Annotated in this window: 51 protein-coding genes, 1 pseudogene and 1 riboswitch; of the genes and pseudogenes, 31 read left to right on the top strand and 21 right to left on the bottom strand. The window is 60.4% G+C overall.

The genetic code is table 11. The features are described from left to right. Positions 1–113 (bottom strand): immunoglobulin-like domain-containing protein (locus L9Z73_RS31265; RefSeq protein WP_345894149.1); only part of this gene is annotated, 113 nt, incomplete at its 3' end. Between the two features lies 1 nt (position 114). Here L9Z73_RS31265 and mreD point away from each other — a divergent pair. The 6 genes from mreD (at position 115) to tldD (ending at position 9026) form a co-directional block, all read left to right on the top strand. Beyond that, positions 115–603, top strand: coding sequence for a rod shape-determining protein MreD (mreD, locus tag L9Z73_RS02210; protein ID WP_247396010.1), 489 nt, complete (start codon positions 115–117; stop codon positions 601–603). A 51-nt stretch (positions 604–654) separates the two neighbouring features. Further along, a complete protein-coding gene (locus L9Z73_RS02205; protein WP_247396009.1) occupies positions 655–1251 on the top strand; it encodes a Maf family protein in 597 nt (198 codons plus the stop codon). A gap of 69 nt (positions 1252–1320) precedes the next feature. Then, on the top strand, positions 1321–2778 hold the full coding sequence (gene rng / locus L9Z73_RS02200; RefSeq protein WP_247396008.1) for a ribonuclease G: 1458 nt from the start codon (positions 1321–1323) through the stop codon (positions 2776–2778). 76 nt (positions 2779–2854) lie between these two features. Beyond that, positions 2855–6670, top strand: coding sequence for a YhdP family protein (locus L9Z73_RS02195; protein ID WP_247396007.1), 3816 nt, complete (start codon positions 2855–2857; stop codon positions 6668–6670). Between the two features lie 48 nt (positions 6671–6718). Further along, positions 6719–7567, top strand: coding sequence for a carbon-nitrogen hydrolase family protein (locus tag L9Z73_RS02190; RefSeq protein ID WP_247396006.1), 849 nt, complete (start codon positions 6719–6721; stop codon positions 7565–7567). A gap of 16 nt (positions 7568–7583) precedes the next feature. Then, positions 7584–9026: a metalloprotease TldD gene (gene tldD / locus L9Z73_RS02185; RefSeq protein ID WP_247396004.1), complete on the top strand. Its 1443-nt coding sequence runs from the start codon at positions 7584–7586 to the stop codon at positions 9024–9026. A gap of 45 nt (positions 9027–9071) precedes the next feature. Here tldD and yjgA read toward each other — a convergent pair whose 3' ends face one another. Then, positions 9072–9593: a ribosome biogenesis factor YjgA gene (yjgA, locus tag L9Z73_RS02180; protein WP_247396003.1), complete on the bottom strand. Its 522-nt coding sequence runs from the start codon at positions 9591–9593 to the stop codon at positions 9072–9074. A 108-nt stretch (positions 9594–9701) separates the two neighbouring features. Here yjgA and pmbA point away from each other — a divergent pair, with 108 nt between their 5' ends. From pmbA to L9Z73_RS02150, 6 genes are all read left to right on the top strand, one after another. Beyond that, positions 9702–11048, top strand: a complete 1347-nt coding sequence (pmbA, locus tag L9Z73_RS02175) for a metalloprotease PmbA (RefSeq protein ID WP_247396002.1) — start codon at positions 9702–9704, stop codon at positions 11046–11048. 147 nt (positions 11049–11195) lie between these two features. Beyond that, complete coding sequence (locus tag L9Z73_RS02170; protein WP_247396001.1) at positions 11196–11591, top strand: FagA protein; 396 nt, start codon at positions 11196–11198, stop codon at positions 11589–11591. Then, positions 11584–12960, top strand: coding sequence for a class II fumarate hydratase (locus L9Z73_RS02165; RefSeq protein WP_247396000.1), 1377 nt, complete (start codon positions 11584–11586; stop codon positions 12958–12960). Before L9Z73_RS02170 ends, L9Z73_RS02165 begins: the two co-directional genes overlap by 8 nt. Before the next feature lie 27 nt (positions 12961–12987). After that, a complete protein-coding gene (locus tag L9Z73_RS02160) occupies positions 12988–13416 on the top strand; it encodes a hypothetical protein (RefSeq protein WP_247395999.1) in 429 nt (142 codons plus the stop codon). 1 nt (position 13417) lies between these two features. Next, a complete protein-coding gene (locus L9Z73_RS02155; RefSeq protein ID WP_247395998.1) occupies positions 13418–14029 on the top strand; it encodes a superoxide dismutase in 612 nt (203 codons plus the stop codon). 33 nt (positions 14030–14062) lie between these two features. Then, positions 14063–14956 (top strand): ZIP family metal transporter, encoded by an 894-nt coding sequence (locus L9Z73_RS02150; RefSeq protein WP_247395997.1) that lies wholly within the window; start codon positions 14063–14065, stop codon positions 14954–14956. Positions 14957–14994: 38 nt separating this feature from the next. Here the strand turns inward: L9Z73_RS02150 and L9Z73_RS02145 are convergent, their stop codons facing one another. The 10 genes from L9Z73_RS02145 to L9Z73_RS02100 all read right to left on the bottom strand — a co-directional run bounded on the left by L9Z73_RS02145 (position 14995) and on the right by L9Z73_RS02100 (position 22018). After that, entirely contained in the window at positions 14995–15267 is a 273-nt protein-coding gene (locus L9Z73_RS02145; RefSeq protein WP_247395996.1) for an HPr family phosphocarrier protein, read from the bottom strand. Between the two features lie 16 nt (positions 15268–15283). Beyond that, a complete protein-coding gene (rapZ, locus tag L9Z73_RS02140; protein WP_247395995.1) occupies positions 15284–16141 on the bottom strand; it encodes an RNase adapter RapZ in 858 nt (285 codons plus the stop codon). A 2-nt stretch (positions 16142–16143) separates the two neighbouring features. Beyond that, positions 16144–16608, bottom strand: a complete 465-nt coding sequence (gene ptsN, locus L9Z73_RS02135) for a PTS IIA-like nitrogen regulatory protein PtsN (protein WP_247395993.1) — start codon at positions 16606–16608, stop codon at positions 16144–16146. A gap of 12 nt (positions 16609–16620) precedes the next feature. After that, on the bottom strand, positions 16621–16926 hold the full coding sequence (hpf, locus tag L9Z73_RS02130; RefSeq protein WP_247395991.1) for a ribosome hibernation-promoting factor, HPF/YfiA family: 306 nt from the start codon (positions 16924–16926) through the stop codon (positions 16621–16623). Positions 16927–17001: 75 nt separating this feature from the next. Further along, positions 17002–18495, bottom strand: a complete 1494-nt coding sequence (locus L9Z73_RS02125) for an RNA polymerase factor sigma-54 (protein ID WP_247395989.1) — start codon at positions 18493–18495, stop codon at positions 17002–17004. Between the two features lie 197 nt (positions 18496–18692). Further along, complete coding sequence (gene lptB / locus L9Z73_RS02120; RefSeq protein ID WP_049709979.1) at positions 18693–19418, bottom strand: LPS export ABC transporter ATP-binding protein; 726 nt, start codon at positions 19416–19418, stop codon at positions 18693–18695. After that, on the bottom strand, positions 19418–19951 hold the full coding sequence (lptA, locus tag L9Z73_RS02115; protein WP_247395988.1) for a lipopolysaccharide transport periplasmic protein LptA: 534 nt from the start codon (positions 19949–19951) through the stop codon (positions 19418–19420). Before lptA ends, lptB begins: the two co-directional genes overlap by 1 nt. Then, positions 19938–20510, bottom strand: coding sequence for an LPS export ABC transporter periplasmic protein LptC (lptC, locus tag L9Z73_RS02110; RefSeq protein WP_247395987.1), 573 nt, complete (start codon positions 20508–20510; stop codon positions 19938–19940). The genes lptA and lptC overlap by 14 nt, the downstream gene beginning before the upstream one ends. Positions 20511–20518: 8 nt before the next feature. Then, positions 20519–21043 carry a KdsC family phosphatase gene (locus L9Z73_RS02105; RefSeq protein WP_247395986.1) on the bottom strand — a complete coding sequence of 175 codons (525 nt, stop codon included), beginning with the start codon at positions 21041–21043 and terminating at the stop codon, positions 20519–20521. Beyond that, the gene (locus L9Z73_RS02100; RefSeq protein WP_247395985.1) at positions 21044–22018 is read right to left on the bottom strand and encodes a KpsF/GutQ family sugar-phosphate isomerase; all 975 of its coding nucleotides are present in this window, start codon (positions 22016–22018) and stop codon (positions 21044–21046) included. It abuts the gene before it with no gap. Positions 22019–22331: 313 nt separating this feature from the next. On the opposite strand from L9Z73_RS02100, the gene L9Z73_RS02095 reads away from it, so the two are divergent. The 10 genes from L9Z73_RS02095 to hisC all read left to right on the top strand — a co-directional run bounded on the left by L9Z73_RS02095 (position 22332) and on the right by hisC (position 30370). Beyond that, the gene (locus tag L9Z73_RS02095; RefSeq protein WP_247395984.1) at positions 22332–23141 is read left to right on the top strand and encodes an ATP-binding cassette domain-containing protein; all 810 of its coding nucleotides are present in this window, start codon (positions 22332–22334) and stop codon (positions 23139–23141) included. Further along, complete coding sequence (gene mlaE, locus L9Z73_RS02090) at positions 23141–23938, top strand: lipid asymmetry maintenance ABC transporter permease subunit MlaE (RefSeq protein WP_247395983.1); 798 nt, start codon at positions 23141–23143, stop codon at positions 23936–23938. Before L9Z73_RS02095 ends, mlaE begins: the two co-directional genes overlap by 1 nt. After that, positions 23938–24405 carry an outer membrane lipid asymmetry maintenance protein MlaD gene (mlaD, locus tag L9Z73_RS02085; RefSeq protein WP_247395982.1) on the top strand — a complete coding sequence of 156 codons (468 nt, stop codon included), beginning with the start codon at positions 23938–23940 and terminating at the stop codon, positions 24403–24405. The genes mlaE and mlaD overlap by 1 nt, the downstream gene beginning before the upstream one ends. A gap of 11 nt (positions 24406–24416) precedes the next feature. Then, positions 24417–25064, top strand: coding sequence for an MlaC/ttg2D family ABC transporter substrate-binding protein (locus L9Z73_RS02080; protein WP_247395981.1), 648 nt, complete (start codon positions 24417–24419; stop codon positions 25062–25064). Then, complete coding sequence (locus L9Z73_RS02075) at positions 25061–25366, top strand: STAS domain-containing protein (RefSeq protein WP_247395980.1); 306 nt, start codon at positions 25061–25063, stop codon at positions 25364–25366. The genes L9Z73_RS02080 and L9Z73_RS02075 overlap by 4 nt, the downstream gene beginning before the upstream one ends. 114 nt (positions 25367–25480) lie before the next feature. Beyond that, positions 25481–25720 carry a BolA family protein gene (locus tag L9Z73_RS02070; RefSeq protein WP_247395979.1) on the top strand — a complete coding sequence of 80 codons (240 nt, stop codon included), beginning with the start codon at positions 25481–25483 and terminating at the stop codon, positions 25718–25720. A gap of 23 nt (positions 25721–25743) precedes the next feature. Further along, positions 25744–27009 (top strand): UDP-N-acetylglucosamine 1-carboxyvinyltransferase, encoded by a 1266-nt coding sequence (murA, locus tag L9Z73_RS02065; protein ID WP_247395978.1) that lies wholly within the window; start codon positions 25744–25746, stop codon positions 27007–27009. 216 nt (positions 27010–27225) lie between these two features. Next, on the top strand, positions 27226–27861 hold the full coding sequence (hisG, locus tag L9Z73_RS02060; RefSeq protein ID WP_010567704.1) for an ATP phosphoribosyltransferase: 636 nt from the start codon (positions 27226–27228) through the stop codon (positions 27859–27861). Between the two features lie 127 nt (positions 27862–27988). Continuing rightward, entirely contained in the window at positions 27989–29314 is a 1326-nt protein-coding gene (hisD, locus tag L9Z73_RS02055) for a histidinol dehydrogenase (protein ID WP_247395977.1), read from the top strand. Between the two features lie 3 nt (positions 29315–29317). Then, positions 29318–30370, top strand: coding sequence for a histidinol-phosphate transaminase (hisC, locus tag L9Z73_RS02050; RefSeq protein WP_247395976.1), 1053 nt, complete (start codon positions 29318–29320; stop codon positions 30368–30370). A gap of 130 nt (positions 30371–30500) precedes the next feature. On the opposite strand, the gene L9Z73_RS02045 is transcribed toward hisC, so the two are convergent. Together L9Z73_RS02045 and upp are read right to left on the bottom strand one after the other, a co-directional pair. Further along, positions 30501–31775, bottom strand: coding sequence for a uracil-xanthine permease family protein (locus tag L9Z73_RS02045; protein ID WP_247395975.1), 1275 nt, complete (start codon positions 31773–31775; stop codon positions 30501–30503). A 2-nt stretch (positions 31776–31777) separates the two neighbouring features. Beyond that, a complete protein-coding gene (upp, locus tag L9Z73_RS02040) occupies positions 31778–32416 on the bottom strand; it encodes a uracil phosphoribosyltransferase (protein ID WP_247395974.1) in 639 nt (212 codons plus the stop codon). Positions 32417–32579: 163 nt separating this feature from the next. Between upp and L9Z73_RS02035 the strand changes: the two genes are divergently transcribed. The 3 genes from L9Z73_RS02035 to L9Z73_RS02025 all read left to right on the top strand — a co-directional run bounded on the left by L9Z73_RS02035 (position 32580) and on the right by L9Z73_RS02025 (position 34163). Further along, positions 32580–33137 carry a hypoxanthine-guanine phosphoribosyltransferase gene (locus tag L9Z73_RS02035; protein ID WP_247395973.1) on the top strand — a complete coding sequence of 186 codons (558 nt, stop codon included), beginning with the start codon at positions 32580–32582 and terminating at the stop codon, positions 33135–33137. Positions 33138–33198: 61 nt separating this feature from the next. Next, positions 33199–33684: a hypothetical protein gene (locus L9Z73_RS02030; RefSeq protein WP_247395972.1), complete on the top strand. Its 486-nt coding sequence runs from the start codon at positions 33199–33201 to the stop codon at positions 33682–33684. 191 nt (positions 33685–33875) lie between these two features. Beyond that, entirely contained in the window at positions 33876–34163 is a 288-nt protein-coding gene (locus L9Z73_RS02025) for a PA4642 family protein (RefSeq protein ID WP_048723922.1), read from the top strand. Positions 34164–34225: 62 nt separating this feature from the next. Here L9Z73_RS02025 and mqo read toward each other — a convergent pair whose 3' ends face one another. Together mqo and L9Z73_RS02015 are read right to left on the bottom strand one after the other, a co-directional pair. After that, positions 34226–35734, bottom strand: coding sequence for a malate dehydrogenase (quinone) (mqo, locus tag L9Z73_RS02020; protein WP_247395971.1), 1509 nt, complete (start codon positions 35732–35734; stop codon positions 34226–34228). 728 nt (positions 35735–36462) lie between these two features. Next, a complete protein-coding gene (locus tag L9Z73_RS02015; RefSeq protein ID WP_247395970.1) occupies positions 36463–36696 on the bottom strand; it encodes a hypothetical protein in 234 nt (77 codons plus the stop codon). Between the two features lie 193 nt (positions 36697–36889). On the opposite strand from L9Z73_RS02015, the gene L9Z73_RS02010 reads away from it, so the two are divergent. Beyond that, complete coding sequence (locus tag L9Z73_RS02010; protein WP_247395969.1) at positions 36890–37474, top strand: YajG family lipoprotein; 585 nt, start codon at positions 36890–36892, stop codon at positions 37472–37474. 54 nt (positions 37475–37528) lie between these two features. Here L9Z73_RS02010 and L9Z73_RS02005 read toward each other — a convergent pair whose 3' ends face one another. Beyond that, the gene (locus L9Z73_RS02005) at positions 37529–37738 is read right to left on the bottom strand and encodes a hypothetical protein (protein WP_247395968.1); all 210 of its coding nucleotides are present in this window, start codon (positions 37736–37738) and stop codon (positions 37529–37531) included. 181 nt (positions 37739–37919) lie between these two features. On the opposite strand from L9Z73_RS02005, the gene L9Z73_RS02000 reads away from it, so the two are divergent. Next, positions 37920–38177: a hypothetical protein gene (locus L9Z73_RS02000; RefSeq protein ID WP_247395967.1), complete on the top strand. Its 258-nt coding sequence runs from the start codon at positions 37920–37922 to the stop codon at positions 38175–38177. A gap of 121 nt (positions 38178–38298) precedes the next feature. On the opposite strand, the gene L9Z73_RS01995 is transcribed toward L9Z73_RS02000, so the two are convergent. Further along, positions 38299–39462: a 1-acyl-sn-glycerol-3-phosphate acyltransferase gene (locus L9Z73_RS01995; protein ID WP_247395966.1), complete on the bottom strand. Its 1164-nt coding sequence runs from the start codon at positions 39460–39462 to the stop codon at positions 38299–38301. A gap of 133 nt (positions 39463–39595) precedes the next feature. Between L9Z73_RS01995 and L9Z73_RS01990 the strand changes: the two genes are divergently transcribed. The 4 genes from L9Z73_RS01990 (at position 39596) to L9Z73_RS01975 (ending at position 41681) form a co-directional block, all read left to right on the top strand. Beyond that, on the top strand, positions 39596–39778 hold the full coding sequence (locus L9Z73_RS01990; protein ID WP_247395965.1) for a CPXCG motif-containing cysteine-rich protein: 183 nt from the start codon (positions 39596–39598) through the stop codon (positions 39776–39778). 11 nt (positions 39779–39789) lie between these two features. Continuing rightward, the gene (locus tag L9Z73_RS01985) at positions 39790–40050 is read left to right on the top strand and encodes a putative signal transducing protein (RefSeq protein WP_247395964.1); all 261 of its coding nucleotides are present in this window, start codon (positions 39790–39792) and stop codon (positions 40048–40050) included. Positions 40051–40086: 36 nt separating this feature from the next. Beyond that, the gene (locus tag L9Z73_RS01980) at positions 40087–40707 is read left to right on the top strand and encodes an SOS response-associated peptidase (RefSeq protein ID WP_247395962.1); all 621 of its coding nucleotides are present in this window, start codon (positions 40087–40089) and stop codon (positions 40705–40707) included. A 155-nt stretch (positions 40708–40862) separates the two neighbouring features. Continuing rightward, positions 40863–41681, top strand: a complete 819-nt coding sequence (locus tag L9Z73_RS01975; protein ID WP_247395959.1) for a M48 family metallopeptidase — start codon at positions 40863–40865, stop codon at positions 41679–41681. Positions 41682–41762: 81 nt separating this feature from the next. Here L9Z73_RS01975 and L9Z73_RS01970 read toward each other — a convergent pair whose 3' ends face one another. The 3 genes and pseudogenes from L9Z73_RS01970 to L9Z73_RS01960 all read right to left on the bottom strand — a co-directional run. Further along, entirely contained in the window at positions 41763–42347 is a 585-nt protein-coding gene (locus tag L9Z73_RS01970; protein ID WP_247396011.1) for a TMEM165/GDT1 family protein, read from the bottom strand. A gap of 88 nt (positions 42348–42435) precedes the next feature. After that, positions 42436–42557, bottom strand: a riboswitch (yybP-ykoY riboswitch). A 50-nt stretch (positions 42558–42607) separates the two neighbouring features. Beyond that, the gene (locus L9Z73_RS01965; RefSeq protein ID WP_247395957.1) at positions 42608–43606 is read right to left on the bottom strand and encodes a class I SAM-dependent methyltransferase; all 999 of its coding nucleotides are present in this window, start codon (positions 43604–43606) and stop codon (positions 42608–42610) included. Positions 43607–43636: 30 nt separating this feature from the next. After that, positions 43637–43774 (bottom strand): annotated as a pseudogene (locus L9Z73_RS01960) (glycerate dehydrogenase); the annotation flags it as partial.

Below are 43774 nucleotides of genomic sequence, written 5' to 3'. Positions count from 1 at the left end.
ATGGTGGTGTTGTTGGACAGCGTGATGGTGACGTCGGTTTGCGCGGCGTTGTTCACGGTCGCGGTATAGACGATCTGGCCACCCTCATCGACCCACGCGGCAGAGGGAGGAATAATGGCCGGTACTCATTCGCACAATGGCTGGATCGTCTGGCTGACCTTTGCCCTTGGCTTGCTGCTCAGCGTTTCGCCGCTGCCGCAGTTCATGGAAATCCTGCGCCCGCTCTGGCTGGCTTTGCTGCTGGCATTCTGGTCGCTGAACCTGCCGGATAAAGTGGGCATGGTCACGGCGATGTTTCTGGGCTTGGCGGAAGATGTGCTCTATGGCACCTTGCTGGGGCAGAACGCGTTGATCCTGACCCTGATCACTTTCCTGGTGCTCTCGTTGCAGCAGCGTCTGCGCATGTTCCCCATGTGGCAACAGTGCCTGGTGATCCTGGTGATCTTCGGCTTGGCGCAGTTGGTGCAGTTGTGGCTCAGTGCCTTGACCGGTAACCGACAGCCGACCTTGGCGCTGGTGTTGCCGGCCCTGGTCAGTGCGTTGCTGTGGCCGTGGGTCAGTTTCGGTCTGCGTGGGTTACGTCGTCGCTATAAAATCAATTGAATGGATTGCGAGGCTCTGCCTGGTTATCGAACCCCACCGGGAGAGTCTGCAATGAATTCGCTTTATCTGGCCTCAGGCTCCCCAAGGCGGCGTGAACTGCTGACCCAGATCGGTGTGCCCTTCACCGTGGTCAGCGCCGCGATTGATGAAACGCCTCTTACAAACGAATCTCCCGTTTCCTACGTCGAGCGCCTGGCGCGCGCCAAGGCAGCGGCGGGTTTTGCTGCCCTCGGGGAAACCTCGGCGGCCTGTGTGCTGGGCGCCGACACGGCGGTGATCGTTGATGGCCAGATCCTTGGCAAGCCGCTGGATCAGGCCGACGGCCTGGCCATGTTGCTGGCTCTGGCAGGGCGTGAACATGAAGTGCTGACGGCCATTGCCCTCACGGACGGTCAGCGCTGTGCAACCCGATGCGTAAGCAGTCGGGTACTTTTTCGGGGGATTTCTGTCGAGGAGGCTACAACCTACTGGCACAGTGGAGAACCCCAGGACAAGGCCGGGGGCTATGCTATCCAGGGGCTGGGCTCGGTGTTTGTGGCCGGGCTCAATGGCAGTTATTCCGCCGTGGTAGGCCTGCCGGTGTGCGAAACCGCGCAGTTGCTTGGCCAATTCAGCATACCCTGTTGGCAAAACCTTACCGTGCGCTGAGCGCCGTACACTGCGCCCAGCCCTAAGCGACCGGTCACTATTGTGAAAACGCCTGAACGAGACCCAGCCATGAGTGAAGAGATTCTGATCAATATCACGCCGATGGAATCGCGCGTGGCGGTGGTAGAGAACGGTGTTCTGCAGGAAGTTCACGTCGAGCGCACCCAGAAACGCGGGATCGTCGGCAACATCTATAAAGGCAAGGTCGTGCGCGTATTGCCGGGCATGCAGGCCGCCTTCGTCGACATCGGCCTGGACCGTGCCGCGTTTATCCATGCTTCGGAAATTTCCTTGCGTGAAGGCCCGGCGGTGGAAAGCATCAGCGCCCTGGTGCATGAAGGGCAGAGCCTGGTGGTGCAAGTCACCAAGGACCCCATCGGCTCCAAAGGTGCGCGGCTGACCACCCAACTGTCGATTCCTTCGCGCTACCTGGTGTACATGCCGCGCACCGCGCATGTCGGCATTTCGCTGAAGATTGAGGACGAAGCCGAGCGCGAGCGCCTGAAAAAGGTGGTCAGCGACTGCGTTGCCGCCGAGGGCATCAAGGAAGCGGGTGGGTTTATCCTGCGCACCGCCGCTGAAGGCGCCGGTGCCGATGAAATCCTCATGGATATCCGCTATCTGCGGCGGTTGTGGGACCAGATCGGCGCACAGATCAAGACCGTCGGTGCCCCCACTGTCATCTATGAAGACCTGGGCCTGGCCCTGCGTACCTTGCGTGACCTGGTCAGCCCCAAGATCGAGAAGATTCGCATCGACTCGCGGGAAACCTTCCAACGCACCACGCAGTTTGTTGCCGAACTGATGCCGGAAATTGCCGACCGCCTGGAGCATTACCCCGGCGAGCGGCCGATCTTCGACCTGTATGGCGTCGAAGACGAAATCCAGAAGGCCCTCGAGCGCAAGGTGCCGCTCAAGTCCGGTGGCTACCTGGTGGTGGACCCGGCCGAAGCCATGACCACCATCGACGTCAACACCGGTGCGTTCGTGGGGCATCGCAACCTTGAAGAGACCATCTTCAAGACCAACCTCGAAGCGGCCACTGCGATTGCCCGCCAATTGCGCCTGCGCAACCTGGGCGGGATCATCATCATCGACTTCATCGACATGGAAGATGAAGAACACCAGCGTCAGGTGCTGCGCACCCTCGAGAAACAACTGGAGCGTGATCACGCCAAGACCAACATCATCGGCATCACCGAGTTGGGCCTGGTGCAAATGACCCGCAAGCGCACCCGCGAAAGTCTGGAGCAAGTGCTGTGCGAGCCGTGCAGCAGTTGCCAGGGACGCGGTAAATTGAAGACGCCTGAAACGGTTTGCTACGAGATTTTCCGGGAAATCCTACGAGAGGCGCGAGCCTACCAGGCTGAAGGTTATAGAGTGCTTGCCAACCAGAAAGTGGTCGACCGTCTGTTGGATGAAGAGTCCGGTAACGTGGCCGAACTGGAGGGGTTTATCGGTCGCACTATTCGGTTCCAGGTGGAAACCATGTATTCCCAGGAACAATACGACGTGGTGCTGCTCTGATCCTCATTCATTTGTTTTCCCTGATTCCGACAGACCTTGATCTGCGGTCCGACTACTGCCTTGAGGGTCGCCTGACATGGAGCGTCTGATACGCTTTTTTGCCGCTTTGACCCGCTGGGGCCTGGGCCTGTGCGCCTTGCTGCTGGTATTGGCGGCGGTGTACGTGAGCCTTGGGCGTGAATTGACCCCGTTGGTCGCCGAATACCGGGCCGAAATCGAAGCCAAGGCCCAGGCCGCGGTGGACATGCCGCTGCAGATCGGTCGTCTTGAAGGCCGCTGGAGCGGCTTCGCGCCTGTGTTGCTGGCCCACGACGTGATGGTGGGCGAGGGCAGCAATGCCTTGCGCCTGGACCAGGTCCAAGTGGTACCGGACATCTGGGCCAGCCTGATGGCGCGCGACGTGCGCATCGCCCACCTGGAAGTCAGCGGCCTGCAACTGAGCGCCAAGGAGGACAAGGACGGCCACTGGTCGCTGCAAGGCCTGCCGGTGCAGGACGACCAGCCGCTGGACCCGGAGCAGTTGCTCAACCGCATGCAGAGCGTTCAGCGGGTCTCGTTGCTGGATAGCCAGGTCACGTTGCAGCCATTCGACCAGACGCCGCTGACCCTCACGTATGTGGGCCTGAGCCTGCAAACCGGCACCACCCGCCAACGCCTGGACGCCCGCCTGACCCTGCCGGACGGCCAGCCCCTGGCCCTAAGCCTGCGCACGCAGATCCGCGCCAGCGCCTGGAAAGACGCTGAGGTTCAGGCCTACCTGAGCCTGCCACAGAGCGATTGGGCCACCTGGATTCCGGCCAGGTTGACTCAGCAATGGAAACTCACGCAGTTCAAGGCAGGCGGTGAATTCTGGCTGACCTGGGCCAAAGGCACCGTGCAAAGCGCGGTGGTGCGCCTCAACTCGCCGCAAGTGACGGGCAGCTACGGGGATCGCAAGCCGGTACACATTGAAAACCTCGCCCTGACCGCTTACCTGCAACGCAGTGAGAGCGGCCTCAAGGTGCTGTTCGATTCGTTGGCGATGAACCTCGGTGATACCCGCTGGGAATCGCGCCTGCAATTGCAGCAACGCCTGGCCACCGACAAGGAGCAGGAAGTCTGGAAGCTGCAGGCCGATCGCCTCGACCTGACCCCGATTACCCCGCTGCTGAATGCCCTGGCGCCATTGCCGGAAGGATTCGCCAAGACGATCGAACACCTTAAAGCCACCGGCGTGCTGCGCAATGTGTTGGTGGATTTTCGCCCACAGGGCACGACCGCTCAGAAAGTCAGCTTTGCCGCCAACCTCCAGCGAGTGGGCTTTGACGCCTACTTCGGTGCCCCCGCTGCACGTAACATTTCCGGCAGCATCAGCGGCGACCTGGGGCAGGGCGAGTTGCGCATGGACAGCAAGGATTTTTCCCTGCATCTCGACCCGATCTTCGCCAAGCCCTGGCAGTACATCCAGGCCAATGCGCGCTTGACCTGGAGGCTCGACCAGCAAGGCTTCACCTTGATCGCGCCGTATATCAAGGTGCTGGGCGAGGAAGGCAAGGTCGCCGCCGACTTCCTGATTCGCCTGCATTTCGACCATAGCCAGGAAGACTACATGGACCTGCGGGTCGGCATGGTCGACGGCGACGGGCGTTTCACGCCTAAATACCTGCCGGCGGTGCTGAGCCCGGCGCTGGATGAATGGCTGCGTACCTCGATTCTCAAGGGCGCGGTCGATGAAGGCTTCTTCCAGTATCAAGGTTCGTTGAATCACGACGCGTTGCCCGCCTCGCGCAATATCAGCCTGTTTTTCAAAGTGCATGATGCTGAGTTGGCGTTCCAGCCGGGTTGGCCCCATGTGAGCAAGGTCAACGGCGAAGTGTTTGTCGAGGAGAGCGGTGTCCGCATCCTGGCCAGCAAGGGCCAACTGCTCGACACCGGCGTCAAGGACGTCTACGTCAATATTCCTCACGCGCCTGCGGGCAAGGACAGCCACCTGCTGCTCACCGGTGGTTTTGCCGGTGGCCTGGGTGATGGCCTGAAAATCCTCCAGGAAGCGCCGATAGGCACTGCTGCGACCTTTGCCGGCTGGAAAGGCGAGGGCGATCTGCAGGGCAAGCTGGATCTGGATGTCCCGTTGGCCAAGGGCACCGAGCCGAAGATCGTGGTGGATTTCCAGACCGACAAGGCGCGTCTGCAATTGGCCGAACCGACCCTGGACCTGAACCAGCTCAAGGGCGATTTCCGCTTCGACAGCGCCAAGGGCCTGAGCGGGCAGAACATCACGGCGCAAGCCTTCGATCGGCCGATCAGCGCGCAGATCTTTGCGGATGGCAAGCCGGGCAAGATCAGTACCCGCGTCACCGCCAGAGGCCAGGTCACGGTCAAGCGCCTGACGGACTGGTTGAAAGTCAGCCAGCCACTGCCAGTGTCCGGCGATATTCCGTACCAGTTGCAGCTCAATCTGGACGGTGCTGACAGCCAGTTGATGGTCAGCTCCAACCTCAAAGGTGTGGCGGTGGACCTGCCGGCGCCGTTTGGCATGCCGGCCAGCGAGGGCCGTGACAGCGTGTTCCGCATGACCTTGCAGGGCGCCGAACGCCGCTACTGGTTCGATTACGGCGATCTGGCGAACTTCACCTTTGCGGCGCCGCCGGACAAGTTCAGCGAAGGCCGCGGCGAGTTGTTTCTGGGTGATGGCGATGCGCTGCTGCCCGGTGGCAAAGGCCTGCGCATTCGCGGTGTGCTGTCGGAACTGGACATCGATCCATGGAAGAAACTCGTCGACCGCTACGCTGGCAACGACCCGGGAGGCAGCGCGAAACAGCTATTGAGCGGTGCCGACTTCAAGGTGGGCAAGTTGACCGGCTTTGGGCAGCAGTTCGATCTGGTCAACCTCCAACTGGACCGCAAGCCCGCGGCCTGGGGCCTGCGGTTTGACAGCCAGCAGGCCAAGGGCACGGTCAACTTGCTGGACGCCAAAGGCGCGCCGATTGCGGTCAACCTGCAGTACGTGAAACTGCCGGCCGTGGACCCGACGGTACAGGCGGACGAGAATGCGCCGGACCCATTGGCCGACATCGATCCCAAGGATATTCCAGCGCTGGACATCAGCATCGATCAACTATTCCAGGGGCCGGACCTGATCGGCGCCTGGTCGTTGAAGATCCGGCCGACTGCCAAGGGCCTGGCCTTCAACAACCTGGACCTGGGCCTCAAGGGCATGCAGCTCAAGGGGGCAGGCGGTTGGGAGGGGGCTGCGGGTGACAGCAGTAGTTGGTACAAAGGGCGCCTGGATGGCAAGAACATTGCCGATGTCCTCAAGGGGTGGGGCTATGCACCTACCGTGACCAGTGAAGACTTTCACCTGGATGTGGACGGCCGTTGGACGGGCTCGCCCGCTTGGGTCGGACCCAAGCGTTTTTCCGGTAGCCTGGATGCAACATTCCGCAAAGGCCAGTTCGTTGAAGTGGAAGGTGGCGCCCAGGCGTTGCGGGTGTTCGGCCTGCTTAACTTCAACTCGATCGGCCGCCGGCTGCGCCTGGACTTCTCCGACCTGCTCGGCAAAGGCTTGAGCTATGACCGGGTCAAAGGCTTGCTCGCGGCCAGCAACGGGGTGTTCGTGACGCGCGAGCCGATCACCCTGACGGGGCCGTCGAGCAACCTGGAACTCAATGGCACCTTGGACCTGGTGGCTGATCGCGTAGATGCCAAACTGCTGGTGACCCTGCCGGTGACCAATAACCTGCCGATCGCCGCGCTGATTGTCGGTGCGCCGGCCATTGGTGGCGCGCTGTTCCTGATCGACAAGCTGATTGGCGACCGTGTTTCGCGTTTTGCCAGCGTGCAGTACAAAGTGGAAGGGCCATGGAAAGACCCGAAAATCACCTTCGACAAGCCATTTGAAAAGCCAAACTGAGAGCCTGTGGAGTAGCATGGCCGCATGCCATTTATGGAGCGTCGGCCCATGTCCTTTGCGGTAATTCAAATGGTCAGCCAGAGCGATGTGCTGGCCAACCTGGCCCAAGCCCGGCGCCTGCTGGAGCAAGCGGCGGCCAAGGGGGCGCGGCTGGCGGTGCTGCCGGAAAACTTCGCCGCCATGGGCCGCCGTGATGTGGCTGATATCGGTCGCGCTGAGGCGCTGGGCGAAGGGCCGATCCTGCCATGGTTGAAACAGACCGCCCGTGACCTCACCTTATGGATAGTTGCCGGCACTTTGCCGCTGCCGCCCAAGGACCAACCGAACGCCAAGGCCAACGCCTGCTCGTTGTTGATCGATGAGCATGGCGAGATCGTCGCCCGCTACGACAAGCTGCATTTGTTCGATGTCGACGTGGTGGATGCGCGCGGTCGCTATCGTGAATCCGATGACTATGCTTTCGGGAGCAACGTCGTCGTGGCGGATACACCGGTCGGCCGCTTGGGCCTGACGGTGTGTTACGACCTGCGCTTCCCGGAGTTGTACAGCGAGCTGCGCGCAGCGGGGGCTGAACTGATTACCGCACCCTCGGCCTTCACCGCGGTGACCGGCGCCGCCCATTGGGATGTGCTGATTCGTGCGCGGGCCATCGAGACCCAGTGCTATCTGCTGGCGGCCGCCCAGGGCGGGGTTCATCCGGGGCCACGGGAAACCTATGGTCATGCGGCGATTGTCGATCCATGGGGCCGCGTGTTGACGCAACAGGATCAAGGCGAAGCGGTGTTGCTGGCCGAACGCGACAGCAGTGAACAAGCGTCGATACGGGCGCGCATGCCGGTGGTCAACCACCGACGTTTTTTCTCGCAGGGCGCGCAGCGGCCTGCTTCAGAACGATGAATTTAAGGCCAAACCTATGAGCGAGTTGTTGTCCTCAGTCAGTGAACACCTCCTGGTACCCGGTGGCGTGACCATCGAAAGTTTGCAAACCGTGCTGGGCGATCTCGCCGGGCCGGGCATCGACGCGGCCGACCTGTATTTCCAGGGGCAGATTTCCGAGTCGTGGGCCCTGGAAGACGGGATCGTCAAGGAAGGCAGTTTCAACCTCGACCAGGGCGTCGGCGTGCGTGCGCAATCCGGTGAGAAAACCGGTTTTGCCTACAGCAACGCGATCACCCTGGAAGCCCTGGGCCTGGCTGCCCGTGCCGCCCGTTCGATCTCCCGCGCCGGCCAGAACGGCACGGTGCAGGCATTCAGCACCCAGGACGTTGCCCAGTTGTACGCGCCGGATAACCCCCTGGAAGTGATCAGCCGCGCGGAAAAGGTCGATCTGCTCAAGCGTATCGACGCCGCGACCCGCGCCCTCGACCCGCGTATCCAGCAAGTCACCGTGAGCATGGCCGGGGTGTGGGAACGCATCCTGGTGGCGTCCACCGACGGCGGCCTGGCGGCAGATGTGCGGCCGCTGGTGCGTTTCAACGTCAGCGTGATCGTCGAACAGAACGGCCGCCGCGAGCGCGGTGGGCACGGTGGCGGCGGGCGTACCGACTACCGTTATTTCCTCGCCGAAGACCGCGCCATGGGCTATGCCCGCGAAGCGCTGCGCCAGGCGTTGGTCAACCTGGAAGCCATCCCAGCACCTGCCGGCACCTTGCCGGTGGTGTTGGGCTCGGGCTGGTCCGGCGTATTGCTCCATGAAGCCGTGGGGCATGGCCTGGAAGGCGACTTCAACCGCAAGGGCAGTTCGGCCTATAGCGGGCGCATGGGCGAGATGGTCGCCTCCAAGCTATGCACCATTGTCGATGACGGCACCCTGGCCGGTCGCCGTGGCTCGTTGAGCATCGACGACGAAGGCACCCCGACTGAATGCACTACATTGATCGAAAACGGCGTGCTCAAGGGCTACATGCAAGACAAGCTCAACGCCCGCCTGATGGGCGTGGCACGTACCGGTAACGGTCGCCGCGAATCCTACGCGCACCTGCCGATGCCGCGCATGACCAACACCTACATGCTTGCAGGCGAAAGCGACCCGGCGGAAATCATCGCCTCGGTGAAACGCGGGATCTACTGCGCCAACCTCGGCGGCGGTCAGGTCGACATCACCAGCGGCAAGTTCGTGTTCTCCACCAGCGAGGCGTACCTGATCGAAGACGGCAAGATTACCGCGCCGGTCAAAGGGGCGACGTTGATTGGTAACGGGCCGGAAGCCATGAGCAAGGTGTCGATGGTCGGTAACGACCTGTCGCTGGACAGCGGCGTGGGCACGTGCGGCAAGGATGGGCAGTCGGTGCCGGTGGGCGTGGGTCAGCCAACCTTGAAAATTGATGCGATCACCGTGGGTGGCACGGGGTCGTAAGAGCGGGAGCTTCGGGTGGCGAAGACCGCCACCCGGGGAAGAGGATCAACGCAGGCCGCGTTGAGTCTCGTCCAGCTCACGGATGTACTTGAACATTTTACGGCTGGTGGCCGGCGCCTTGTTTTGCGCCAGTTCGTGCTGGGCCTGACGGATCAGGGAGCGCAGTTGCTGGCGATCCGCGTCCGGGTAGTCCAGTACGAATTTCTCCAGCACCGCGTCATCGCCCGAGATCAGGCGGTCACGCCAACGTTCCAGGTTATGGAAGCGTTCGTTGTACTGGCGAGTGGAGGCATCGAGTTGATCGAGCAGGGTCAGAATCGCGTCAGTGTCCTGATCGCGCATCAGCTTGCCGATAAACATGATGTGCCGTTTACGCGCGATATTCGCGGTGTGCTTGGGTGCATCCTGCAGAGCCCGACGCATTTCGTCGGTCAGCGGCAGTTTTGCAATCAAGTCAGGCTTGAGCGTTGTAAGGCGCTCGCCGAGGTCAACCAGAGCATGCAGCTCGCGTTTGACCTGGGTTTTGCTTTTCTCCCCATCGAGGGAGTCGTCGTAAGAATCAACCATGGTGGCAGTCCGCAAAGAAACGCCGCCATGATAACCAGTCGGGGGCCGCTTGTCCGGCCCGGTCGCTCGATGGCCGTAACCGAAAGCAGAATTTGAGTGGAGAAAACCATGAGTGCAGCCCAAAGCGTCGGTCCGCAAGCGTTACCGGCACTGCAGGAACAAGTCGAGCAGATCCTTGCCGAGGCCAAGCGCCAGGGGGCCAGTGCCTGCGAGGTGGCTGTGTCCCTGGAGCAGGGGCTGTCGACGTCGGTGCGTCAGCGGGAAGTCGAAACCGTCGAATTCAACCGCGACCAGGGGTTTGGCATCACCTTGTATGTAGGCCAGCGCAAAGGCTCGGCCAGCACGTCGGCGAGTGGGCCGGAGGCGATTCGCGAGACGGTGGCCGCCGCATTGGCGATTGCCAAGCACACGTCTGAGGATGAAAGCTCGGGTCTGGCCGACAAGGCGTTGATGGCCAAGGATCTGCAGGATTTCGACCTGTTCCATGCCTGGGACATCACCCCGGAACAAGCCATCGAACAGGCGCTGACCTGCGAAGCGGCGGCGTTTGATGCCGATCCCCGGATCAAGAACGCCGACGGCACCACCTTGAGCACCCATCAGGGCTGCCGCGTGTACGGCAACAGCCATGGCTTTATCGGCGGTTATGCCTCGACGCGCCATAGCCTGAGCTGCGTGATGATCGCCGAAGCCAACGGCCAGATGCAGCGTGATTACTGGTACGACGTGAACCGCCAGGGTGACTTGCTGGCCGACCCGGTCAGCATCGGCCGGCGTGCTGCGCAACGTGCCGCAAGCCGCCTGGGCGCGCGCCCGGTACCGACCTGTGAAGTGCCAGTGCTGTTCTCGGCCGAACTGGCCGGTGGCCTGTTCGGCAGTTTCCTGGGGGCGATTTCCGGCGGCAACCTGTACCGCAAATCGTCGTTCCTCGAAGGTGCGATTGGCCAGAAGCTGTTTCCGGAGTGGCTGACCATCGATGAGCGTCCGCACCTGATGCGTGCCATGGGCAGCTCGTCGTTCGACGGCGATGGCCTGGCGACCTATGCCAAGCCGTTCGTCGAAAACGGTGAGTTGGTCTCCTACGTGCTGGGCACTTATGCCGGGCGAAAACTCGGCCTGCCGAGCACTGCGAACTCTGGCGGTGTGCACAACCTGTTCGTGACCCACGGCGAAGAGGACCAGGCGGCGCTTTTGCGGCGCATGGGGCGCGGCCTGTTGGTGACCGAATTGATGGGCCAGGGCTTGAACATGGTCACGGGGGATTATTCCCGCGGTGCGGCGGGTTTCTGGGTAGAAAACGGTGAGATCCAGTTTGCCGTCCAGGAAGTGACCATTGCCGGCAATATGCGCGACATGTTCAAGCAGATCGTTGCCGTGGGTAACGACTTGGAGCTGCGCAGCAATATCCGTACAGGTTCGGTCCTGATCGAGCGGATGACGGTCGCCGGTAGCTAATCCTTCCGACGTTTCACCAAAAGGCGCGCCATCTTGCAGATGGCGCGCCTTTTTTGTGGCTGCGTTTCAGGTTGATTGGCTTGGCGCTCTTGTTTTGATTCTCAATATCATTTAATAATAAATATCATTATCAAGTGAGTGCGGATCATGAGTGCTGTCCTGCATGAGGACCCCTACCTGGAAAGCTGGCGTTGGATGAGTCGTTGGATTCGCTGCTGCCTCGATCCCAATGAGCCGCGCCTGATCGAACACTACCTCAATGAAGGTCGATACCTCGCGTGTTGCACCGCGACCCATCCGTGGACGATCGCTGAAACGGCCTTCCGCCTGCTGATCGACACCGCCACCGACATCGCCTTGCCGTGGCACTGGCGATCCCAGTGTCTGGACCAGGCCTGGCGCCCGCTGCGCGACCTGGAAAAACTCTCCCGCTGTGCCTGTCGCCTCAAGCGCTGGCAGAGCTTTGCCTGGCAATTGGCGACATGCGAATTGCTGCCTTCGATTTCCGTTTCTGACTGGGTGCAAGGATCTTCCGATGAGTAATAGCCGTATCGAACGTGACAGCATGGGCGAACTGCAAGTCCCCGCCGAGGCCTTGTACGGCGCGCAAACCCAGCGCGCGGTGAACAACTTTCCGATCAGCCACCAGCGCATGCCGGCGCCATTCATTCGTGCGCTGATCCTGGCCAAAGTTGCAGCGGCCAAGGTCAACGTCGACCTCAAGCAAATCAGCGAAGGGCAGGGCAAGGCTATCGTCGATGCCGCTCAAGGCTTGCTGGAAGGCGATTTCATGCCGCACTTCCCGGTGGATATTTTCCAGACCGGTTCCGGCACCAGTTCCAATATGAACGCCAACGAAGTGATCGCGACCCTGGCCAGCCGTTTGCTCGGCGAGGCGGTCAACCCCAACGATCACGTGAACTGCGGCCAAAGCAGCAACGACGTCATCCCAACCACTATCCACGTCAGCGCGGCGCTGGTGCTATATGAGCAAACGTTGCCGGCGTTGCAGCACCTGGTGCAGGTCATCGAACAGAAGGCCGAAGAGGTCCACCCGTTCATCAAGACCGGCCGCACGCACCTGATGGACGCCATGCCGGTGCGTATGAGCCAGGTACTCAATGGCTGGGCGCAGCAGCTCAAGGCCAATATCGCTCATCTGCAGGACCTGCTGCCCAGCCTGCAAGCCCTGGCCCAGGGCGGTACGGCTGTCGGCACTGGGATCAACGCGCACCCGGAATTCGCGGCGCGTTTCAGCCAGCAACTGAGCAGCTTGACCGGCGTGCAATTCACCCCGGGCAAGAACCTGTTCGCGTTGATCGGCTCTCAGGACACCGCCGTCGCGGTCTCCGGCCAGTTGAAAGCTATCGCTGTGTCGTTGATGAAAATCGCCAACGACTTGCGCTGGATGAACTCCGGCCCGCTGGCAGGCCTGGGTGAAATCGAACTGGAAGGGCTGCAGCCCGGTTCTTCGATCATGCCCGGCAAGGTCAACCCGGTGATCCCGGAGGCGACGGCGATGGTCGCCGCGCAAGTCATCGGCAATGACACGGTGATCACCATTGCAGGCCAATCCGGCAACTTCGAGCTGAACGTGATGCTGCCGATCATCGCCCAGAACCTGCTCAGCAGCCTCGAACTGCTGGCCAATTCCAGCCGCCTGCTGGCGGACAAGGCCATCGCCAGCTTCAAGGTCAATGAGGCAAAACTCAAGGAGGCGCTGTCGCGCAACCCGATTCTGGTCACCGCACTCAACCCGATCATTGGTTACCAAAAGGCCGCTGAAATCGCCAAGCAAGCCTATCAGCAAGGTCGTCCGGTGATTGATGTCGCCCTCGAACACACGAACTTGCCGCGCAGCCAACTGGAGGTCCTGCTGGACCCGGAAAAGCTCACAGCCGGCGGCGTGTAATCATCGACCCTGCTTTGGAGGCTCACCATGGAGCATTGGAAACGCACGATCGAACGGGCCAATCGCTGCTTTATGCAGGGCGAACTGGTCGACGCTCGCGAAGCCTATTTGCAAGCCCTGGCCCTGGCTCAAGTGTTGTTCGAACGCTGGGCGAACGCCGACGAAGCAGTGGCTGCCTGTGTCATTTCCCATCACAACCTGGCGGACCTGCACTTGCGCCTGAACCAGCCGGAAGAAAGCGCGGAATACCTCTGCGCCATCCACCAGCGCCTGTTACAGACCCTGCAGGACCGGCGCCTGAGCCCACAACTGCGTGACGCGGCGCTGCGCCAGAGCAGCAAAACCTACGTCGAACTGTTGAACTTCATCAGCGATTACGGCGAATACCCCCGTACCCATCGCTTGCTGGGCGGTACTGCGGCGCAACCGACCCCTCCTCAATACGGAGCACACTGATATGTCCTACACCTTGCCTGCCTTGCCTTACGCCTACGATGCCCTGGAGCCGCATATCGATGCGCAAACCATGGAAATTCACTACACCAAGCATCACCAGACTTATATCAACAACCTCAATGCCGCCGTGGAGGGCACCGAGTTTGCGGGCTGGCCGGTGGAGAAACTGGTATCGAGCGTCCAGCAACTGCCCGAAAAACTGCGCGCTGCGGTGATCAATCAAGGCGGTGGTCATGCCAATCACTCGTTGTTCTGGGCGGTAATGTCGCCCAAAGGTGGCGGCAAACCCGAGGGCGCGCTGGGCCAGGCGATCGATGAGCAACTGGACGGCTTCGACAGTTTCAAGGACGCCTTCACCAAAGCCGCGTTGACGCGCTTCGGCAGCGGTTGGGCCTGGCTGAGCGTCACCCCGCAAAAGACCTTAGTGGTGGAGAGCAGCGGCAACCAGGACAGCCCGCTCATGAACGGCAACACACCGATCCTCGGCCTGGATGTGTGGGAACACGCCTACTACCTGCTGTACCAGAACCGTCGGCCTGAATACATCAATGCTTTCTACAGGGTTATCAACTGGCCGGAAGTTGCCGCCCGCTACCAGGCCGCCCTGGCCTGATATCACCCTCTCTACCAAGACTTAAGGCTGACTATGGGCACTGAAACACTGGCGATCAGCAACGGGCGAATGTTTCGTTATGCGTTTGGCTCGCTGCTGCTATTGGCAGGTACTGCATTGCTGGTGGCTCAAGGATTCGCCTGGCTGGACCTGGAACCGCGCATCCTGCGGGCCCTGCAGGGTGGGGCGATCTGCGCGCTCGGCACCGCGTTGGGCGCCGTGCCTGTGTTGGTTATCCGGCGCATGCCGGCAGCGTTGAGCGATACCTTGCTGGGTTTTGGTGCCGGAGTGATGCTCGCAGCGACGGCGTTTTCGCTGATCGTACCGGGCATTGCGGCGGCTGAAGGCCTGGGGCTGACCCCGTGGGGCGCGAGTGGCTTGATCAGCGTTGGCATCCTGCTGGGGGCGTTCGGGTTGTACCTGGTCGACCGCAAGGTCTCCGGTGCCAGCCCGGAAATGCTGGTAGGCACGCCGGAGCACCCGGTGATCCCGCCACGCATCTGGCTGTTCGTATTTGCCATCATTGCGCACAACATCCCGGAGGGTATGGCCGTGGGCGTTTCGGCCGGCGGTGGTATGCCGGATGCCGACAGCCTGGCCATGGGCATTGCCTTGCAGGATGTGCCCGAAGGCCTTGTGATTGCGTTGGTGTTGGCCGGGGCAGGGATGTCGCGGGTCAAGGCGTTCCTGATTGGTGCGGCCTCGGGTCTGGTCGAGCCGATATTTGCCGTGCTTTGCGCCTGGTTGGTGAGCCTGGCAGAGGTGTTGCTGCCGCTAGGCTTGGCGTTGGCCGCCGGCGCGATGCTGCTGGTGGTCACTCACGAGGTGATCCCCGAGTCGCGGCGCAATGGCCATGAACAGCTCGCCAGCCTGGGACTGTGCATCGGGTTCTGTTTGATGATGGTGATGGATACCGCGTTAGGCTGAAGCTGTTGCGGCTTCAGCCTATGTCTCAAAGGGTGGGCTTATTCACCCTCATCAAAGAAGTTATTGATCAGCTTGACCAGAGCGTCCATCGCTTCCTGCTCTTGCTCGCCTTCGGTCCTCAAATGAATCTTGGTGCCCTTGCCAGCGGCCAGCATCATCATCGCCATGATGCTTTTGCCGTCGACCATGGACTCTGGGGTGCGCCCAGCGCGGACCTGGCAGGGGAACTGCCCAGCAATGCCGACGAACTTGGCCGAGGCCCGGGCGTGCAGGCCCAGCTTGTTGATGATTTCAATTTCCAGAGCGGGCATCGCGGGGGTGTTCCTTTCAGCTAAGGTCGCGGTGGCGAACCTGGACGTTCTTGAGGGTTTGTTGCAGCGTCTGGCCCAGGCGTTCGGTCAGATAGACAGAGCGGTGGTGGCCGCCGGTGCAGCCGATGGCAATGGTGACATAGGCCCGGTTGCTCGCGGCAAAGCGCGGCAACCATTTGAGCAGGTAGCTGGAGATGTCCTGGAACATCTCCTCGACATCCGGTTGCGCGGCCAGATAGTCCGCCACAGGCTGGTCCAACCCTGATTGATCACGCAACTCCGGCTTCCAGTAGGGATTGGGCAGGCAGCGCACATCGAATACCAGGTCGGCATCCACCGGCATACCGCGCTTGAAGCCAAACGACTCGACCAGAAAGGCCGTGCCGGGTTCGGGCTGGTTCAGCAGGCGTAGCTTGATGGCATCGCGTAGTTGGTACAGGTTGAGGCTGGTGGTGTTGATCTTGAGGTCGGCGAGGTCAATGATCGGCCCCAACAGCTTGGTCTCGTCCTCGATGGCTTCGGCCAGCGAACGGTGTGGGCTGCTGAGGGGGTGGCGTCGACGAGTCTCGGAGAAGCGTTTGAGCAGGGTTTCTTCGTCGGCATCCAGGTACAGCACATCGCAGTGAATGTGCTTGGCACGTACTTCCTCAAGCAGTTCCGGGAAGCGCGTGAGGTGGCTGGGCAGGTTGCGGGCATCAATCGAAACGGCGACCAACGGCTGTGCCAGTTCGGTGTGGATCAGCGCGCGCTCCGCCAACTCCGGCAGCAGGCCGGCGGGTAGGTTGTCGATGCAATAGAAACCGTTGTCCTCAAGAACATTGAGGGCGGTGCTTTTACCTGAGCCGGAGCGGCCGCTGACGATGATCAAACGCATGATTAATGCCCGTTTTGTTCATCCAGGACAACCTGATACAACGCCTCATTGCTGCTGGCGCTGCGCAGTTTGTCGCGTACTTCCTTGCGGTCGAGCATGCTGGCAATCTGCCGGAGCAGTTCCAGGTGTGCATCGGTGGCGGCTTGCGGGACCAGCAACACAAACAGCAGGTCGACCGGCGCACCGTCGATGGCGTCGAAATCGATGGGAGCGTCCAGGTGCAGCAGGGCGCTGACAGGTGTCTCGCAGCCTTTGAGGCGGCAGTGAGGAATGGCGATGCCGTTACCAAAACCGGTCGAGCCGAGTTTTTCACGGGCAATCAGAGCCTCGTAGACATCTTGCATCTCCAATTCAGGCACTTGTTTGCTGATCAGGTTGGCAATCTGTTCGAGGGCTTTCTTCTTGCTGCCCCCCGGCGCGTTCACAACGGAACGGCCGGGAGTCAGGATGGTTTCAAGTCGGATCATGGGTGGGGAGTGTTAGCGGCCGGTGCCCTGAAGGAGGCTCTGCTGCTTTTCCTTATGCTTTTTGATTTGGCGATCCAGCTTGTCGGTCAGGTCGTCAATGGCGGCATACATATCAGAATGCTCAGCATTGGCGACGACTTCCCCGCCGGGTATACGCAAGGTGGCTTCGATTTTCTGCTTCAGCTTTTCGACAGTCATAATGACTTGCACGTTGGTGATCTTGTCGAAATGCCCCTCAATTCGTTTGAGTTTTTCGCCGATATAAGTGCGCAGCGCTTCGGTCACTTCCAGTTGGTGTCCACTGATATTGACTTGCATACAGCTTCTCCTTCGTTGCCAGTGCATAAAGCGACGGGTAGGAATACCCGCCACTGGAACGCTGTGGCCTGCCCGTCACATCAAACGCTTACGCTCGCTGGAAGGCGCAATCCCAAGGGACTCGCGGTACTTGGCGACGGTTCGACGGGCGACCTGAATGCCTTGTGCCTCCAGTAAACCAGCGATCTTGCTGTCACTCAACGGCTTTTTCTGATTTTCCGCGGCAACCAGTTTTTTGATGATCGCGCGGATCGCCGTGGACGAGCATTCGCCGCCTTCGGAGGTGCTGACATGGCTGGAGAAAAAGTACTTCAACTCATATATACCCCGTGGGGTATGCATGAATTTTTGCGTCGTTACCCGGGAAATCGTCGATTCGTGCATGCCCACCGCTTCTGCGATGTCGTGCAGAACCAGGGGTTTCATCGCTTCGTCGCCGTATTCCAGGAAGCCGCGCTGGTGCTCGACGATCTGGGTGGCCACTTTCATCAGGGTTTCGTTGCGGCTTTGCAGGCTCTTGATGAACCAGCGCGCTTCCTGCAATTGGTTTCGCATGAAGGTGTTGTCGGCACTGGTGTCGGCACGACGCACAAAACCGGCATATTGCGGGTTGACCCGCAGGCGCGGCACCGACTCCTGGTTCAGTTCCACCAGCCAGCGCTCGTTGTCCTTGCGCACGATCACATCGGGGACGACGTATTCGGCTTCGCTGGACTCGATCTGCGAGCCCGGACGCGGGTTGAGGCTTTGCACCAGCTCGATGACGTGGCGCAGGTCGTCTTCCTTGAGCTTCATGCGGCGCATCAGTTGGCTGTAGTCGCGGCTGCCCAGCAGGTCGATGTAGTCGGTGACCAGGCGCTGGGCTTCAGCGAGCCAAGGGGTCTTGGCGGGCAGTTGGCGCAATTGCAGCAACAGGCACTCGCTAAGGTTGCGTGCGCCAATGCCGGCGGGCTCGAACTGCTGGATGCGGTGCAGGACGGCTTCGATTTCGTCCAGCTCGATGTCCAGTTCCGGGTCGAAGGCTTCAAGAATCTCTTCGAGCGTCTCGTCCAGATAACCCTGGTTATTGATGCAGTCGATCAGGGTCACGGCGATCAGGCGATCGGTGTCGGACATCGGCGCCAGGTTCAATTGCCACAGCAAGTGGCTCTGCAGGCTCTCGCCGGCTGAGGTGCGGGTGGTGAAATCCCACTCGTCGTCATCATTGCTCGGCAGGCTGCTGGCGCTGGTCTGGTAGACGTCCTCCCAGGCGGTGTCCACGGGAAGTTCGTTGGGGATGCGTTCGTTCCATTCGCCTTCCTCCAGGTTATCCACCGTAGGGGCGGTTTCCTGGTAAGAGGGTTCCTGCACGTCGGAATTGGGTTTTTGCTCGACGTTGTCGGCCAGTGGGTCTGCATTATCGAAGTCGTCGCCTTCTTCCTGGCGTTCGAGCATCGGATTGGACTCCAAGGCTTCCTGGATTTCCTGTTGTAGGTCCAGTGTCGACAATTGGAGCAGGCGGATGGCCTGTTGCAGCTGCGGTGTCATCGTCAGCTGCTGGCCCATTCTCAGGACTAGCGATGGTTTCATGGCAGGGGCTTAACACCTTATTCGCCGGCGCAATGCGCCATCCACGACAGGGCGCGTGAGCGCCAAACATAAGCAAATTATATGCCTGATATCGGGGGCTTTGCCTAGAGCGCGGTAACAATAAAAATCCGGAGGTTTTCATTGACTCCCGCGCACCTTGGCGAACGGCCTGCCACCGCCATTTTCTACCGGCAGGCTTACAGGCGGAACTCGTGGCCCAGATACACTTCCTTGACCAGTTCGTTGGCCAGAATAGTGGCCGAATCGCCTTCTGCGATCAGTTGCCCATCGTTGACGATATATGCAGTTTCGCAGATATCGAGGGTCTCGCGGACATTGTGGTCGGTGATCAGTACACCGATGCCCTTGGCCTTGAGGTGATGGATGATCTGCTTGATGTCGCCAACCGAGATCGGGTCGACACCGGCAAAAGGTTCGTCCAGCAGGATGAACTTCGGCGCAGTGGCCAGTGCGCGGGCAATCTCCACGCGGCGACGTTCACCACCGGACAAGCTCATGCCGAGGTTGTCGCGGATGTGGTTGATGTGGAACTCCTGCAGCAGGCTTTCCAGCTCCTTGCGGCGGCCGTCGCGGTCGAGTTCCTTACGGGTCTCGAGGATCGCCATGATGTTATCGGCGACCGACAGTTTGCGGAAGATCGACGCCTCCTGGGGGAGATAGCCGATACCGGCGCGCGCGCGGCCGTGCATCGGCTGGTGGCTGACGTCCAGGTCGTCGATCAACACGCGACCCTGGTCTGCCTGAACCAGGCCGACGATCATATAGAAGCAAGTGGTTTTGCCGGCACCGTTGGGGCCAAGCAGGCCGACGATCTGGCCGCTGTCGATCGACAGGCTGACGTCGCGCACGACCTGACGGCCTTTATAGGCCTTGGCCAGATGCTGGGCTTTCAGGGTTGCCATTACTCGGCCTTCTTCTTCGGCTGGATAACCATGTCGATACGTGGGCGTGGTGCGGTGACCTTGCTGCCGTTGGCGCGACCGGCGTTGGCGATCTGCTTCACGGTGTCATAGGTGATCTTTTCACCTTCCGTGGAGTTGCCGTCGGGGCTCAGTACCTTGGCCTGGTCGATCAGCACGATGCGGTTTTGCTGGGCGTGATACTGGATGGTTTTGCCGTAGCCCTTCATTGGTGCGGTATCGGCGGGCGCCTGCTTCTGTTCGAAGTAAGCCAGGTTGCCCACGGAAGTCACAACGTCGATGTCGCCAGCAGGGGTGCGAGTCAGCGTCACCGTGTTGCCGGTGATCTTCATCGAGCCCTGGGTAATGATCACGCCACCGGTGTAGGTCGCGACGCCTTGCTTGTCGTCGAGCTGTGCATCGTCGGCCGAAATGTGGATCGGTTGCTGGCTATCGTTCGGCAGAGCCCAGGCGCTCACGCTTCCCAGTGCTGCGCCCAGACCGAGCAAAATAGGGAGGGTTTTAACGAGCCTCATACTGTCCTCTTACGTTCGATAGCAGGTGTATCCTGCTTTCTTTCAAATACGCTTTCATTCCCTTGCCAGTCGATACGCCGCCAGCGCCGTCGATTCTAACGTCTTGCTCGGTCTGCGCATATTGCTTCTGTGGGAATACGGTCATGCGACTGCTGGTAATGATGGTGTCGCGGTTCTGCGCGTCAGTCCGTGCGACGCGCACCGAGTCGATCAGTTCCACTTCGGTGCCGTCCGGGTTGACTTCGCCACGCTTGCTGGTGACGTGCCAGGGGAATTCGGTGCCGCGGTACAGATTCAGGTCGGGGTTGGTCAGCAGGGTGACTTCGGATGCCTTCAAGTGTTCGACTTTGTCCGATGTCATTTCGTACTGCACTTTGCCGTCAGCTAGGAACTGCACGCTGTAGGCATTGGTGGCGTAATAGTCGATAGCGCCTTGGTCAACCTGCGCAACAGGCTGGTCGAGAAAGCGCTCCGGGCTGATATTCCAGTAGCCAACCGCCAGGAGCAGCGCGGCGATGACCCCGAATAGCAGGAAGTTGCGAATCTTTTTGCTCAGCATAAAACGCTCTATAGGTAGGCGGCTTGGGCCGCTTCAAGGCTGCCCTGGGCACGCAGGATCAGCTCGCAGAACTCGCGGGCGGCGCCTTCGCCACCACGGGCGGTGGTGATGCCGTGGGCATGCTCGCGAACAAATGCCGCCGCATTGGCGACAGCCATGCCCAAGCCCACCCGGCGGATCACCGGCAGGTCGGGCAGGTCGTCGCCCAGATAGGCAACCTGCTCATAGCTTAGGTTGAGTTGGCCAAGCAGCTCGTCCAGGACGACTAGTTTATCCTCCCGGCCCTGATACAGGTGAGGAATCCCCAGGTTTTGTGCGCGGCGTTCCACAACGGGGGTTTTTCGACCGCTGATAATCGCGGTTTGCACGCCCGCCGCCATGAGCATCTTGATGCCCTGGCCGTCGAGGGTGTTGAATGTCTTGAATTCGCTGCCGTCTTCGAGGAAGTACAGGCGGCCATCGGTCAGCACACCGTCAACGTCGAAAATCGCCAACTTGATGTGTTTGCCGCGTTGCAACAGGTCGCTGGTCATTTACATCACTCCCGCACGCAGCAAGTCGTGCATGTTCAGGGCGCCAATCGGGCGGTCGTCGCCATCGACCACCACCAGCGCGCCGATCTTATGGTCTTCCATGATCTTCAGGGCTTCGGCCGCCAGCATTTCCGCGCGTGCAGTCTTGCCGTGGGGGGTCATCACCGCATCGATGGTGGCGGTGTGGATATCGATAGTGCGGTCCAGGGTGCGGCGCAGGTCTCCGTCGGTGAAGACGCCGGCCAGCCTTCCGTCGGCTTCCAGGATCACGGTCATGCCCAGGCCCTTGCGGGTCATCTCCATGAGCGCGTCCTTCAGCAGTGTGCCGCGCTGTACCTGGGGCAGCTCATCGCCGGAATGCATGACGTTTTCCACTTTCAACAGCAGGCGTCGGCCGAGCGCGCCGCCCGGATGGGAAAATGCGAAGTCTTCCGCCGTAAACCCGCGTGCTTCCAGCAGGGCCACGGCCAAGGCATCGCCCATGACCAGCGCGGCGGTGGTGGAGGAGGTCGGTGCCAGGTTCAGCGGGCAGGCCTCAGCGGTCACGTGAACATTCAGGTTTACTTCGGCGGCCTTGGCCAGCGTCGACTCCGGGTTGCCGGTGATGCTGATCATCTGGATGCCCAGGCGTTTGATCAGCGGCAGCAGGGTCACGATTTCGTTGGTGGTGCCGGAGTTGGACAGTGCGAGGATGATGTCATCCTTGGTGATCATGCCCATGTCGCCATGGCTGGCTTCGGCCGGGTGGACGAAAAACGCTGTGGTCCCGGTGCTTGCCAGGGTAGCGGCGATCTTGCTGCCGACGTGACCGGACTTGCCCATGCCGACCACGACAACGCGGCCTTTGCTGGCCAGAATCATCTCGCAGGCGCGCACGAAATCTGCGTCGATATGGGCCAACAAGCCTTCTACGGCTTCAAGCTCGAGGCGGATGGTGCGTTGTGCGGATTGGATAAGGTCGCTGGATTGGCTCATGTCTGAAATCGTATAGCCTGACGAAAAGTCGACGATTATAACGGTAATGATCAATTCGCTCACGCAAGTTCGTCAGTCTTTAGTCGTCAGGCGCTTCAGACTCCTTCCTCGGTAACATAGCCGGCAACGGTTTTTCCCTGTCCCCAATCTGAACAAGCGCTGTTCCGGCCTTGGGGGCTCTGCACCAGCAGTGATATAGTTCGCCGCCAGTTCGGTCCCCCCAGCCCATGTGGCTAACTATATTGCGCAACCGTTGCAAACGTTTGTCGCAAACGTGGTGTCTGAGTGAAAGGCTGCATTCCAAGGAGTTTAGATGAGTGCCGATAACGCCTACGCGGTCGAGCTGAAGGGCCTTACCTTCAAGCGCGGGACGCGCAGCATCTTCAATAACGTCGATATTCGCATTCCCCGTGGCAAGGTCACGGGCATCATGGGACCTTCCGGTTGCGGCAAGACCACCCTGTTGCGCCTGATGGGCATGCAATTGCGGCCCAACGCCGGCGAAGTATGGGTCAACGGCCAGAACCTGCCGACGCTGTCGCGCAGCGATCTGTTCGATGCGCGCAAGCACATGGGGGTCCTGTTCCAAAGCGGTGCGCTGTTCACCGACCTCGATGTGTTCGAAAACGTAGCATTTCCGCTGCGGGTGCATACCCAGCTGTCCGATGAAATGATTCGTGACATCGTGCTGCTGAAACTGCAGGCCGTGGGCCTTCGCGGTGCCATCGACCTGATGCCGGACGAACTGTCTGGCGGTATGAAACGTCGTGTCGCCCTGGCGCGTGCCATTGCCCTCGATCCGCAGATTCTCATGTATGACGAACCCTTCGTGGGACAGGACCCGATCGCCATGGGCGTGCTGGTGCGCCTGATCCGCCTGCTCAACGATGCGCTGGGGATCACCAGTATCGTGGTCTCCCACGACCTGGCCGAAACCGCGAGCATTGCCGACTACCTCTATGTAGTCGGTGATGGCCAGGTGCTGGGGCAGGGAACACCGGAAGAACTGATGAACGCTGACAACCCGCGCATTCGCCAATTCATGACCGGCGATCCCGATGGCCCGGTGCCTTTTCATTTTCCGGCAGCGGACTACCGCTCAGATCTTCTGGGGAAGCGCTGATGCGCAAGACATCTCTTATCGAGAAGGTGCGCCTTTTCGGTCGCTCCGGCATCGACATCATCGAAGTGCTCGGCCGCTCGACGATTTTCCTGTTCCACGCCTTGCTCGGCCGGGGCGGCATTGGCGGCAGCTTCGGTCTGTTGATCAAACAACTGCACGCCGTCGGTGTGATGTCCCTGGTGATCATCGTGGTCTCCGGGCTCTTCATCGGCATGGTGTTGGCGTTGCAAGGCTTCAATATCCTGTCCAGCTACGGCTCGGAACAGGCGGTGGGGCAGATGGTCGCCCTGACGCTGTTGCGTGAACTCGGCCCGGTCGTCGCGGCCCTGTTGTTCGCCGGGCGCGCCGGTTCTGCGCTGACTGCTGAAATCGGCAACATGAAGTCCACCGAGCAGTTGTCCAGCCTGGAGATGATCGGTGTGGACCCGCTCAAGTACATTGTTGCCCCGCGCCTGTGGGCCGGCTTCATTTCCCTGCCGCTGCTGGCGATGATCTTCAGCGTGGTGGGTATATGGGGCGGTTCTTGGGTTGCGGTGGACTGGCTGGGGGTCTACGACGGCTCCTACTGGGCCAACATGCAAAACAGCGTGACCTTCAACGGCGACGTGCTCAATGGCATTATAAAGAGCATTGTCTTCGCCTTTGTTGTGACCTGGATCGCCGTATTCCAAGGCTATGACTGTGAGCCCACTTCAGAAGGGATCAGTCGCGCCACCACCAAGACCGTTGTGTACGCCTCGCTGGCGGTACTGGGCCTTGACTTCATTATGACCGCCTTGATGTTTGGAGATTTCTGATGCAAAACCGCACTGTGGAAATCGGTGTCGGCCTTTTCTTGCTGGCTGGCATCCTGGCTTTACTGTTGCTGGCCCTGCGAGTCAGTGGCCTTTCGGCCAGCCCCACCGCCGATACTTATAAACTTTACGCGTACTTCGACAATATCGCCGGTTTGACTGTCAGAGCTAAAGTGACCATGGCCGGTGTGACCATCGGCAAGGTCTCGGCAATCGATCTGGATCGCGACAGCTTCACCGGGCGAGTGACGATGCAGTTGGACAAAAAGGTAGATAACCTACCAACCGACTCCACCGCGTCTATCCTCACCGCGGGCTTGCTGGGCGAGAAATACATCGGGATCAGCGTGGGTGGCGAAACAGCTCTGCTCAAGGATGGTTCCACCATCCACGACACACAGTCGTCGCTGGTGCTTGAGGATCTGATCGGTAAATTTCTGCTCAATACGGTCAATAAAGACGCCAAATGAGGACTCTGTTCATGATCTCTACCTTGCGACGTGGTCTGCTGGTACTGCTTGCAGCACTGCCGTTGATGGCCAACGCGGCGGGTTCTGCGCACGAACTGGTGCAGGACACGACCAGCAAAATGTTGGCTGACCTGACCGCCAATAAAGAACAGTACAAGCAAGACCCGACTAAGTTTTACGACTCGCTCAATACCATTGTCGGCCCGGTCGTGGACGCCGAAGGCATTTCGCGCAGCATCATGACGGTCAAGTATTCGCGCAAGGCCACGCCCGCGCAGATGCAGACATTCCAGGAGAACTTCAAAAAGGGCCTGTTCCAGTTCTACGGTAACGCCCTGCTCGAGTACAACAACCAGGGGATCACTGTCGACCCCGCCAAGGATGAGTCGGGCGATCGCACCAGCGTCGGCATGGTCGTCAAGGGCAGCAACGGCGCCGTCTATCCTGTGCAGTACACGCTGGAGAAGATCGGCGGCGAGTGGAAACTGCGTAACGTGATCATCAACGGCATCAACATCGGCAAGCTGTTCCGTGATCAGTTCGCTGACGCCATGCAGCGCAATGGCAACGACCTGGACAAGACCATCAATGGTTGGGCCGGTGAAGTGGCCAAGGCCAAGGAAGAGACCGATAAAGCCGCTGGGAAGCCCGCGCAATGACCGAGGCGGCTGTTCGTATCGGCGACGCTGGCGAGTTGTTCCTCAGCGGTGTGCTGGATTACCGCTCCGGGCCGGACCTGCGCAAGCAGGGGCAGGCGCTGATCAAGGCGAGCACCGCGCCGTCGCTGGTGCTCGATTGCTCGGCGGTGAGCAAGTCCAGCAGCGTCGGCTTGTCGTTGCTGCTGTGCTTCATACGTGATGCCGAGGCAGCCAAAAAACCGGTCAGCATAAGTGCGCTGCCCGATGACATGCGTGAAATTGCCGAGGTTTACGGTCTGACCGAGCTGTTGGCACATCCTTAATACACATTTTCAAGGAGGCCCCCCGTCAGAGTCCTGCTATGCGGGGTTCGCAGGCGCGGGGCTTTTTTGTATGATGTGCGACCCGTGCGCACTGGGCGCCGATAGAGGTTGAGCATGCAGGCCCTAGAAGTTAAGAGCTTCCTTGAAGGAAAGCTGCCGGAAACGAACGTAGAAGTTGAAGGCGAAGGCTGCAACTTCCAGCTGAATTTGATTAGCGATGAACTGGCGGCACTGAGCCCGGTCAAGCGTCAACAGCAGGTCTATGCCCATTTGAACCCGTGGATCACCGATGGCAGCATCCATGCGGTCACTATGAAATTTTTCAGCCGCGCGGCCTGGGCCGAGCGCACCTGAGCCCCCAAGGCGTCGAGATTCTTATGGATAAATTGATTATTACCGGCGGTGCCCGCCTTGATGGCGAGATCCGCATTTCCGGTGCGAAAAACTCCGCCTTGCCGATCCTGGCAGCGACCCTGCTGTGCGATGGCCCTGTGACCGTGGCCAACCTGCCGCACCTGCACGACATCACCACCATGATCGAGCTGTTCGGTCGCATGGGCATTGAGCCGGTGATCGACGAAAAACTGTCGGTTGAAATCGACCCGCGCACCATCAAGACCCTGATCGCCCCGTATGAGCTGGTGAAAACCATGCGCGCGTCGATCCTGGTGCTTGGCCCGATGGTCGCTCGTTTCGGCGAAGCCGAAGTGGCCCTGCCTGGCGGTTGCGCGATCGGTTCGCGTCCGGTGGACCTGCACATCCGTGGTCTTGAAGCCATGGGCGCCACCATTGACGTCGAAGGCGGCTACATCAAGGCCAAGGCGCCGGAAGGCGGCCTGCGTGGCGCCAGCTTCTTCTTTGATACCGTGAGCGTGACCGGTACCGAGAACATCATGATGGCCGCGGCCCTGGCTAACGGTCGCAGTGTGTTGCAAAACGCCGCGCGCGAGCCGGAAGTGGTCGACCTGGCCAACTTCCTGATCGCCATGGGCGCCAACATCCGCGGCGCCGGCACCGACACCATCACCATTGAAGGTGTAAAACGCCTGCATTCGGCCACCTACAAGGTGATGCCGGACCGCATCGAGACCGGGACCTACCTGGTTGCCGCCGCCGTCACCGGTGGCCGCGTCAAGGTCAAGGACACTGATCCGACCATCCTTGAGTCCGTGCTGGAAAAACTCAAGGAAGCCGGCGCTGAAATCACCACCGGTGAAGATTGGATCGAGCTGAACATGCACGGCAAGCGGCCAAAAGCCGTCAACGTGCGGACCGCCCCGTACCCGGCGTTCCCGACCGACATGCAAGCGCAGTTCATCTCCCTGAACGCGATTGCCGAAGGCACCGGTGCCGTGATCGAGACCATCTTTGAAAACCGCTTCATGCACGTGTACGAACTGCACCGTATGGGCGCGAAGATCCAGGTCGAAGGCAACACGGCCATTGTGACCGGCATCGACAAGCTCAAGGGCGCGCCCGTCATGGCCACCGACCTGCGGGCCTCGGCCAGCCTGGTGATCTCCGCACTGTGCGCAGAGGGCGACACGCTGATCGACCGCATCTACCACATAGACCGTGGCTACGAGTGCATCGAAGAAAAACTGCAGATGCTCGGCGCGAAGATCCGCCGCGTACCGGGCTAGTCCAAGGACTGCAATTGTGGCGAGGGAGCTTGCTCCCGCTGGGTCGCGAAGCGGCCCCAAGAGCGGGACTGCTATGCAGTCCAACGGGAGCAAGCTCCCTCGCCACAGTTTGCGGTTAGCTGATTTGTTTCAAATCGAGGCTGTAATGGCCTCGATCTGTGTCTGGCGCCGTTTGCGACCAGACCGCAATAGCCTGATGAAGGACTGACGTTTCCCATGTTGACCATCGCACTGTCCAAGGGCCGCATCCTTGACGACACTTTGCCGCTTCTGGCTGAAGCGGGCATCGTGCCGACCGAGAATCCGGACAAGAGCCGCAAGTTGATCATCCCTACGACCCAGGACGACGTTCGCCTGCTGATCGTGCGGGCTACCGATGTGCCGACCTACGTTGAACACGGTGCCGCCGACCTGGGTGTCGCCGGTAAAGACGTTTTGATGGAATACGGTGGCCAGGGCCTGTACGAGCCACTGGACCTGCGTATTGCCCTGTGCAAGCTGATGACCGCTGGCCGGGTCGGTGACGTCGAGCCCAAGGGGCGCCTGCGGGTGGCCACCAAGTTCGTCAATGTCGCCAAGCGTTACTACGCCGAGCAAGGCCGTCAGGTCGATATCATCAAGCTGTACGGCTCGATGGAGCTGGCACCGCTGATCGGCCTGGCCGACAAGATCATCGACGTGGTCGATACCGGCAACACCCTGCGCGCCAACGGCCTGGAGCCCCAGGATTTCATTGCTGACATCAGCTCTCGCCTGATCGTCAACAAGGCATCGATGAAGATGCAGCACGCGCGTATCCAGGCGTTGATCGATACCCTGCGCAACGCAGTGGAGTCTCGACACCGCGGTTGACCAACCCGCGTAGCTGAAAAGCTGCGCCCGTCTATCCGCCTCATAGCCAGAATTCTCAGGTGCCCAAGCGGAAACGACTGCTAGTTTAGGGCGCCTGAGTTTTTGCCAATCCTATGAGGCCCTCGCTATGACCACGTCCACTGCAATTGCCCGACTCAACGCTGCCGACCCGGATTTCGCCCATCATCTGGATCATCTGCTGAGTTGGGAAAGTGTGTCCGACGACTCGGTCAACCAGCGGGTGCTCGACATCATCAAGGCCGTGCGCGAGCGCGGTGACGCCGCGTTGGTGGACTTCACCCGCCAGTTCGACGGTTTGGACGTCAAGTCCATGTCGGACCTGATCCTGCCCCGTGAACGCCTGGAGCTGGCCCTGACGCGGATTACCGTGCCGCAGCGCGAAGCCCTGGAACTCGCGGCGGCGCGGGTGCGCAGTTACCACGAGAAGCAGAAACAGGATTCCTGGAGCTACACCGAGGCCGACGGCACTGTGCTGGGCCAGAAGGTCACGCCGCTGGATCGTGCCGGGCTGTACGTGCCGGGCGGTAAAGCCTCGTACCCGTCGTCGGTTTTGATGAATGCGATTCCGGCCAAGGTGGCCGGTGTGACCGAAGTGGTCATGGTGGTGCCGACGCCGCGCGGTGAAATCAACGAACTGGTCCTCGCGGCAGCCTGCATCGCCGGTGTCGACCGCGTGTTCACCATCGGCGGCGCCCAGGCTGTCGCGGCGTTGGCCTACGGCACCGAAAGCGTGCCGAAGGTCGACAAAGTGGTCGGCCCCGGTAACATCTATGTCGCCACCGCCAAGCGCCACGTGTTTGGTCAGGTCGGCATCGACATGATCGCCGGCCCTTCGGAAATCCTCGTGGTGTGTGACGGCCTGACCGACCCGGACTGGATCGCCATGGACCTGTTCTCCCAGGCCGAACATGACGAAGACGCCCAAGCGATTCTGGTCAGCCCTGACGCCGAGTTCCTCGACAAGGTCGCCGCCAGTATCAACAAGCTGATGCCGAGCATGGATCGCGCCGAGATCATCGAGAAGTCGATCAATGGCCGTGGTGCGCTGATCCTGGTGCGCGACATGGAGCAGGCCATCGAAGTGGCCAACCGCATCGCACCGGAGCACTTGGAATTGTCCGTGGCCGACCCACAAGCCTGGCTGCCGTCGATTCGTCACGCCGGGGCGATCTTCATGGGCCGCCACACCAGCGAAGCCCTGGGCGACTACTGCGCAGGCCCCAACCACGTATTGCCAACCTCCGGCACCGCGCGTTTCTCGTCGCCACTGGGGGTGTATGACTTCCAGAAGCGTTCGTCGATCATCTTCTGCTCGCCACAAGGCGCTTCCGAGCTGGGCAAGACCGCTTCGGTACTGGCCCGTGGCGAATCCTTGAGCGCCCACGCACGTAGCGCCGAATACCGCATCCTTGAAGACAATAAGGGGAACTGAGGCATGAGCAAATTCTGGAGCCCCTTCGTCAAGGACCTGGTGCCTTACGTGCCTGGTGAGCAGCCCAAGCTGAGCAAACTGGTCAAGCTCAACACCAATGAAAACCCCTACGGCCCGTCGCCCAAGGCGCTGGCGGCCATGCAGGTCGAGTTGAACGACAACCTGCGCTTGTACCCGGACCCCAACAGCGACCTGCTCAAGCAGGCCGTGGCCCGTTTTTACGCGATCGACGCCGGCAACGTGTTCCTCGGCAACGGTTCCGATGAAGTCCTGGCACACATCTTCCACGCGCTGTTCCAGCACGACCTGCCACTGTTGTTCCCGGATATCAGCTACAGCTTCTATCCGGTGTACTGCGGCCTCTACGGCATCAAGTCCGACCCGGTGCCGCTGGATGAGCAGTTCCAGATCCGCGTAGCGGACTACGCCAGGCCGAACGGCGGGATCATCTTCCCTAACCCGAATGCGCCGACCGGCTGCGTACTGGCGCTGGATGCGGTGGAGCAGATCCTCAAGGCCAGCCCGGATTCGGTGGTGGTGGTGGATGAAGCCTACGTCGACTTCGGCGGTGAAACTGCCATCGGTCTGGTGGATCGCTACCCGAACCTGCTGGTCACCCAGACCTTGTCCAAATCGCGCTCACTGGCCGGTTTGCGCGTGGGCCTGGCCGTGGGCCACCCGGACCTGATCGAGGCGCTGGAGCGGGTCAAGAACAGCTTCAACTCCTATCCGCTCGATCGCCTGGCGATTGTCGGCGCGGCGGCGGCGTTCGATGACCGTGAGTACTTCGAGAAGACGTGCCGGTGGGTGATCGACAGCCGCGAAAAGGTTGTCGCGCAGTTGGAGGAGAAAGGTTTTGACGTGCTGCCGTCGGCGGCCAACTTCATCTTTGCTCGTCACCCACGGCACGACGCCGCCGGCCTGGCGGCCAAGTTGCGTGAGCAAGGGGTGATTGTGCGGCACTTCAAGCAGGCGCGGATTGACCAGTTCCTGCGGATCAGCATCGGCACACCAGAGCAGAACCAGGCGCTGATCGATGGCCTAGGCGAGCTCTAAGTCACACTGAAGATCTAAAAATGTGGGAGGGGGCTTGCCCCCGATGGCGGAGTGTCAGTCGACATCATAATCGACCGATTCACCGCTATCGGGGGCAAGCCCCCTCCCACATTCAGTTTTGCAGTGTTGGTTAGATCAGCGGGTCATCCGGCTTCTTGTGCTTCCAGCCGTCATTGCCCGGCAGCAGCAGGTTCAAACCAATCGCCACCACCGCACACAGGGCGATGCCCTTCAGGCCGAAATCGTCCGGGCCGTTGCCGGTGCCGACCAGCACACCGCCAATCCCGAACACCAGCGTCACCGACACAATCACCAGATTGCGCGCTTCGCCCAGGTCGATCTTGTGGCGAATCAGCGTGTTCATGCCTACGGCAGCAATCGAGCCGAACAGCAGGCACAGAATCCCGCCCATCACCGGTACCGGAATGCTCTGCAGCAGTGCGCCGAACTTGCCGATAAACGCCAGGCTGATGGCAAACACCGCCGCCCAGGTCATGATTTTCGGGTTGTAGTTCTTGGTCAGCATCACTGCGCCGGTCACTTCGGCGTAGGTGGTGTTCGGCGGGCCGCCAAACAGGCCGGCGGCCGTGGTGGCAATGCCGTCACCCAGCAGGGTGCGGTGCAGGCCGGGCTTCTTCAGGTAGTCGCGACCGGTCACGCTGCCCACCGCGATCACACCGCCGATATGCTCGATCGCCGGGGCCAGGGCCACTGGGACGATAAACAGAATCGCCTGCCAGTTGAACTCCGGCGCGGTGAAGTGGGGCAGGGCGAACCACGGTGCGGCGGCAATTTTGGCCGTATCGACTACACCAAAATAGAACGCCATGGCAAAGCCCACCAGCACGCCGGAGATGATCGGCACCAGGCGGAAAATGCCCTTGCCGAACACGGCCACGATCACTGTGGTCAGCAACGCCGGCATCGAGATCAGCATCGCCGTCTGGTAATGGATCAACTCGGCGCCGTCGCCGGATTTACCCATCGCCATATTGGCGGCAATCGGCGCCATGGCCAGGCCGATGGAAATGATCACCGGCCCGATCACCACCGGAGGCAGCAGCCGGTCAATGAAACCGGTGCCCTTGATCTTCACCGCGAGGCCCATGAAGGTATAAACGAAACCGGCCGCCATCACCCCACCCATGGTCGCCGCCAGGCCGAACTGGCCCTTGGCGAGAATGATCGGGGTGATAAAGGCAAAGCTCGACGCCAGAAACACCGGCACCTGCCGTCCGGTCACTACCTGGAACAGCAACGTGCCCAGGCCTGCGGTGAACAGTGCGACGTTTGGATCGAGACCTGTGATCAGCGGCATCAACACCAACGCGCCAAATGCTACGAAGAGCATTTGTGCGCCAGACAGGATCTGGCGCCAAAGCGGGTCGTTGAATTCATCCTGCATGCTCACGCGTCCTTCTGCTTGGTACCGAAGATCTTGTCACCGGCGTCGCCCAGGCCTGGGATGATGTAGCCGTGTTCGTTCAAGCGCTCATCGATGGACGCGGTGTAGATCTGCACGTCCGGATGAGCCTTCTCGACGGCGGCGATACCTTCGGGCGCGGCGACCAGCACCATGGCGCGGATGTCCTTGCAACCGGCCTTCTTCAGCAGGTCGATGGTGGCAACCATGGAGCTGCCGGTGGCGAGCATCGGGTCGATGATCATCGCCAGGCGCTCGTTGATTTCGGGTACGAGTTTTTCCAGGTAGGTATGGGCCTGCAGTGTTTGTTCATTGCGGGCCACGCCCACGGCGCTGACTTTTGCGCCCGGGATCAGGCTGAGTACGCCTTCGAGCATACCGATGCCGGCGCGCAGGATCGGCACCACGGTGATTTTCTTGCCGGCGATTTTCTCGACCTGGACGGGACCGGCCCAACCGCAGATCTCGTAGCTTTCCAGGGGCAGGTCTTTGGTGGCTTCGTAGGTGAGCAACGCTCCGACTTCCTGAGCAAGCTCACGGAAGTTCTTCGTGCTAATGTCGGCGCGGCGCATAAGGCCGAGCTTGTGTCGGATCAGCGGATGGCGGATCTCGCGAGTGGGCATGGGAAAGGCTCCGGCGGCGGGCAAAAAAACCGGCCTAGATTAATCTATCCGAGGGTGTTGTCCTATAGACATCTAGCACGTTAGTCCATTAAGGCTTGATCGTTGCGCTTCACATGCGTACCTTTGCCCGCTTTTCTTGCCACAGCACCCCCTGGAGAGCGCCATGTCTGCTGATCTAGAGCATATCCGTCAAATCATGCGCGAGGCTGACTGCCTGTACACCGAAGCGCAAGTCGAAGAGGCGATCGCCAAGGTTGGCGCACAGATCACCCGCGAAATGGCCGACACCAACCCGGTGGTCTTCTGCGTGATGAATGGTGGTCTGATCTTCGCTGGAAAATTGCTGACCCATCTGCACTTCCCGCTGGAAGCGTCCTACTTGCACGCCACACGTTATCGCAACGAAACCAGCGGCGGCGACCTGTTCTGGAAAGCCAAGCCGGAAGTCTCGTTCATGGACCGCGACGTGCTGATCATCGATGACATCCTCGATGAAGGGCATACCCTGGGCGCAATCATCGACTTCTGCAAACACTCCGGCGCCCGCAAAGTCCACACCGCCGTGCTGATCGACAAAGACCACGACCGCAAGGCGCGGCCTGAAATGAAAGCCGATTTCGTCGGCCTGCCGTGCATCGACCGCTACATCTTCGGTTACGGCATGGACTACAAAGGTTACTGGCGTAATGCCAATGGGATTTACGCCGTTAAAGGGATGTGATCAAGGCATCGGCGCAGGGTTGGCATGCTATCGTGCCTGGCCTCTGCGTCTGGAGTTGTTCATGAGCCTATTGATTCGCACCTGCGCCGCCCTGGCGCTGAGCCTCAGCCTGCCGCTGGCCGCCGCCCCGGCGCCGATGCATAGCCAATTCCTGCCGCCGGACGATCTGGCCCTGCGCGCCGCAGCGCCCGATCAGCAGCAACTGTTGCAAGTCACCGAGTACGCGGTGGTGGTGGGTAACCAGCGTCAATCCACGCAACAGCCGATCCCCGTGACGTCGCCGTTGATGATTCGCCTCAAGGGCAAGTCCTTGAACAAAGGCGCGACCATCGCTCAGGTGATCCTCAATTTCGACGCCGAAAGCAAAAGCCTGAAAAAGCCGGTGTTCGACGACAAGACCAGAACCCTGACCCTGTCCTACCCTGCGGTCCAATACCGCATGATCGTCGACCTGCTGCGCAATGACACGGTGTATGTGCAGTTCCTCAGTTATGCCAACGGGCATATCTGGGCGGATTTGCACACCGGCGCCGTTCGCTCCAAGTAGCGAGAACACTGAAGAACCAAATGTGGGAGGGGGCTTGCTCCCGATTGCGGTGGATCAGTCAATGAGATGTCGACTGACACCCCGCAATCGGGAGCAAGCCCCCTCCCACAGTGGTTCTCAGTGCTTTCGAAGCCGGCGCCTCGCAGGTAGACTTCAACCCCCGTGTAAATGTCTGCAGGCTGGAGTCGGTAATGCGTAAAGATAAGAAACAGGTGATTGGTGACGAGATCGGCGACGATCAAATCAAGTTGTTCCTCGACTTCGAGCCGGTCGACGCGACTTCACCGTCCCTGCACAAGCTGACCAAGGCCTACCGTGGCCTGCGTATCGACGACTTCGAGCGCTTCCTGGGTTTCTTCAAGGAAGCCGGCCTGGACCTCGACGGCAAGGACGAGCATGGTCAGACTTTTGTCGACCTGATCAAGGACCAGCGCAACGCCGCCGAGTACATTGAGCTGATCGATAACGCCCGCGGCTGATCGCAGGCGAAAAAAAGCCCCGCTTCTCAGATCGAGAAGCGGGGCTTTTTTATCTCGAGGCCTTAAGCGTAGCTTTCAGCTTCGTTGTTGTGCTCAACCAGTTCCAGGCTGATGTTGTTCTGCGCGTTGATCTTGCGGTACAGCTCGGCGTCAGTCTCCAGGACCTTTTCACGGGCCGGGAAGATCTCGTGCAGCTTGGCCGCCCACTCGCCCGCAGTCTTGTCCGGGAAGCAACGCTCGATCAGTTCGAGCATGATCGACACCGTCACCGAAGCGCCCGGGGACGCGCCCAGCAGCGCCGCCAGCGAGCCGTCTTTGGCTGCGACCAGCTCGGTGCCGAATTGCAGCACGCCGCCTTTTTTCGGGTCTTTCTTGATGATCTGTACCCGTTGGCCGGCCACTTCCAGGCGCCAGTCTTCGGCTTTTGCTTCCGGGTAGAAGCGGCGCAGGGATTCCAGGCGCTGCTCCATGGACTGCATCACTTCGCTGACCAGGTACTTGGTCAGGTCCATGTTGTCCCGGGCCACGGCCAGCATCGGGCCGATGTTGCCGGCGCGTACCGACATCGGCAGGTCAAGGAACGAGCCGTGCTTGAGGAACTTGGTGGTGAAACCGGCGTAAGGCCCGAACAGCAGGGACGTCTTGCCGTCGACCACGCGGGTGTCCAGGTGCGGCACGGACATCGGTGGCGAACCCACGGCGGCCTGGCTGTAGACCTTGGCCTGGTGGTGCTTGACCACTTCCGGGTTATCGCAACGCAGCCACTGGCCACTGACCGGGAAGCCGCCGAAGCCTTTGCTTTCTTCGATGCCCGAGGCTTGTAGCAGCGGCAGGGCCGCACCACCGGCGCCGAGGAACACGAACTTGGCGTCCACGTCGCGGCTGTTGCCGCTGTTGACGTCCTTGATGCTCACGGTCCAGCCCGCGCCATTGCGCTTGAGGCCGGTCACGCGCTTGCTGTACTTGACCTGCGCATCGGGCGAGCTGGTCAGGTGGCTCAGCAACTGGTTGGTCAGGGCGCCGAAGTTGACGTCGGTGCCGTTCTGCACGCGGGTCGCGGCGATTTTTTCGTCGAGCGGGCGGCCCGGCATCATCAGTGGCATCCACGCAGCCATATCGCTGCGGTCTTCGGTATAGCGCATATCCGAAAATGCGTGGTGCTTGCTGAGGGTTTCAAAGCGTTTTCTGAGGAATGCCACGCCTTTGTCGCCCTGCACGAAGCTCAGGTGCGGCACTGGGGTGATAAAGGACTTGGACGAGCCAAAGGTGCCTTTTTTGGTCAGGTACGCCCAGAACTGCTTCGACACCTCGAACTGGGTGTTGATGTGGACGGCTTTCTTGATGTCGATGGAACCATCGGCGGCCTGGGGTGTGTAATTCAGCTCACACAGCCCGGCGTGGCCGGTACCGGCGTTGTTCCACGGGTTGGAACTCTCCGCGGCACCCGAGTCCATCAGCTCAACGACTTCCAGCTTGAGGCCGGGGTCGAGCTCTTTGAGCAGTACGGCCAGGGTGGCACTCATGATGCCGGCCCCTACCAGTACTACGTCGACTGCTTCGTTATGCGCCATTTAACGCGTCTCCAAAATCTGCAGCACCAAATTGACGGCATGGCTGCCAGGAGTGACGGGGCGGTTCACGTGTTGCCCCAGGTTACCCATGGCCAGGATCGCCATGTCCGTTTCGCAATTCTTTGCAACTTCAGCGCACGCTTCCTGCCGGGCTAATCTGCCTATGAACGCATTCATGGGCGACTGTGGCAATTCGACTTATGGTCAACGGCGTGCGATTAGTGCAATCAATCCGTAGCGGACAGGCTCAAGCTCCGGTTTTTAAGGAGTACTCGGTCCTGTGTGATTGGGCTGTTCCAGACGCTGATGGTGCTTGTACAAACGCCAAACTATTCATTTGCTCGCCACACTCTTGTGAAGTTGTGAAAACCCGTTTTTTTCACGCTCTTTTGAAGACGTGAACCTCAAAAAAGGGCTGCCCAGCCTGGCACCTGGCCCGGAAAACCTTGCCGGCATGCGGCAAAACGGGCAAACAACTCAAGTGGCCGAGCGCAATGGCAGCTCTGGCAGATTCGGTAAAGGCGGGTGGATTGCAAAGAAAACAGCAAGCGCGCCAGCTTCACACGATCTGTGTGGGCGGCTCTCTGTGGGCGATCTGGGGGGGCTAATGCCGAGGCATTAACGATGTTGCGAGGCCCGATCAGGAGACGTCCTTATAATCGGGGGGAGATTGTAGCGAAGAACGCTAAGGAAATGGGCGTGTTTTATGACTTTTATTAGGCGTTTGGTCAGGCGGTCAACGGCTGGTGATGCGCCGACTGCGCCGAGCGCGCGCTGATGCGGGCGCTGGCGGGCAGTGGGTGGTGCATCCAGCTCAAGCGAATTTCTTCGATTTCCACCCAGCCATCGCCGACCGGAGGCTGGCTGCACTCTTTGAAGGCCTGGCAGCGACCTTGCGCATCGAGCAGGGCAAATTGGCGAAGGACGGGTTTGCGTGTAAACAGCGACCAGAGAAAAGACATGGGATCGACCTCCTGAGATTGAGACCAAGCATGCCTGCGGGGGATGACGAGTCCGTGTATCGACTGTGACATAGAGGTGACATCGAACCCCTACAGTGCCCACGAGTCATAGGTTGTAACTGACGCTAGTTCCCGGCGAGGGCCGCCCGCTATACTGCTGGCCTGTCGGTACTCGATTTCTGGAGAGAAGAGCATGTTGCAACGCCTGTTGTTCGGTTTGATCACTGTGACCAGTTTGGCCCTGGTTGGCTGCGCCAATAGCCCGCAACAACTCAGCCCGCAACCGAAGCTCACCACGCAGTTGGCTCCGGTGGGTCACGGTCAGCCGGTATCGGTGCGTGTGGTGGATGGTCGTCCTTCGCCTACCCTGGGCTCCCGTGGTGGCTTGTACCCGGAGACCGCCCTGGTGTCGGTAAGCGCCGCCGACGTGCTCCCCAAGCTGCAAGCCCAGGCTGAAGCAGCGGTGCGTCTGCTCGGCTTTACCCCGGCGAACTCGCCGGGCGCTCCGCAGTTGACCATCACCCTGGCCGAGCTGAAATACCAGTCGCCCAAAGAAGGCCTGTACGTGACTGAGGCCTCTATCGGTGCGACGTTCAAGTCCGACGTCAGCGCCGGCACCCGTCGCTACAGCGGCCGTTACGGTGCGTCCCTCAACCAGCGCTTCGGCATGTCACCGAACCAGGAAACCAACACCAAGCTCGTCAGCGATGTCTTGAGCGACGCCCTGACCCGGTTGTTCAAGGACCCGAGCATCGGCCAACTGCTCAGCTCGCAATAACGGTTGATAAAAACCGGGCTCAGCGCTGAGCCCGGTTTTTTTGTGCCTGGCGTTTCATGCCGCGGTGTCGATACCGAAGTCGAGCACGCTCACTCCGGTCAGCAGATCTGTCTCCGGCAGGTCCGCATGCTGGTGCCCGCCAAGGGCGCAATACACCAGCCAGTGGCGGTCCTGGACGTTGAACGCGAGGCCGCCGATCAGCGCCTCTTGCTCATCGCTTGGGGCAATCAAATACAGCCGATCCTGGTTTTGCGCGTGCAACATGACAAGCTCCCGAGTGTTCGAAGGGCCATAGAGTGAACGGTTAAGGTGACGTTCAGGTGACGCCGGAAATTACTGGATACATTAGCCGTCAATGGGGGAGGGAGCTTTAGGCGCAGGAGGCGACTATCGTTCAGGTTTGTATCTGAACTGATACCAAGGCACTGTTTCAACGAGGTTTGTGATGGCGCTGCCCGGACTGCTGATCAATGTTGTTGCTCTATTAGTGGCTTGCCCTGGGGCTGCGCTGCTATTCATTACCCGTTTGAAGGAACAGCGCGCCATGGCCAGGCTCGCCGCGCAAAGCGAAGAGCGCGCCATCGACCAGCCCATGCTGTTTCTGGATGTGCGCACCGAACGGGCGCATCGCCTGGCTTATCGTGTTGGTTTCGCCTGCCTGGGGTTCGCGCTGCTGAGCTCATGGATCAGTACGCGTTTTTAGTTGCGCCCTGAAACGACTGTGGGAGCGGGCTTGCCTGCGATAGCGGAGTAACAGTCGGTACATCTGTGACTGAACCACCGAATCGCAGGCAAGCCCGCTCCCACAGGTTTGGATAGGTGTATTACAGCGGGATGCCCGCCTTGACCCGATATTGATTGCGTACTGGTGTTGCATATTGCACCACCAGAAACGGCCGGTGTTCGACCGGGCACTCGTTCAAGCGCCGCTCCCACTCTGCCTTGGCCTTGGCCAGTTCGTCGGCCGGGAAGAGGTCTGCAGCCTTGGATACCTGCAATTGCGGGTCGGCGTCACTCCACTGGGCATATGCCAGGTAGTGAACCGGGAATAAGCGATAACCCCCGAGAATCTGCCGGTCCATTTCCACGGCGAGCAGTTTGGTGTCTTCGAAACGCTCGGTGATCGGTGGCGCAAAGTTCACATGCACCCGGCCTTTGTAGCCGGTAATGCCCAGGGCAATGCTCACATCGTCTTCGCCCGGCGCCTTGGTGTAGGTGCCGGTGGTGGCGCGGATGTACAACTCGCGGGCCTTGGCGGCATCGCATGGGTCGTACTCGTAGCTGATGGACACCGGCGTCAGGTTCAGCGACTGGATCACCTCGGCAAACGGCTCGTCCTTGCGGCTGACGTGAAACATCTTGAGGATCGCCGATTCGGTGCGGTCATCCCCATCCTTGGCGCGGCCTTCGGCCTGGGCGATCCAGATCGACTGACAGTCGTGGCGGATCGAGTGGTTGATGTAAGCCGACAGCAGTTGGTAGGCCGCCATCTTTTCCTTTCGCCCGGTGATCGAGCGATGCACGATGAAACTTTTGTTCAGGCGCATCAGGTCGCTGACAAACGGTTTTTGCAGCAGGTTGTCGCCAATGGCGATACGCGGCGTCGGCAGGCCGGCGTGATACACGGCATAGTTGACGAAGGCCGGGTCCATCACGATATCGCGATGGTTGGCCAAAAAGACGTAGGCGGTGCCCGATTTGAGCTGTTCCACGCCGGTATAGGTCACGCCGTCGGTCGCTCGATCAATGGTGTGGTCGACGTAATACTCGACTTTGTCCTGCAGCGTGGCCACGGTGGTGACACCGGCGAATTCACGGCGTAGCTTGCGGGCGATCATTGGCTTGAGCAGCCAGCCCAAGGCGCCGGCAAAGCGCGGGAAGCGGAAGTGGGTCAGGATGTCCAGAAAGGCCTTGTCACTGAACAGCCGCTCCAGCACTGCCGGGACTTCGCTGTCGTTGTAAGGTCGGATGGTATCGAATTCGCCCATCATGCTCTCTTGTTAGAAACGGCTAGGGTAAGTAGAGAAAATACCAGGGTGCGGCCTGAGTAATGGGCTCGGCCGAAATATAACCCTGTAAATAGACCGGCGATTATACGCACAAGTCACCTGGGAGGCTGCGATGCTGGAAACTGCGCTGTACGATTGTCCTTATTGTGGCGAGGTGGTGGAGACCACGGTGGATTTATCCGGCGGTGACCAGACCTATATAGAAGACTGTCAGGTGTGTTGCCGACCGATCATTTTCAGCCTGCAGGTCCATGGTGAAGAGTGGATGCTCGAAACTCGCAGCGAAAACGAATAGCAGGTGCGCCCATGCAGCGAATCTATGAACCGGAAAACCTGATGGAAGGCGAGTTACTGCAGCAGATGCTCGCCAGCGAAGGGATCGAGGCGCACTTGGTGGGGGCCCATTTGCTCGGTGGTGCGGGCGAGTTGCCGATTTTCGGGCTGCTGGGGCTGGAGGTGGACAATGACCAGGCCGCCTCCGCCCGCGAGCTGATCACCATCTATAACGGCGCGCAACCGTTGCCCGGTGATGAACCCGACAACTTCCCTGACGTATTGGTCTGTTAGGCTGTCGGTCGGTTTACCCAAGAGTCGTGTTGCCCCATGTGTGGACGTTATGCCCTGTTTCGCTGGAATCCCACGTTTGCTGCCTTGCCGGGCTTTCCGGCGGATCAGCAGGCCCAGTGGAATATTTCTCCGAATGATTCGGTGCTGATCCAGCGCGCCGCCGACGGCCAGCGCACCCTGGCGCGCGCCCGTTGGGGCCTGACACCGCCATGGCTGACGGACCTTTCCCGCACCCCGGCCCATGCCCGCGCCGAAACCCTGGCTGAGCAACCGATGTTTCGCGAAGCGTTTCGTCAGCGTCGTTGCCTGCTGCCGGCCAACGGTTTCTACGAATGGCGTGGCACCCAGCGCAAGCGGCCGTACTGGCTGACGCCAGGGGAAGGTTCGACGCTGTTTTTCGCGGCTATCTGGGAAGCCTATCCAGTGCAGGAGCAGGTGTGGTTGAGCACAGCGGTGGTGACGCAGGCGGCGCAGAGTCAGCGGCGGCCGTTGATTCTGGACGCGGCGGGGCAGGAGGCGTGGCTGAACCCCGAAACGCCCTTGCACGTATTACAGGGGTTGCTGGCCAGTGAGCCCGTCCCTTTGCGCGAGCGGGTTTTGGCCAATATGGTCAATGATCCCAAACTCAATGGGCCGGAGTGCCTGACCCCGGCTTGAATTTTGATCGGATTGATCCAGCCTGCTGCTGTGGCGGGAATGTGGGATGTATCCGAAATTTAGCGTCTGCACGTCTGATGTATCTGGCGTCGATACAAATCACCGCCTAGGATACCCGCCATGTTTTCAGGGCGTCTTTCAGGGAGAGTGTGTTGATGAAGAAATCATTGGCCGTAAGTGTATTAGCGGCGGCGGTGCTGCTGGCCGGGTGTCAGTCGGTCAACACCACCAGCGGCGGTGCCGTTGGGGTGGAGCGCAAGCAGTACATGTTCAGCATGCTGTCGAGCCAGGAAGTCGACCAGATGTATGCGCAGTCCTACCAGCAGACCCTGGGTGAGGCTGGCGGCAAAGGCCTGGTGGACAAGACCAGCGCCAACGCCAAACGCGTGCAGGCCATCGCCAACCGCCTGATCGCCCAGGCGCCTACCTTCCGTCCGGATGCGGCGCAGTGGAAGTGGGAAGTGAACCTGATCAAGAGCGATGAGATGAACGCCAACTGCGGGCCGGGCGGCAAGATCTTCGTGTACAGCGCGTTGATCGATAACCTCAAGCTCACCGATGACGAACTGGCTGCGGTGATGGGCCATGAAATCGCCCACGCCTTGCGTGAACATGGCCGTGAAGCCATGTCCAAAGCCTACGGCATCGAGATGGCCAAGCAAGGCGCCGGCGCGTTGTTCGGCCTGGGCCAGGACAGCCTGGCGCTGGCCGATACCGTGGCCAACTACGGCATGACCTTGCCCAACAGCCGCAGCAATGAAAACGAAGCGGACCTGATCGGCCTGGAATTGGCGGCCCGTGCCGGTTACAACCCGAACGCCGCCATCACGTTGTGGAACAAAATGGCCAAGGCTTCGGAAGGCTCGCCACCGGAGTTCATGAGCACTCACCCGGCCTCCGACAGCCGGATCGCCTCGTTGCAGGCGGCGATTCCGAAGGTGATGCCGCTCTACCAACAGGCCAAGAAGTCCTGATAATCCAAGCCTTATGAAGATCCAAATGTGGGAGGGGGCAAGCCCCCTCCCACAGTGGATTGGGTTTGCGGGCTTAGATCCTTAGATCCAACCGCTGCTTTGCATGGCCTTGTACACCGCAACGATTGCCAGGACAAAGAACGCCGTAGCCGCCAGTCGACGAATCAAGGTCAGCGGCAATTTCTCCGCGGCAAAATTCCCCGCCAGAACCACCGGTACGTTGGCAATCAACATGCCCAGGGTGGTGCCGATAATCACCAGCCACAGCTCAGGGTATTGCGCCGCCAACATCACCGTGGCGATCTGCGTCTTGTCGCCGATTTCGGCGAGGAAGAACGCAATCAGGGTGGTCAGGAACGGCCCGAACTTGCGCGAGGTACTGGCTTCGTCATCGTCGAGTTTGTCCGGCACCAGGGTCCACAGCGCCGTGGCGCAGAAGCTCGCCGCGAGAATCCAGTGCAGTACCGCTGTCGAGAAGAAACTACCGAACCAGGCACCCACGGCACCGGCGGCGGCATGGTTAGCCAGGGTCGCGGCGATGATGCCGGCGATGATCGGCCAGGGTTTGCGAAAGCGTGCGGCAAGGATGAGCGCGAGCAGTTGGGTCTTGTCGCCGATTTCGGCCAAGGCAACGATTGCGGTAGGTACGAGCAATGAATCCAGCATCAGGTAGGTTTCCAGGGGCGGGTCGACACGGCTATGACACGTACAGCCTTCCCGCCCCGGGTAAGGTGTGCGTGTCATAGGTCTTGTCAAACCCCGGTCCGTCTGAGCGGACTCCTGGGTCGCATACGCCATGGTCTGTTGACCAAGTATGTTGACGTATGCCGGACGAGCGTGGCGCTCGTGGGAGACTACTCCCCTAGGACGGAGCGGATTCTGCCTAGGCGAAATCCATTCGGCAAGTGTTCTTTTTCAAACGCCTGTCAGCCGCGCTTGGCGCGATAGATGCGAAAACCGTTGCCTTCGGCCTTGATCGCACACACGCCCAAGTGCTCTTCGATCAGTGGCTGGTACTTCAGGAAACTGTTGGCAACCAGCCGAAGTTCGCCGCCTTTTGCCAGGTGTTTCGCGGCTTTTCGCAGCAAGTTCTCCGTGGCGAAGTAATCGGTGTGTACCCCCACATGGAACGGCGGGTTGCTCAGGATCGCGTTCAAGCCCATCGGCGCGGCGTCGATGCCATCCGCCGTCAGCACCTCGGCTTCCAGACCGTTGGCGGCCAGGGTCAGGCGGCTGCTGGCGGTGGCGAAGGCATCCACATCCAGCATCGTCACTGTATTGTGCGGGTAGCGACGTTTGACCGCCGCGCCCAACACTCCAGCGCCGCAACCGAAGTCCAGCAGGTGGCCACTGGGCAGTTTGTCCAAGTGCTCCAGCAACAATTCGGTACCGCGATCCAGGCGGCCATGGCTGAATACGCCCGGCAAGCTCACCACCTTCAGCGGCCCTTCGGCCAGCGGCACTTCGAAGACCTGCGCCAGGCTCTCCAGCTCCACCGCTTGCGGCGTGTTGGCCACGGTGATTTGCCACAACTGGCAGTGGCGCGCGTTATCGAGTTTGCGCGGCTTGCCGAAGGGGATCATCTGCTTGGCGGCGCTTTCGATACCGCCTTTTTTCTCCCCCACCAGAAACAGCTCGGCGTCGGGCAGGCGTGCGGCCACGGCGTTGAGCAGGTAGTCGGTCAGGTCCTTGGACTTGGGCAGGAAGATCACTGCCGCATCAAACGCGCGCTGCGGCACATTCACGCCGAACTGGCTGCGCTCGGGGAAACGTGCGTCGAGCGCAGCCTGGTCACCGGCATGCCAGCACCAGCCATGCGCATTGGGCAGGCGGCCGAGCAAATCGTCGGCGGGCAACCCCACCAGCAGCAGGTTGCCTTGAAAAAGTTCGGCCTGACGAAGCAGTACTTCACTGCGCGGATCCATGGTCTGCTCCTTGAAAAGGGGCGCAGTTTATCAACTGACGACGCGCAGCGGGGCGCCGCTGAAAAAGCCGCGGGCGTTTTCTGCCAGTTGACCGACGATCCGCTGCCGCGCTTCGCGACTGCCCCAGGCATTGTGGGGCGTGACGATGAAGCGCGGGATGTCGCCGGC

This window comes from Pseudomonas emilianonis, from assembly GCF_023072625.1.
Taxonomy (GTDB): Bacteria; Pseudomonadota; Gammaproteobacteria; order Pseudomonadales; family Pseudomonadaceae; genus Aquipseudomonas; species Aquipseudomonas paraveronii.
The sequence above is the reverse complement of the archived record's forward strand: the minus strand, read 5'-3'. Positions and strand labels throughout refer to the sequence as shown.

Bases quoted from the DNA above. Each gene is read 5' to 3' on its own strand.
- mreD (WP_247396010.1), top strand. From the start codon at position 115: ATGGCCGGTACTCATTCGCACAATGGCTGGATCGTCTGGCTGACCTTT.
- L9Z73_RS02205 (WP_247396009.1), top strand. From the start codon at position 655: ATGAATTCGCTTTATCTGGCCTCAGGCTCCCCAAGGCGGCGTGAACTG.
- rng (WP_247396008.1), top strand. From the start codon at position 1,321: ATGAGTGAAGAGATTCTGATCAATATCACGCCGATGGAATCGCGCGTG.
- L9Z73_RS02195 (WP_247396007.1), top strand. From the start codon at position 2,855: ATGGAGCGTCTGATACGCTTTTTTGCCGCTTTGACCCGCTGGGGCCTG.
- L9Z73_RS02190 (WP_247396006.1), top strand. From the start codon at position 6,719: ATGTCCTTTGCGGTAATTCAAATGGTCAGCCAGAGCGATGTGCTGGCC.
- tldD (WP_247396004.1), top strand. From the start codon at position 7,584: ATGAGCGAGTTGTTGTCCTCAGTCAGTGAACACCTCCTGGTACCCGGT.
- yjgA (WP_247396003.1), bottom strand. From the start codon at position 9,593: ATGGTTGATTCTTACGACGACTCCCTCGATGGGGAGAAAAGCAAAACC.
- pmbA (WP_247396002.1), top strand. From the start codon at position 9,702: ATGAGTGCAGCCCAAAGCGTCGGTCCGCAAGCGTTACCGGCACTGCAG.
- L9Z73_RS02170 (WP_247396001.1), top strand. From the start codon at position 11,196: ATGAGTGCTGTCCTGCATGAGGACCCCTACCTGGAAAGCTGGCGTTGG.
- L9Z73_RS02165 (WP_247396000.1), top strand. From the start codon at position 11,584: ATGAGTAATAGCCGTATCGAACGTGACAGCATGGGCGAACTGCAAGTC.
- L9Z73_RS02160 (WP_247395999.1), top strand. From the start codon at position 12,988: ATGGAGCATTGGAAACGCACGATCGAACGGGCCAATCGCTGCTTTATG.
- L9Z73_RS02155 (WP_247395998.1), top strand. From the start codon at position 13,418: ATGTCCTACACCTTGCCTGCCTTGCCTTACGCCTACGATGCCCTGGAG.
- L9Z73_RS02150 (WP_247395997.1), top strand. From the start codon at position 14,063: ATGGGCACTGAAACACTGGCGATCAGCAACGGGCGAATGTTTCGTTAT.
- L9Z73_RS02145 (WP_247395996.1), bottom strand. From the start codon at position 15,267: ATGCCCGCTCTGGAAATTGAAATCATCAACAAGCTGGGCCTGCACGCC.
- rapZ (WP_247395995.1), bottom strand. From the start codon at position 16,141: ATGCGTTTGATCATCGTCAGCGGCCGCTCCGGCTCAGGTAAAAGCACC.
- ptsN (WP_247395993.1), bottom strand. From the start codon at position 16,608: ATGATCCGACTTGAAACCATCCTGACTCCCGGCCGTTCCGTTGTGAAC.
- hpf (WP_247395991.1), bottom strand. From the start codon at position 16,926: ATGCAAGTCAATATCAGTGGACACCAACTGGAAGTGACCGAAGCGCTG.
- L9Z73_RS02125 (WP_247395989.1), bottom strand. From the start codon at position 18,495: ATGAAACCATCGCTAGTCCTGAGAATGGGCCAGCAGCTGACGATGACA.
- lptB (WP_049709979.1), bottom strand. From the start codon at position 19,418: ATGGCAACCCTGAAAGCCCAGCATCTGGCCAAGGCCTATAAAGGCCGT.
- lptA (WP_247395988.1), bottom strand. From the start codon at position 19,951: ATGAGGCTCGTTAAAACCCTCCCTATTTTGCTCGGTCTGGGCGCAGCA.
- lptC (WP_247395987.1), bottom strand. From the start codon at position 20,510: ATGCTGAGCAAAAAGATTCGCAACTTCCTGCTATTCGGGGTCATCGCC.
- L9Z73_RS02105 (WP_247395986.1), bottom strand. From the start codon at position 21,043: ATGACCAGCGACCTGTTGCAACGCGGCAAACACATCAAGTTGGCGATT.
- L9Z73_RS02100 (WP_247395985.1), bottom strand. From the start codon at position 22,018: ATGAGCCAATCCAGCGACCTTATCCAATCCGCACAACGCACCATCCGC.
- L9Z73_RS02095 (WP_247395984.1), top strand. From the start codon at position 22,332: ATGAGTGCCGATAACGCCTACGCGGTCGAGCTGAAGGGCCTTACCTTC.
- mlaE (WP_247395983.1), top strand. From the start codon at position 23,141: ATGCGCAAGACATCTCTTATCGAGAAGGTGCGCCTTTTCGGTCGCTCC.
- mlaD (WP_247395982.1), top strand. From the start codon at position 23,938: ATGCAAAACCGCACTGTGGAAATCGGTGTCGGCCTTTTCTTGCTGGCT.
- L9Z73_RS02080 (WP_247395981.1), top strand. From the start codon at position 24,417: ATGATCTCTACCTTGCGACGTGGTCTGCTGGTACTGCTTGCAGCACTG.
- L9Z73_RS02075 (WP_247395980.1), top strand. From the start codon at position 25,061: ATGACCGAGGCGGCTGTTCGTATCGGCGACGCTGGCGAGTTGTTCCTC.
- L9Z73_RS02070 (WP_247395979.1), top strand. From the start codon at position 25,481: ATGCAGGCCCTAGAAGTTAAGAGCTTCCTTGAAGGAAAGCTGCCGGAA.
- murA (WP_247395978.1), top strand. From the start codon at position 25,744: ATGGATAAATTGATTATTACCGGCGGTGCCCGCCTTGATGGCGAGATC.
- hisG (WP_010567704.1), top strand. From the start codon at position 27,226: ATGTTGACCATCGCACTGTCCAAGGGCCGCATCCTTGACGACACTTTG.
- hisD (WP_247395977.1), top strand. From the start codon at position 27,989: ATGACCACGTCCACTGCAATTGCCCGACTCAACGCTGCCGACCCGGAT.
- hisC (WP_247395976.1), top strand. From the start codon at position 29,318: ATGAGCAAATTCTGGAGCCCCTTCGTCAAGGACCTGGTGCCTTACGTG.
- L9Z73_RS02045 (WP_247395975.1), bottom strand. From the start codon at position 31,775: ATGCAGGATGAATTCAACGACCCGCTTTGGCGCCAGATCCTGTCTGGC.
- upp (WP_247395974.1), bottom strand. From the start codon at position 32,416: ATGCCCACTCGCGAGATCCGCCATCCGCTGATCCGACACAAGCTCGGC.
- L9Z73_RS02035 (WP_247395973.1), top strand. From the start codon at position 32,580: ATGTCTGCTGATCTAGAGCATATCCGTCAAATCATGCGCGAGGCTGAC.
- L9Z73_RS02030 (WP_247395972.1), top strand. From the start codon at position 33,199: ATGAGCCTATTGATTCGCACCTGCGCCGCCCTGGCGCTGAGCCTCAGC.
- L9Z73_RS02025 (WP_048723922.1), top strand. From the start codon at position 33,876: ATGCGTAAAGATAAGAAACAGGTGATTGGTGACGAGATCGGCGACGAT.
- mqo (WP_247395971.1), bottom strand. From the start codon at position 35,734: ATGGCGCATAACGAAGCAGTCGACGTAGTACTGGTAGGGGCCGGCATC.
- L9Z73_RS02015 (WP_247395970.1), bottom strand. From the start codon at position 36,696: ATGTCTTTTCTCTGGTCGCTGTTTACACGCAAACCCGTCCTTCGCCAA.
- L9Z73_RS02010 (WP_247395969.1), top strand. From the start codon at position 36,890: ATGTTGCAACGCCTGTTGTTCGGTTTGATCACTGTGACCAGTTTGGCC.
- L9Z73_RS02005 (WP_247395968.1), bottom strand. From the start codon at position 37,738: ATGTTGCACGCGCAAAACCAGGATCGGCTGTATTTGATTGCCCCAAGC.
- L9Z73_RS02000 (WP_247395967.1), top strand. From the start codon at position 37,920: ATGGCGCTGCCCGGACTGCTGATCAATGTTGTTGCTCTATTAGTGGCT.
- L9Z73_RS01995 (WP_247395966.1), bottom strand. From the start codon at position 39,462: ATGGGCGAATTCGATACCATCCGACCTTACAACGACAGCGAAGTCCCG.
- L9Z73_RS01990 (WP_247395965.1), top strand. From the start codon at position 39,596: ATGCTGGAAACTGCGCTGTACGATTGTCCTTATTGTGGCGAGGTGGTG.
- L9Z73_RS01985 (WP_247395964.1), top strand. From the start codon at position 39,790: ATGCAGCGAATCTATGAACCGGAAAACCTGATGGAAGGCGAGTTACTG.
- L9Z73_RS01980 (WP_247395962.1), top strand. From the start codon at position 40,087: ATGTGTGGACGTTATGCCCTGTTTCGCTGGAATCCCACGTTTGCTGCC.
- L9Z73_RS01975 (WP_247395959.1), top strand. From the start codon at position 40,863: ATGAAGAAATCATTGGCCGTAAGTGTATTAGCGGCGGCGGTGCTGCTG.
- L9Z73_RS01970 (WP_247396011.1), bottom strand. From the start codon at position 42,347: ATGCTGGATTCATTGCTCGTACCTACCGCAATCGTTGCCTTGGCCGAA.
- L9Z73_RS01965 (WP_247395957.1), bottom strand. From the start codon at position 43,606: ATGGATCCGCGCAGTGAAGTACTGCTTCGTCAGGCCGAACTTTTTCAA.